Source organism: Roseibium sp. M-1, assembly GCF_054515675.1.
Map to the genome: position 1 here is coordinate 4,713,148 of NZ_CM137257.1, position 53,558 is coordinate 4,766,705.

Below are 53,558 nucleotides of genomic sequence, written 5' to 3' on the forward strand. Positions count from 1 at the left end.
CCTGGGCAAGGGTGCCGATCTGGTCCGTGCGGTCCTGGAAAGGAACATCCGCATCCAATTCATCCCGGGCGATATGCGCGGTAATCTCGGCAAGCTGGGTGACCGGCCGCAATTGCCTGCGGATCGCGAAGACGAGCAGCAGGACGGAGACCAGGATCACGGGAAGAACGAGCATCGCATAACGGCTCATCAGAACCCAGACGCCCGCTTCGACGGTGACCTTTTCAACGCCCGCATAGAGAATGCCGATCACGTTGCCCGATTTGCCGAAGATCGGCTGATAGACCGTGAAATAGTCCTTGCCCAGGATCGTTGCCTGGCCATGGAAGGTCTTGCCCTTGGTGACGACAGGGTAGACCGCGCCGTTCTGGCCGAGTTGCGTTCCGACGGCACGATTGCCGTCGCCCTTGACGATGTTGGTCGTCTTGCGCCAGAAGTCCCTGGTTTCCGCATCCCAGGCAAAAACAGTTGCCGTCTCACCAGTCATGCGGCCGATCGAGTCGATGATGTCGTGGCTGTCGAAGACCGGAATTTCCGCGAGTTCGATTTTGGTGACATTGCCGGATGCGTCCCAGGACACTTTCGTGCCTTCCACGCGCTCCTGAAGCATTGTGGCGGCGACCTTCAGGTTCACTTCCTGCTTCTTGTGGGCGGCTTCCTGCGCCTGGTCAAGGGCCACCTGGTACAGGATAAAGCCGACCACCATCATCGAAACCGCAAGCACGCCACCTGATACAATTGCCAAGGTGGACGTAACGCTCAGTCGAGCAAAGAAGTTTTTCATCGAATCACCCCAAGTCCTCTCTGCTCTTACTATTCGACTTGATTGGTAAAAATAGTAAGAAGAGCCTGTTCTTCGCAGTGCTTGCCGATTGCCCGGCCACTGCTGTTGCTCCCGAGGGAGACGGAAATCGCGTCGGGTCTGACGATTTGGAGGGGCAGGCTCTTTTCGTAAAAATGTCGAATTGGTCTGCGCCAACAGGTCTTGCCGGGCAGGCGCGTCGAGCGGGCGCCGAGCCGATGTATCCATCCCGGGTCGCTGAATTCATTTCCGGTTTCAGAGCATCAGCGGCTGGATAACCTGACCGCTGATGCGCCGGACGGGAGACCGGATACCGTCAACCCGAAGCTTCGAGACCGCTCAGATTGCAAACAACAGCGCGCTGCCGGCTATGACCAGCGCCGCCCCGACCCAGGCTCCGATGGCCGGAGCTTCTGTCGTGCGCCACCACATCATCGGCAGCATCAGGGCCGGGGTCGTGGCGGAGAGTGTCGCGACGATGCCGACTTCGCCGCCAGAGAGTGCGAACAGGATCAGCGTCATGCCGAGACCCATGCCGAGCATGCCGGACAGGGCGATGAGGCTGACGACGGGAAGGGTGAAGCGGCCGGCCGGCTTTACCCAGCTCACCGGCAGGCATGACAAGGCGAGCAGGCCGATGGCGGCGACGCCGACGCGCAGGCTGGAGGCCGCGACCGGGTCGACACCGGTCTCCATGATCGGCCGGGCAATCAGCGAGCCGACGGATTGCGAGAGTGCGGCGGCAAGGCCCAGCAGCACACCGATAAATACCGGGCCCTTGATATTCTCCCATTTGTGCAGCTGGGACTTGCGCTTGCCGAAGCGGATCGCCAGCAGCACGCCGAGAAACGTGAGGGCGATGCCGAAGAGCTGAGCCGGGGCCAGGTCTTCGCCCAGAACGAACCATCCGAGGATCGCCGACATCGGCGCATTGAGCGAAAACAGCATGGCCGTGCGGCGCGGGCCCATGCGGTTGAGCGTCAGGAAAAGGGCTGTGTCGCCGAGAAAGATGCCGATGAAACCGGACAGGATCAGCGGCAGGACCTGCGTCTCGCCGATGGAACTCCAGCCGGTGGTCAGCGCCACCCAGGCACTCAGCATCAGCGCCACGAGCACCATGCGGGTGGTGTTGAAGGCGATAGCGCCGAGATGTTGCGCCGGGCCGGTGGAAAGAAGCCCGGTAAAGGCCCACAGCGTGGCCGCGCCAAGGGCTGCGGCTTCAAAGAGGAACATTTTTACACTCGAAGGAGGTCGCCGGCAGAGGCAGGCACCGTGCCTGTCCAGGCCGCGTCGAAAAAGGCAAATTCCAGTTCGCTCATCCGCCGGAAAAGGGCTGCAACCCGGTCCTGGTGATCCGGATCAAGCTGCGGACCGATCTGGTCCATCTCGTCGCGGATCCAGCCGACAAAGGCCTCAAAACCCGGCACGGCATGAAGGTCGATCCATTCCGCCAGATAGAAGGCCTCTGGACGCGGCTTTTGCGCCTCGCGCAGGCCCCAGGTGAGGTAGCACCATTCAGCGCAGAGGAGGCAGGCAAGACCTTCTGCATAGGTGCCCTCGCCGGAGGCACTCAAGAGCAGACCGGAAAAGGCCCGTGTGACCGGTCCCTGAGCGGCGGTTTCATAGACCTCAGGTGCGACACCCAGAGCCGCGAAGGAACGCAGGAAGTAGTCGTTTTCTTCCGATGTCAGCAGCGCCAGGAAGGCGGAAAGCCGGGCCTTGGCCTTCATCGTCGGGGCCTTGGCGACCAGGTGCCCCAGCGTCGAGGCGAGATCGGTGACGAAGGTGTAGTCCTCGATCAGATAGCGGACATAGGCAGCATCCGGCATGTTGCCGTCGCCGATGGCCCGTGTGAAGGCATGGGCGGTCGCCTCGCTCCAGAAGGGTTCGGCGCGGGCTGCAAGCCAGCCGGTAAAGCGGGCGTCCGGAGCGTGAGCGCAAAAGTCGCTGAAGGACCCGTCAAAGGCAGAAGGCATGGATCTGAAACGCTGTTGCGGTTGATGAAGCCGCGTTGGCTGGAAGTGACAGACGTGCTGTTCTTTTTCCGGCCTGTCAACAGCAAACCTCGTGTTGACTGGGGCCGCAGGTCTGTCGCGAACCCTGAGCGGCAAACTCGCGATTTGGGGCCCGTCCTTCGAGACAGGGCTGACGCGCTTCCTCAGGAGGAGGGAGACCGAGGGAGAGGCGTGCAAATAAAACGGGCGCCGGAAGGCGCCCGCTTGGGATCTTGTCAGGCAGCTGCCTTTTTCGGGGTGATCAGGCCGCGGTTGATGAGAACCTCGGCGATCTGGACCGCATTGAGTGCGGCGCCCTTGCGCAGGTTGTCGGACACGACCCAGATGTTGAGGCCGTTCTCGACCGTCGCGTCCTCGCGGATGCGGGAGATGTAGGTCGCGTCTTCGCCGGCGCTTTCATACGGCGTGATGTAGCCGCCGTCTTCCTGCTTGTCGATGACGAGGCAGCCCGGAGCTTCGCGCAGGATGTTGCGGGCTTCCTCGGCCGTGATCTCGTTCTCGAACTCGATGTTGACGCTTTCCGAATGGCCGATGAAGACCGGTACGCGGACGGCGGTGCAAGTCACCTTGATGGCCGGGTCCAGCATTTTCTTGGTTTCGGCCAGCACCTTCCATTCTTCCTTGGTGTAGCCGTCTTCCATGAAGGCATCGATGTGCGGGATCACGTTGAAGGCGATGCGCTTGGTGAATTTCTTCGCTTCGATCGGGTCGTTGACGAAGACGGCGCGCGTCTGGTTGAACAGCTCCTCCATCGCTTCCTTGCCGCCGCCGGAGACCGACTGGTAGGTGGAAACGACGACGCGCTTGATCTTGGCGTGATCATGCAGCGGCTTCAGCGCCACGACGAGCTGCGCGGTGGAGCAGTTCGGGTTGGCGATGATGTTCTTCTTGGAGAAACCGGCAACGGCGTCGGCATTCACTTCCGGCACGACCAACGGCACGTCCGCGTCGTAGCGCCAGGCGGAAGAGTTGTCGATGACGATGCAGCCCTTGGCGCCGATCTTCGGCGACCATTCCTTGGAGACGGTGCCGCCGGCGGACATCAGGCAGATGTCGGTGTCGGAGAAATCGTAGTTCTCCATGGCATGAACCTTCAGCGTCTTGTCGCCGAAGGACACTTCGGTGCCCTGAGAGCGCCGGGAAGCGAGGGCGACGACTTCGTCCGCCGGAAAGCCGCGCTCGGCGAGAATGTCCAGCATCTCGCGGCCGACATTGCCGGTTGCGCCTGCAATTGCGATCTTGAAACCCATCTGTGACTAGTCCTTGTCCGTCTCCCCGCTGCGCCGGCTGCCCTCGTCTGGATGGGCGTCGCCGGCTCCCGGCGCCTCCCATCCCCGGGGAGGCGGGATGAGCGGCACCGTCAAGCGGTGGTCTTGGTGGTCTTGGTAGTATGTTTGAGAGCGGTTGCGGCAGCCTTACGGGTCTCGCCGCGCATGAACACTGCGCTGGCAAGGGCCTGGGACATCATATCCAGAATGTCGGCTTTCAGCCGGGTCATCGGGGCTCGCAATCGTCAAAACTTGAGACGGCGGTGTTTTTGCCCGGAAATCCGCGCAAGTCAACAAGGAATCCGGTGTGCCTCCATGCTTAGTTAGCAAAGTGATGCCGTTCGGGAACAGGCGCGTGCCTTGACATTGGTATTTCCGCCGGTTGACGCGGCCTGGAAACGGGCGCTTGATTGACCTATCCCGAACATCGAGAGGAGGAGCCGGCCATGGCCGACGACGCTTACAACATCCTCTTTCTATGCACCCGCAACAGTGCGCGCTCGGTGATGGCCGAGGCGATCGTGAACCGTAACGGGCACGGGCGCTTTCATGCGCTTTCCGCCGGCACCCAGCCGGCGGGCGAAGTCCGGCCGGAAGTGGTGCGGCTCTTGCGGAAAATGAACTGCAATCCTGAAAGCGCCTATCCGAAGAGCCTCAAGGACCTGATCCGCGCCCAGATGCCGGAGCCTGATTTTCTCATCACCTTCTGCGACCAGAACGTGGAGAAGACCTGCCCGGTCTGGCCGGGGCACCCGATGACCGCGCTCTGGCCGATGGCCGATCCCGGGGCGCCGGACAGCGGCGCACCTGCCCGCGATCTTGCCTATGCGGACCTGTTCCGGTCGCTGACGCGGCGCCTGGATGCCTTCATGGCCCAGCCGAAGGATCACCTAGACAGGATGTCCCTCAGGAGCAGCCTGGGGTCGATCGTGATGATGCACTGACCTTGGTTCAGGCCGGTTCGTTCCCGGTGAATAGCCGCTTTCAGTCTTCTGGCAGGTGATGCCAGCCGGAAGGAAAGCTCTTGCTTTTGTCTGATAAGTCAATATATCATGATTTATGGATATAAAAGATGCACTGAGCGCATTCGCCGCCCTTGGGCAGGAAACGCGGTTGAAGGTTTTCCGGCTGCTGATCAATGCCGGGCCGGCGGGAATGAGCGCCGGGGATATCGGCCAGGCGCTGGATGTCCGCCAGAACACGATGTCCGCCAATCTGGCGGTGTTGCTGCAGGCCGGGCTCGTGCGTAACGAGCGCGAAGGCCGCTCGATCCGCTATTTCGCGGATATGGACGGCACGCGGGACCTGTTGACCTATCTGGTGGCCGATTGTTGCGGCGGCCACCCTGAGCTCTGTGCGCAGGTCGTCGAAACCGTCGCCTGCCGCAAGAACTGCTGACCACGAGGAGGGACCGATGTCCGACGGTGTCTATAATGTGCTGTTTCTCTGCACCGGCAATTCCGCCCGGTCGATCATGGCCGAAGCCATCCTGAACCGGGACGGTCAGGGACGGTTCAGGGCGTTTTCCGCCGGTTCCCACCCGGCAGGCGCTGTCCGCCCGGAAGCGCTGGCGCTCCTGAAGAAGCTGAATTTCAAGACGGACGGCTTGCGGTCCAAGGACTGGGCGGAATTCGCCGAAGCCGGTGCGCCGGAAATGGATTTTGTCTTCACGGTTTGCGACAACGCGGCCAAGGAGTCCTGTCCGGTCTGGCCAGGTCAGCCGATGTCGGCCCATTGGGGTCTGCCGGACCCGGCTGCCGCGGTCGGCAATGACAGCGAGCGGCAGGTCGCCTTCAACGACGCCTTCCGGATGCTGAACAACCGGATCTCGATCTTCATGAACCTGCCGATGTCTTCGCTCGACCGGCTTTCACTGCAGGAACGCCTGGACGATATCGGCCAATCGGCTTCCGAGCCCGCCTGAAGCACTCTCCAGGGGGCAAACTGTTCCGGTCCGCTTGGCAGGCGTCCGGCGATTTTCAACCGGACATCCGCCAAGCGTGACTGCATGACCTCAGGCCGCCGCATTGCCCTCCCGGGCAGGCCGCAGGGTCAGGAGGGCAATGACGAAGGCTGTCAGGGCGCAGGCTGCGACCGCGCCGACCAGCGGCAGGGCGGTGCGGTCGAAGAACGGGCTGCAGACAAGGATCATCACGCCGCCGGCGACCATCTGGAAGGTGCCGCCGAGGGATGAGGCCATGCCGGCATGTTCGCCATGCTCCTCCAACGCCATCACCATCACCGGCGCGATGACCTGGCCGAGGAACGTGTTGCCGATGAAGAACAGCGCCATCAGCACCGGCAGGTCGTCGATGCCGCTCCACACCAGGACGGTCAGCAGCGATGTTGCCGCCGCAAAGCCGGTAACCGAAACAAGCGCGACGCGAGCCATGCCGAAGCGCTGTCCGAGCATTGCCGCGAATTGCGAAGAGGCGAAAAAGCCGACCGCGTTCAGGGCGAAGACCAGGCTGAAGCCGAACGGGCTCAGGCCGTATCTGGTCATGTAGACCAGCGGTGCCGCGGCAAGGAAGACGAAGAAGCTCGCCAGCGAAAACCCGCCGATCAGGGTCAGGCCCATGAACTTGGCGTCCTTCAGAAGGTAAACCGTGCTGCGCAGCATCGCGGTTGCATCGATCTTGCCGCGGCGTTCCGGCGGCAGTGTTTCCGGCAGGAGCAGCGCCATCTGCGCCACCGCCGCCATCGCGATGACGCCAAGGGCGATGAAGATCAGCCGCCAGCTGCCGAATTCGATGATCAGGCTTCCCGTCAGGGGCGCCAGCATCGGCGAAATACTGAAGACGAGCATGATCAGCGCCATCAGCCGTGTCGCCTCGGCGCCGGTGTGCAGGTCGCGCACGACTGCGCGCACGATCACCATAGGCGCGGCCGCGCCAAGCGCCTGGACGAAGCGGCCGACCGTCAGCGCCGAGACATCGGTGGCGGTGGCACACAGGAACGAGCCGAGAATGAAGACCGCCAGACCCAGAAACACCGGCGGCTTGCGGCCGAACCGGTCCGCAAGCGGGCCGTAGATCAACTGGGCGATGCCGAAGGCGATGAAATAGACCGTGAAGGTCATGTGGACGGCCGCATCGTTCGTCTCAAGGCTGCTGACGATTTCGCCGACTGCGGGCAGGTAAAGGTCGATTGCAAAAGGGCCGACAGCGGCCAAAAGCCCCAGCACGATGGCGGAGCGCACATATCCGATCTGCATGAGAATATCCGATGAAAGCGCCAAAAGGCGCTCAGAACAGGGAGGAATGAAGGGGAGGGCAGCGCCGGTTCTGCCCACATCATATGTATATAGGAATGGGAATGCCTCGTTTCAAGATGCTTGTCCGGGCGTGTCATGAAACCTTCATGCAACTGTCACCGGTTCTGTAATCAAGCTCACTAGCTTGCGCGCACCTTCAACCCGAATATTCATGGGAGCTAGTGCAATGGCGAACCTTCGCGGGCGTTTTTTGAAAGGCGTCAGCCTCGCAGTCCTGTTCGGCCTCGGGGCCGTGCCGGCGGCGCAGGCAGCATATTTCGAGCGCATCAACACATTCCCGGTCTACAAGACCCTGCCTGAAGGCATCGATCCGGCAACGGAGACCGTCGCCGAGATCATCTACGCCTCGAAGGATGGCCGCACCCTCGTCTTCACCGACAGCCCGGGCGACGCCATCGTGTTCGTCAATGCGGCCAATCCGCTGAACCTGCAGCCGCTCGGCCGCACCGCGCTCGGCGGCGAACCGACCTCCGTCGCCGTCGGCGAAACGCTCGCTTATGCCGGCGTCAACACGTCCGAAGACTATGTCAACGCCTCCGGTCATCTGGCGGTCATCGCGCTCGACGGCCTCGGCATCACCGCCAAATGCGATGCCAAGGGCCAGCCGGACAGCGTCGCCATCTCGCCGGACGGCAAGTTCGTTGCCATCGCGATCGAGAACGAGCGTGACGAAGAGCTCAATGACGGCGTCATCCCGCAGATGCCGGCCGGTCACCTGGCCATTTTCGACCTCGACGACACCGGCGCTCCGACAAACTGCGATGCGGTCCGCATCGTCGACCTGACGGGTCTCGCGGAGGTTGCCCCGGAAGATCCGGAGCCGGAATTCGTTTCCATCAACTCCAGGAACCAGGTTGTCGTCACCCTGCAGGAAAACAACCACATTGCCGTTGTCGATCTGGCTTCAGGTGAAGTCGTGTCGCATTTTTCTGCCGGTGCTGCTTCCGCAGAAAACATTCCGGTTTCCAAGGCGCGCATGAGCGATGCCTCCGGCTCGACCGAAAATGTCCTGCGTGAACCGGACGGTGTTGCGTGGATCGACGACGAGCGCTTCGTCACTGCCAACGAAGGCGATTATGAAGGCGGCTCGCGCGGCTTTACCATCTGGAACACCAAGGGCGAGGTGCTCTTCGACAGCGGCAACCAGATGGAACACCTGGCCATGGCCTATGGCCACTATCCGGCCAAGCGCGCTTCCAAGAAGGGTACCGAGCCGGAAGGCGTTTCGGTGGGTGAATTCGGCGGAGACACCCTGATCTTCGTGAATTCCGAACGCGGCAACTTCGTCGGCGTCTTCAAGGATACCGGCGGCACGCCGGAATTCGTCCAGTTCCTGCCGACCCATGTCGGTCCGGAAGGTTCCGTGACGATCCCGAGCCGCGATCTCTTCGTGGTCGCAAACGAGGTCGATAGCGCGGACGACGCGCTCCGCGCCCAGGTGTCCCTCTACAAGTTTGGCGCCGAAGCTCCGTCCTATCCGATGGTTGCCTCCGTGATCGACCCGGAAAAGGGCGCTCCGATCGGCTGGGGTGCGCTTTCCGCTCTTGCCGCAGATCCGGCGGACGCGAACAAGCTCTATGCGATCAGCGACAGCTTCTATGACGATGCCCGCATCTACACCCTGGATATCGCATCCAAGCCGGCGCAGATCACGTCCTATGTCACCGTTCACGGCGGCAAGCAGGCCAAGCTCGACCTGGAAGGCATTTCCATTGCCAGGGACGGCGGCTTCTGGCTGGCTTCCGAAGGCAATCCGGAAAAGGAAGACCTGCAGCACCTTCTCCTGAAGGTCGGTGCAGATGGTGCCGTGCAGGAAGAAATCACCCTGCCGGAAGAGCTGAACGCCCAGTCCGCCCGCTTCTCGTTCGAAGGCGTTGCCGAGTTCGAAATGGACGGCAAGACACTTGTCGCGGTTGCCGTTCAGCGCGAATGGAAGGACGATCCGAAGGGCATGGTGAAACTGGCCATCTACAACCCGGCCGACAAATCCTGGGGCTTCGTCCACTACCCGCTCGACAAGCCGCTCAGCGCAGCCGGCGGCTGGGTGGGCCTTTCCGAAATCGTCTCCATGGGCAACGGCAAGTTCGCCATCCTGGAGCGCGACAACAAGGGTGGCGAAGACGCGGCCATCAAGCAGATCACGACGATCTCGCTCGAAGGCGTGACCCCGGCTGCCTACGGCTCGGAGCTGCCGGTCGTTCAGAAGCAGTATGCCATGGACATCCTGCCGGCTCTGGCGGAAGGCAAGGGCTGGATCCTGGACAAGCCGGAAGGCCTGACGATCACGGCAGACGGCCGCCTGATCCTGGTGACCGACAATGACGGTGTTGACGACGCCCCGGGCGAAACCCGGCTGATCGACCTCGGCCCGGCATCGCGCCTCAACTAAATCAAGCTTCAAGATCTCCCAGGACTTGAGCGAGGGCCCGGCGGCTTCAGGCTGCCGGGTCCTTTTGTTCCGGTTGCCTGTCTGTTTCAGGCAAGCCCGCCGGAAGGCCGCCTGAAGATGTGCCAGAGAGCCGCAAGGGTGTGGATGCCGGTGAGCACCGCCAGCACGAAAGCTGCCGCATGATGCAAGTTCCTGGGCGGCAAGGGGGCCAGGTCCGTTAGACCGGTCAGACCGCCGAATATGATGAAGGGAAGGATCCCCGAAATCAGGATCATGCCTGCGCCGCTGACCAGCAACAAAAGCGGGATCAGTCTCAAGACGGCATGAACAAGAGCGGCGGCGGCGGCTTGCGTCCGGGAGAGCGGTTTGAAGACAGGTGCCGGAGCTCCCCTGGCGATCCACTGGATGACCCGAAACAGAGCGAGAAGTCCGGCGGCGGCTCCGAGCACAAGATGCGCCCGCAGCAGGTTGAGAGAAAACATCCCGCTGTTGGTCAGGGCATAGCCCGTTGCCAATGCGGCAAGGACAAGGGCTGCGACCGTCCAATGGAGCCAGCGCCCGATTTTTGGAGTTCGCGCCGTCATCATTCCTCCTCCCGGATAACCCGGTAAAGCGACGCGTGAAAGACCGTGTCCCCGAAGCCGGCCGTTATGCCGCTGGCAACGAGTGCTGCGATGGCGGCCTGATACGCTGCCGGGGTTTCCCATTGCGCGACATTGATCAGCTGGAACCGGGCGGATGGTGAGAGGGACTGATGCAACCGGGTTGAAATGAAGCCGGGCTGGATTTTCAGGAAATCGCGGGCTTTTTCCCAGGAGGCAATTGTTTCGCCAAGCCGGTCTTCGGGTACTTCAAATGCGTTGATCAGGACCGCGGGTTGATGCGTTGAGGTGTCGGTTGCCATTGCTGCTACTCCAAAATTCGTTGTGAAAAGTGCGAGCGCGCCGATCAGGAGGCCGCGCCGGTTCAGGATCTTCTGCAGGTCTTTCTCATTTATATAGCAAGCTATGTTTTAATATATAGTTTGCTATCTATCGTATATGCAAGGGATGCGTTTCGAAAAAGACACTTCCGCCGGTTATCTCGCCAACCACATGGCCCGCCTCTTCGCCTCGGGCCTTCATCACCGCATCAGGCCACTCGGCCTGTCGCCCGGACAGTTCCCGGCCCTTGTGGCCCTGTGGGCTCAGGAAGGCAGGACGCAGAAGGAGCTGGTCGAACTGCTCGACGTCGAGCAGGCGACACTTGCCAATACGCTCGCGCGCATGGAGCGGGACGGATTGATCGTCCGGCGGGCCAGTGAAGAAGACGGACGGGTGCAGGAGATCTTCCTGACCGAAAAGGCCAGGGCGCTGGAGGAGGCGGCGATTGCGTCCGCTCTTGCCCAGAACGCCGAGGCTTTGAGAGGTTTTACGCCGGACGAAACGAAACTCTTCCTGGAGTTCATGCGCCGGACGATTGCCGCGATGCAGGCAGCAGATGCCGGCCGCTCTCCCGGTTCCTCTGAATGAGCGCCAGTCTCCTGGGCCTTTTCGGGATCTCTTTCCTGGCGGCAACGCTTTTCCCGGCAGGGTCAGAGCTCGGCCTCTCCGGCCTGATTGCCGCCGGCACGGACCCGGTGATCGTGCTCGTTGCCGTCGCCAGCCTCGGCAACACGCTCGGTTCGATGGTGAACTGGGGTCTGGGACGCGGCGCGGCGGCCTTTTCGGATGCACCCTGGTTTCCGGTGAAGCCGGAAAAACTGGAAAAAGCGACCGGCTGGTATCATCGCTATGGCCGCTGGAGCCTGCTTCTAAGCTGGATGCCGGTGATCGGCGATCCCCTGACGCTTGCGGCCGGGGTCTTGAGGGAACCTCTGTGGAGCTTCACGCTTCTGGTCGCCTTCGCCAAGACGGCAAGATATGTGATTGTCGCATTGCTCACGCTGCAGGTTCTTTGAACCGGCTGCGAGCTCCAAGGCAGTACCCGGCCGTTTCCGGCCGGGTAGAATGCTGGAAAGGTCAATCCTTGGCCCGGTACTCGGGCGGCATCACGAAGACCTCGTCGGCACGGCCATAGCCGCCGTCCTTGATTTCTTCGACGAGCACCATTGTGGTTGGCCGGACGATCTCGCCGAAGAAACTGACCATCAATTCGGTTGTCTTGTGGATCAGGTCTTCCTTCTGAGCCGTCGTGAGCGAAGCCTCGGGCAGCTTGTAATTTGCAAAGGGCATTCAAATCTCCTTGGTTGGGATTGTCGTAGGTCAGATGATGCCGCCGTTGGCGCGCAGGGTCTGGCCGTTGATCCAGTCGCCGTCGGGGCCCGCCAGAAAGGCGACAGTGGCGGCGATGTCGTCGGGTTGGCCGAGGCGGCCGAGCGGGTTCGATCGCCGGATGGTCTCGACCAGCTCAGGAGGCTTTCCGGCGAGGAAGAAGTCCGTCTCGACCGGACCGGGTGCGACTGCGTTGACGCGGATACCGCGGTTCCCGAGTTCCTTTGCCAGAACCTTCGTCATGGCCTCGACGGCCGCCTTGGTGGAGGCGTAAAGACCGTAATTCGGCTGATAAAGACCGACGACGCTGGAAGAGAGGCTGATGATGCGGCCGCCGTCCTCGATGCGGTTTGCCGCCAGGCGCATGCCGCGGAAGACACCGCCGAGATTGACTGCAAATTGCCGCTCGAAGGCTTCATCGCTGGCATCGGCGATGGTCGTGTTGCGCATGGTGCCGGCATTGTTGACGAGGACGCCGACCGGACCGAAAGCCCTTTCGGCCGCATCAAACAGCCGTTCATGGGTCGCCGGTTCCGAAACATCGCCCTGGACTGCGATCGCCTTGCCGCCTTCATCTTCAAGGCTTTGCACAAGAGCCGCTGCGGCGGCTGCGTTGCTGCCATAGTTGATCACCACCTGAAACCCATCCCGGGACAGTCGGCGGGCGATGGCCGCACCGATCCCTTTGCTCGCGCCGGTGACGATGGCCGTGCTGAGGTCTGGTGTCATTCAAGTCTCCTTCTCGCTTTTCTTGAAGATAGCGAGGCGGAAACCTCGGATAATTGCGCTTTTATTGAAAAGATAATCCGGATAATACGAACAAATGTATGGACGGTTTGACGCAATGCAGCTCTTTGTTCGGGTGGTCGAACGCGGCAGCTTCACCGCCGCGGCAGCAGACCTGAACCTGCCGCGGTCCACGGCAACCGATGTGATTCAGCGCCTCGAACGCGATCTCGGCTGCCGGCTGTTGGACCGCACCACCCGACACGTGTCGCCGACACCGGACGGCGAAGCCTATTACCGGCGCTGCGTCGCAATCCTCGCCGATGTGGAAGAGGCGGAAGGAGCCCTGCGCGGGCACGAGCCTTCCGGTCACTTGCGCGTGGATGTGCCGGGGCGGCTGACACGCACGTTTCTCCTGCCGCACCTGCCCGGTTTCATGGCCCGCTTTCCGAAGATCGATCTGCAGCTGGGACAAGGCGAGCGTCTGGTCGATCTCGTGCGCGAGGGCGTCGACTGCGTCATCCGGGCGGGCGTGCCTGACGACAGTGGCATGATCATGCGCAAACTGACGGAGATCCCCGAGGTCACTTGTGCCAGCCCGGAATATCTGGCGGCCTACGGTGTGCCCGGGAGGCTCGAGGACCTGCCGGGGCATCAGATGGTCGGCTTTCTGTCGTCTCGAACGGGCTCGGCCATGCCGCTGGATTTTCAGACCCGGGAGGGTGTTCGCGAAGTTTTTCTGCCGAACCGGATCGTAGCCAATGACGCCGAAACGGTTCATCACCTCGCCCGGCTCGGATTCGGCCTGATCCAGGCTCCGCGCTACCGGCTGGCCGACGATCTGCAGAGCGGGGCCCTCGTCCAATTGCTGCCGGACTTTCCGCCAACCTCCCTGCCGCTCGCGGCCTTCTATCCGCAGAACCGGCAGCTCTCGCCGCGTGTACGGGTCTTTGTGGAATGGGCGGCCGCGGTCTTCTCGGCAGCGGAAATCTAGCCGTCACCTGTTTTCCAGCCGGATTTGAGTTGACACACCTTTTTGTCAGATGTATTTAACAAATAAGTTAATTAACAGAGTTGCTAAATAATGCAGTCCTCCTCCGATCCTCTCAGTGTCACCCTCTCTGCTCTTGCCGATCCGACCCGGCGGGCGATCCTGGCGCGGCTGTCGCAAGGCGCGGCAACCGTGAACGAGATCGCCGAACCTTTCGACATGTCCCTGCCGGCAGTGTCTCGGCACCTGAAGGTTCTGGCAACTGCGGGGCTGATTTCCAGGGGAAAGGAAGCGCAGTGGCGTCCCTGCCGGCTGGAGACCGCACCGCTGCAGGAGGTTGATGGCTGGCTGGAACGCTACCGCCGTTTCTGGAGCGGAAGCTTCGACCGGATGGAGGATTATCTGGCGGAGCTGACTACGGGTGACCCGGAAGGAGACAAACAATGATCGAGCTGCGGCAGGACGAATTGCTGATCGAGCGCACGTTCGATGCGCCTCTGGTGCTCGTATTCCGGCTCTGGCAGGAGCGCGATCACATGATCCGCTGGTGGGGCCCGGAAGCCTTCACCACAATCGAATTCGACTGGAAACTGACACCCGGCCATGCCTGGTCGGGGGCAATGACGTCGAAGGAATACGGATTGTCCCGGTTTGCGGGTGTCATCCGCAAGGTCGAGCCCAAGAAAAGCATCGTCTTCACCTTCCAGTGGGTCGGAAATGACAGCGATACGCCGGAAACCCTGGTAACCGTCCAATTCTCCGAGAGAGACGGAAAGACGCTTCAATCGTTCCATCAGTCGCCCTTCGAGACGGTCGCCTCGCGCGACAGCCACATTGGCGGATGGAACTCCCTGTTCAACAAGCAGCAGCTTTATGCCGAAAACATCGCCATCGCGATGCAGAATGGAGTTTCGCTATGATTACGTTGACGACCTACAAATGGGTGCCGGATTTTGCCGCCCCGCTTATGCGTGCTTTCCGCATCCGGTGGGCACTGGAAGAGGCGGGACTGCCATATGAGGTTCGCCATGTCGAGCTTGGGCCCGAGCAGCGTTCACCGGGACATCTCGCCCGTCAGCCCTTCGGACAGGCTCCCGCGATCGAAGAGGACGGCCTGATGCTGTTCGAGAGCGGCGCAATCGTCTTGCATATCGCAGAGAGAAGCGAGGTGCTGCTGCCGAAAGAACCGCACGGGAGAGAGCGGGCAATCGCCTGGCTGATTGCCGCCCTGAATTCGGTTGAGATCGTCGTGCAGGAACTTGGCGGCATCGACTTCTTCCATGCGGACGAAGCCTGGGCCAAGGAACGGCGACCGCAGGTGTTGGAGTTTCTGCGGGACCGGCTGGAACTGCTGCAACGCGCGCTCGGCAGCAAGGAGTATCTGGAAGGACGCTTTACTGTAGGCGATCTCATGATGGCGGACGTACTGCGCATTCTCGACCAGAGCAACGTCCTGAGCGAGTTCCCGGAGCTGCTGGCTTACAAGAAACGCTGCGAGGCGCGGCCCGCCTTCCAACGGGCAATGGAAGCCCAACTGGCGGATTTCCGGCAGGCCGCATAGGCGGCCGGAGTGACCTTTCCGACCGTCGGCTAACTCGAGAAGTGCTCGATCAGGTCCCACTTGTTGCCGAAGGGGTCCTCGAAAACGGGAACCTTGCCGTAGGCTTCGGTGCGCGGGGTCTCGAGAAACGTGACACCGGCAGCTGTCATGGCCTTGTGGTCGCGGTCGAAATCGTCGGTGTTCAAGAACAGGAATACCCGGCCACCAGCCTGGTTGCCGATCGCCGCTTGCTGGCCATCACCCTCGGCCTTGGCCAGGAGAAGACGGGTTTCGCTGCTGCCTTTCGGCGCGACCAGTACCCAGCGCTTGCCGCCGCCGAGATCCGTGTCGCCAATCAGGTCGAAACCCAGTTTGCCGGTATAGAAGGCAATGGCGGCGTCATAGTCCGGTACGACGAGCGCAATCGCCCCGATTTTCTGTTTCATGGTTCAACCTGCAGATCCGTCTGCCGGTCTTATAGAGAGCCGCGCGAGGGATGTCGCGCGGCAATTGGAGGCCGGGCGGCCGGCCTTTACGCAGCCAGCCGCTCGTCGCCGGTCTCCTCCTGCAGCCAGACCTGTGCGGCGAGGAAATCGTTGACGGCCTGGCTGAGCGTATCGCTGACGTCGGACAAGGCGATGGACAGTTGGTCGATCTCGCCGGAGCTCGACCGCGTGGCATCGATGGAGTCCTGCAGGCCGGCGACATTCTGCGCCGCCCGGGTACTGCCGTCGGCGGCCATCGACATGGACTTGCTGATTTCGCCTGTCGCGGCTCCCTGTTCCTCGACGGCCGAAGCAATGGCGGTCGTCACTTCCTGGACACTGTCCATCTGGCTGCCGATGGAGCGGATGGCATCGACGGCGCGCTGTGTGGAGCTTTGAACGGCCGAGACCTGCGAGGCGATCTCGTCCGTCGCCTTTGCCGTCTGGGTAGAGAGTTCCTTCACCTCGGCTGCGACCACGGCAAATCCCTTGCCTGCTTCGCCTGCCCGGGCAGCCTCGATGGTGGCGTTCAGTGCCAGGAGATTGGTCTGCTCGGCGATGTCGCGGATCATGCTGATCACCGCGCCGATCCGTTCCGCGGCGCCTGCCAGAGCCGTCACATCCCGGTCGGTCGACTGGGCAGCTTCCGCCGCGGCTTCCGTGATGACCAGCGCCTTGCTGGTATGCTGGTTGATTTCCTCGATCGAGATGCGGAGCTGCTCGGCGGCGACTGCCGAGGCCTGGACGCTTTCGTCGGACTGGCGCGAGGCAGCCAGAGCGCCTTCCGCGTCGCCCGAGGCCGAGCCGGCGGTGGTCACCAGCAATTCGGAGGTTGTGCTCATTGTTGCGCTCAGGCTGGAAATCCGGTCCTGAACTTCGGAGATACGGGCCTTGAACGTGTTCACGAGCCGGTCGATCTCTGCTCGGCGGGCATCTTCGGCCTGGCGACGGCCTGCGGCCGCCTCCGCATTGCACCGGACTTCCACCGCATTGTCCCGGAAGATCGAAACGGCACGCTTCATGTCGCCGATCTCGTCGGCCCGTTCCGTTCCGTCGATCCGTGTGTCCAGCCTGCCATCGATGAGGTCGCGGATGTTGCGGATCAGGTCTCCGAGCGGCCGGGTGATCGACCGGGCAAGGCCGCACCCGCCGGCAATCGCCAGAGCGAAGAGCACGAGACCGGCGGCGGCCATCCAGAAGCGGAGGCTTGTGAGGGGGGCCATGGCCTCCTGTTCTTCCTGCATGGCAAGCACCGCCCAGGAGGTGCCGAGGAAATCGAGCGGATAGCCGGCCTGGGCAAAATCCGCTGACCTGTGGCTCGTACCAGAAAAGATCACCGGCTTGCCGCTCAAGGCCTGCGTCGCGGCCTCGTCACTGATCCGTGTGGCGAGAATGTCGTTGGTATCTGTAAAGCGGCTGTCGTTGCGCAGCAGTCCGTCCGTGCCGACGATGACGGTCTCTCCCGTGGTGCCGAGGCCGGCAGTGCGGCTCATGATAAGGTTGATGCGGTCGATCGGCATCTGAAAGGCGAGCACACCAATCGGCTTGCCGTCCTGTTCGATGCGCTTGGCGATGAAGCTGGCCGGAGCGCCGTGGCTTGGCGCATAAGCGTCGAAATCGAAGAACTGGTTGCTTCCCGAAGGGGTGTCGGCCGCTGCGCGAAAGGCCTTGCCGAGATCGGTATCGGTCCAGGGGCCGTTGCCGCGGAAATTGGTGGCAAAGTCCTCTTCCTTGAACACCGTGTAGACGAGGTCTCCTGCCATGTTGAACAGGAAGATGTCGTAATAGCCGCGTTCGGTCAGGAAATCGCGGAACCATGGGTGAAAGCGGGCGTGGGCGCTGTCGTAGCCGGTTCCGGTCTCAGCCGCATCCAGCTTGTGTTTCTGTCCGAGCGGGTTGGGATTGCCGGAAATATAGGCCTGTTTCAGCGCTGTTGCCGGGTCCGCGTCCAGAGCCTGATAGGCCTGGGAAAAAGCGGTTGCAGCCTCCAGCGTGAAGGGCAGGCGGCTGACGATTGTCAGATCGGCCTCAATGGCCCGGAGGTAGTCGGACAGTTCGGTCACCCGGCTCTCGGCAATCGCCTGAAGGCGGTTGCCGGTGAGGTGCCGGATTTCGGATGCGGCAGAGAAATAGCTGCTGAGGCCGATACCTGTTCCGACGCCCAGGGCCACCGCGAAAATGGCGGCCGGGATCTTGTAGCGGATGGACAGTTTATTCCACATGGAACCCTCCAGAATGCAACCAGAGGGTTCCAGAATGAAGTTAATGCCGATTTAAATCAGTGGTTGTCTTGATGCAAAAATAGGCAGAAATATTTGCTTCCTCGGAATGAAAAACGGGAAAAGTTTTCCTGTTTTCTTGTATTTTGTTGTTCTTCAACGGGTTGTGTTAAGTTGCGTCGCGTAAGTTGGAGGGGGAAATTTAACGCGATACTTGGTGTTTTAACAATGTCTATTGTGCGCGTCTGTAAACTGACACATTCGTGTAACTGGCAACATCTACCAGATGGACGGTTTGGGTGATGGTCAGCGTGCGGCCGTCCTCGGACAATTCCCGGTCCGCCTTCATGATGGTGAGCCCGCCGCGCCGGGCTTCCGACACCAGGTTCCGCTCCCCCTGGAACACCAGCCGCATCGCATCGACAAGGCCGCTCTTGCCAAGCCTGGTTTCCGGGCCGTCGGGCACGGCTTCGAAGTCGTCATTGGTGACTTCACCGTCGGCGGACACCTGGTTCATGCTGAAGGCGGCAACGCCGAAGCGGTCCTCGATCTTCAAGGTGGCGCTCTTCGGCGGCTCTCCCTGCTCGAAATCGCTTTCCTCCGTGTCGAGGATCCAGGTGCCGAGAAAGGGGGCGAGTTTTTCTTCGATCATGTGAACTGCGGTGTCTTGAAATGGAAAAGCCGCCACCGGGATAACCGGTGGCGGCTTTGCTTGCAAATGACGATTTCAGATCAGGCGCTGAGAGCGTCCAGTTCGGCGACGATGGCATCGCCCATTTGTGCCGTGGAGACGGTTGCCTGGCCAGGTGCTGCGATGTCCTTGGTGCGCAGGCCCTTGTCGAGCGTGTTGGCGATCGCCTTGTCCAGCTTGTCGGCGGCCTCCACCAGCTCGAAGGAATAGCGCAGTGCCATGCCGAAACTGGCGATCATCGCGATCGGGTTGGCGGCACCGGTGCCGGCAATGTCCGGGGCAGAGCCATGGACCGGCTCATAGAGCGCCTTGCGCTTGCCTGTGACGCCGTCCGGAGCACCGAGCGAAGCGGACGGCAGCATGCCGAGCGATCCGGTCAGCATGGCTGCGACGTCCGACAGCATGTCGCCGAAGAGGTTGTCGGTGACGATGACGTCGAACTGCTTCGGCCAGCGGACCAGCTGCATGCCGCCGGCGTCGGCCAGCATGTGCTCCAGCTTGACGTCCTCGTAGCCGTTCTTGTGGGTCTGGGTGACGACCTCGTTCCACAGCACGCCGGACTTCATCACGTTCCGCTTTTCCATGGACGTGACCTTGTTGCCGCGGGTGCGGGCAAGCTCGAAAGCGACCCTGGAAATGCGCTCGATCTCGTAGGTATCGTAGACCTGGGTGTCGATGCCGCGTTTCTGGCCGTTGCCGAGGTCGATGATTTCCTTCGGCTCGCCGAAATAGACGCCACCGGTCAGCTCGCGCACGATCAGGATGTCGAGGCCTTCGATGACGTCCTGCTTCAGCGAGGAGGCATCGGCGAGGGCCGGGTAGCAGATGGCCGGGCGCAGGTTGGCGAAGAGCTGCATGTCCTTGCGCAGGCGCAGAAGGCCGGCTTCCGGGCGCACCTCATAGGGCACGCTGTCCCACTTCGGACCACCGACGGCGCCGAAGATGACCGCGTCGGCAGCCATGGCCTTGGCCATGTCTTCCTCGGAGATCGACTGGCCATGGGCATCATAGGCGGAGCCGCCAACCAGGCCATCGTCAGTCTCGAAGGACATGCCGCCCTTGTCGTTGAACCAGGCAATGACCTTTTTCACTTCCTGCATGATTTCCGGGCCAATGCCGTCACCCGGCAGAAGCAGAAGATTTTGTGAAGCCATGGACGTTCCATCCCGCATTTTTAAAAACCGATCGCGATGGGTTAGCGCGTCGGCCGCCTGCTTTCAAGGTGAAGCCAGTTGCGAAGAACTCAATCTAGCCGTGGGGAAAGGTCAAGAACCGTAAAAGGCAGCCCTGGTCAGCGAGGCCTATCCCGCCAGCCAGCTCCGCCCGGCCTGCCAGAGGAGGTTCAGCGCGAGCGCCGTCATCACCCACTTGAAGCCGGTCTTGAAGCTCTTCTCGTCCATCCGGCCCAGCAGGCGGCTGCCGGCAAGGGTGCCGAGGAAGCCGCTGGCGATCATCAGGAGGATCAGCCCTGCCCAGGGTGCAAAGGCAAAGCCGAGGGCGCCGAAGGCGATGATCTTGAAGATGTGCATGATCAGTGCGGTGACCGCCTGGTTGGCGACGAAACCGTGGCGGGGCAGGCCGAGTGTGGAGAGTACCGCGCCGCCGATGGGGCCGGCAGCCCCAAAGAACATGGAGAGGAATGTCGAGGCAAAGCCTGCCGCCGCCATCACGCGCTTGCGCGCCTTGCCGAATTTCGGCGTCCTGCCCCAGACCACCCAGAGAACGAAGAGGCCGATACCGCCTTTGAGGACCGCGGAGGGGAGTTCGACGGCAATTGCACCGCCGATTGCCGCACCGAAGACGGCGCCGATTGCGAACCAGAGAGCAATCAGCCAGTCGACATGCTTCAGCTGAACCAGCGCGCGCCCGGCATTGGAGCCGAACTGGACGACACCGTGCACCGGCACCAATGCACTTGCCGGCATCACTGTCGCCATGATCGCGATCAGGGCGACACCGCCTCCGAGGCCGACCGCGGCTGTCAGGGCGGAAGTAAAGAAGCTGAAGAAGACCAGCGCCAGGGAGGCGGCGGGATGAAGCTGATCGGGCAGGAAGAAGCCGGCGAGGTCCGTCATCACGACCATCGCCTGTTGGCGTAGTTGACCGCCTCGCGCACATCCAGTGCCCGGGTCGCATTGCCGCTGCGCAGGTAGAAGACTGAAGCCCGGTTTTCCTCCAGATAGACGGCACGCGGAGCCGCGCTGACGATGACCATGGCGACGTCCTTGCCGTCGACCTTGGCGAAGACCGTGTGCAGATAGGGACAGAGATCGCCGCCGAGCATCTTGGAGACAATCTCGTTGACGGTGCGCTCGAAGGCGTCGAGATCCGGGCTCTTCAGGGTCGCCAGATCTCCGTCGAGGCCGAGCGGCGCGCCGTCGTCATCGACACCGATGAGGAGATTGCCGCCCTCGGCGTTGAAGAAGCCGGCCAGCGTCTTGGCGATGACCTTTTCCAGCGAGCGGTTGGTGCGGTTTTCCTTCAGGTCCCAGCGCAGCGACGACTTGAATTCGACCCGCCGGCTTTCGCCCTTCTTCAGCAGTTCCGGAATGAGCGCGGACTGGTCTTCCCGCAAAGACCGGTAGGCTTCGGATGTGCGCATGTAGTTGCGGGTGAAGATGCCGAAGGCAAGGCCGACAATGGCACCGAGGATGGTGTAGGCGATGGCAACGTCCAGGTGACGCGGCAGCAGAACGAGCCACAGACGCGCGCCGAGGAATTCGAAGAGGTCCGGTGAGCTTTCGGAGAAACGGGCCAGTTCCCACCACACGACGATGAGGTTCAGCGGATGGATCACCAGAACGCCGACAATGGCCCCGACCGCGACATAGGTCGCGAGAAACGGAAGTCTGAACGGGGAAAGCGCCATTATCGAAACCTGAGGACCGCCGGTGGGAGCCGGCGCCAGTATTAAGCGAAAACTTTTCCACCGTCATCCCGGCCAAGCAAAGCGCGAGCCGGGACCGGAGCGGCAGTGGCTCACCGGTCCCGGATCTCCGCTTCGCTGCGTCCGGGATGACGACGGAGAGATGTCTGCTACGCCGCCGCGGGCAGGGCGGTTTCGACCAGTTTCACCCAGTAGGAGCAGCCGACCGGGATGAGGTCGTCGTTGAAGTCATAGGCCGGGTGGTGCAGGCCGGCGCTGTCGCCGTTGCCGGCGAAGATGAAGGCGCCGGGGCGCGCTTCCAGCATGTAGGAAAAGTCCTCGCCGCCCATCATCGGGTCGATGTCGCGGTTGACCTTGCCGATCCCGGCAATGCCCTCGGCGATGCCGGCAGCGAAATCCGTCTGCTCGTCATGGTTGGCGGTGACCGGATAGCCGCGGATGAACTGCAATTCCGCCTTGGCGCCGAAGGCTTCGCCGACGGAGGTGACGATGGCTTCCATGCGGGACTGGGCCAGATCGCGCATTTCCGGGCTGAGCGTGCGCACCGTGCCGCGCAGAAGGACATCCTGCGGGATGACGTTGAAGGCGTTGCCGCCCTGGAACACGGTGACCGAGACCACCACCGAATCGAGCGGATTGGCGTTGCGGCTGGCGATCGTCTGCAGCGCGGTGACGAGGTGGGAACCGACGACGATCGGGTCGATCGTGTCGTGCGGCTTGGCGGCGTGGCCGCCGCGGCCGGTGACGGTGACGCGGAATTCGTCGGTCGCGGCCATGATCGGCCCCTTGCGGATGGCGAACTCGCCGACCGGCATGCCCGGGAAGTTGTGCATGCCGTAGACTTCCTCGATCGGCCAGCGGGTCATCAGCCCGTCCTCGATCATCGCCTTGGCGCCGGCGCCGCCCTCTTCGGCGGGCTGGAAGATAACGACAACGCTGCCGTCGAAATTGCGGGTCTCGGCGAGATACTTGGCCGCACCCAGCAGCATGGCGGTGTGGCCGTCATGGCCGCAGGCATGCATCTTGCCCGGAACCTTGGAGGCATAGGGCTTGCCGGTGATTTCCTCGATCGGCAGCGCGTCCATGTCGGCGCGCAGGGCGATGGTCTTGCCCGTGCCGCCGTTGCGGCCCTTGATCACGCCGACAACGCCCGTCTTGCCGATGCCGGTCGCGATCTCGTCGACACCGAAACTTTCAAGCAGTTCGGCCACCTTGCCGGCGGTGCGCACGGTCTCGTAGAGGATTTCCGGGTTTTCGTGGATGTCTCTGCGCCACGCGGTGATCTCGTCGGCCATATCCGCAAGGCGGTTAACGATGGGCATCAAGGACTCCTGAAACTGGCAACGCCAAGCGATTCTGGGCGGCGCTGGAAATTTGAGAGGCTAACCTATCGCAAGCTGCAAAAAGAGGAAGTGGGCTCGCGGAAAAAGTTATGTTTCCTCCGCAAAGGCGAAAGACGGGTCCCGCAAATGAGGGGTTGCCGGATTATTTTTCCGCCAGACGGAAGACACGCGTGCGTTTGACCTCGTTGTCTTCCAGCGCGCCGACCACCGGAACGCTGTAGGCCGCGAGTTCATCGAGCCGCGCCACCGGCAGGTAGGAACGGCCCGGGTCGCCGACCAGAACATCGATCCCTGCCGCCAGCAGGCGGTCCAGAAAGGCCAGGACCTTGTCGGCCATCGGCTTGTCGTAGAAGACGTCGCCGCAGAAAACAACATCCACCTCGGGAGGGGCACCTGCGGTAATGTCGGCGACTTCGGTCGAAATCTCGACGCCGTTGAGGGCCGCGTTGAGTTTGGTTGCCGTCAGTGCGAAGGCGTCGATGTCGACCGCATGGCAGGAAGCCGCGCCCGCCTTCATGGCGGCAATGCCGACGAGGCCGGAGCCGCAGGCAAAATCGACGACGCGCTTGCCGGCGACCAGTTCGGGCGTGTCCAGCACATAGCGCGCCAGGCCCTGCCCGCCTGCCCAGGCAAAGGCCCAGAAGGGGGGAGGAAGACCGAGTTCACCCAACTCGTCCTCGGTTTTCTGCCACAGATCCATGGCCTCGTCGGCGACATGGAGGGATATTTCCTCTGCATGCGGCACCGGTTTAACCTTGGTTTCCTTCAGGATGAAGGCCACCGGATCCTTGATGAGGCTCATTCAGGCGGAGTCTTTCAGAAGAGGCTTCAGACTGTTTCTTCAGGCAGGCTCTTTCAGGCCACCCATCTCGCAGACAACCTTCCACTCGTCTTCGGTGACAGGCTGCACGGACAGGCGCATGGAGGTGACCAGAGACATCTTTGCAAGGCGCGGCTCGGCTTTAACATCCGCCAGGGTCACGGGCTTCGGCATGTCGCGGACGGCCTTGAAGTCCACGCATTCCCAGCGTGGATCGTCGGTGGTGCTGTCCGGGTGAATTCCGCTGCAGACCTCGACGATGCCGACAACTTCCTTGCCGATATTGGAGTGGTAGAAGAAGGCCTTGTCGCCGATTTCCATCGCCCGCATGTTGTTGCGCGCCTGGTAATTGCGGATGCCGTCCCACTGTTCGCCCTTGTCGCCGCGGGCCTTCTGCTGTTCCCAGGACCACTTATCCGGCTCGGACTTGATCAGCCAGTACTGCACTTATTTGGCCTCCGGGTTCTTGATCGCCCAGTTCCACGGGCGGATCTCGACGCTGTCGAAAAGGCCGGCGCGGGCATAGGGGTCTTCCTGGGAGATGGCCAGGATCTCGTCCCGGTTGGAGGCCTCGATCACCACCAGCGACCCGGTCATGTTGCCGTCATCGTCCAGGAACGGACCGGCCGCCTTGAGGCTGTCGCCGAGGCCTTTGAGGAACTCGATATGGTCCGCGCGGTTTTCGAGACGCGTCTGCAGGGCACCGGGCTTGTCGGTGCAGATCAGGGCATAAAGCATTAGGGATCCCCGGTTTGATCGAATCTGCGTCGAACCTAGGGCCGGGACGGGGCAAACTCAATGGGGGAATGAAAGGACAATCTTCGCCGTCACCCAACTCTCCGTGAGATCCGCCGCTTGATCGGCTTTTCCGGGAACGTGCAGACTTTGCTTCCGGTCTCCCTCCCCCTTGTGGGGAGGGAATAAGGGTGGGGGTCTGACACCTCGATCGAACTACCGCTTCGCGGTTCACCCCCATCCCTAACCCTTCCCCACAAGGGGGAAGGGAACCGGCCACATTTCAGGGCAACTTCAGAATTCAATCACATAGAGTTGGACTCAAAGCCCCGCGGTCTCCGATTTCAGCGGGCGGGCCATCAGGGTGTTGAGGGCGTCGTCGATGGTGAGGTCCTCGTCGATCATCCTTGCGACCGTTGAACAGATCGGCACCTCGACGTCGTATTTTTCGGCGAGCTTCACCGCGACACGGGCCGAATAGGCGCCTTCGGCCAGCTTGCCGCCGGCTGAAATCAGCTCGGAGGCCATGAAGCCTTCACCAAGACGCAGGCCGAAGGAGAAGTTGCGCGACTGGCTGGAGGAGCAGGTCAGTACCAGGTCGCCGAGGCCGGACAGGCCGGTCAGGGTCTCACCCTGCGCACCCATGGCGGTGCCAAGGCGGGAGAGTTCGGCAAAACCGCGGGCAGTCAGCGCTGCCTGGGCGCTGGCGCCGAGCTTGCGGCCGACAACGGCACCGCAGGCAATCGCGAGCACGTTTTTCAGGGCCCCGCCGATCTGGGCGCCGAGGATGTCGATGGAGGCATAGGGCCGGAAACAGGGCGACTGCAGCGCCTCGCAGAGGCTGAGTGCCGTCTTGGCGGAGTTGGCGGCGACGGTCACGGCGGTCGGCAGGCCTCTGGCGACATCATCGGCAAAGCTCGGTCCGGAGAGGACGCCGGGTTCGACGCCGGGTAGTTCCTCGCCCAGGACCTTGGAGAGCAGCTTGCCGGAGGTCTGCTCGATGCCCTTGGCGCACAGAACCACCGGCCCGCGCACCTTGCCCGTTGCCTTCAGGGCCGCAAGCATCGCCCTTGTCGTCTGGGCGGGCGTCACCAGCAGGATGGCATCGGCGTCGGCGACTTCTTCCAGAGCGCCCGTTGCGGCGAGATCCTCGTCGAAGGTGATACCCGGCAGGTAGCGACGGTTCTGACGCTTGGAGCGGATGTCGGAGACGGTGCCGGGATCGCGCGCCCACAGGCGCACCTCCCGCCCGGCCCGGGCTGCGGTCAAGGCGAGAGCCGTGCCCCAGGCGCCGCCGCCAACGACGCCGATAGAACTAATGGCGCCCATCGATCTGCCTTTCCACGCGCGTCCGTAATGTTTCAAGTTGCGCTCCGAAGCCTTCGAAAAAGAGGGTCTCGGCCGGCGCATCCCCTGAGAACAGGTCGATCCAGTGCAGGCGAAACCTTATCGGAGGCCCGCCCGCACTTGGTGACGTTTCAAAGTGTTCCCATTCTGTCGCGGGCTTTTCACGAATGCGACCGTGAAAATGCCGCCGGCGATGCAGGCCGTCGAGACAATCGGGAATATTTTCGAAGAAGTGGTCCTGGTCGGCGAACGATTCGAGCGCGATATCCAACGAAAGTCCGGTCTCCTCGGCAAATTCGCGCCTGGCGCCCTGCAGATAGCTCTCGCCGGGATCAAGCGTGCCGCCAGGAACCTGCAGCCCGACTTCCGGAAAATCCGGCTCCTCGAACACGAGAAGCTCCTCGCCACAGGTGAGATAGACATAGGCCTTGTGGTAAATCCTCATGGTCAAATCCTTGAAATCAAAATGGTTTCAGGCAGCCTTGTCCAGGAGAGACACGCGTTCGCGCAAGCTTGCGAGCGGGGCGCCGAAGGCGGCGAAGAAATTTTCAGGGTCCTGCGCCCGCTCTCCGAAAAGGTCGATCCAGAAAAAGCGGTAGCGAATCGGCACGCCGCCGCTGCTTGGGTGCATTTCGAAGTGCTCCCATTCGTCCCGGGGGCGGTTGCCCAGCCTGACATGATAGTTGCGCCTGATGTGGCGGCCGAGAAGGGGCCGGTCCGGATGCGGCCGGTACTGGCCGACCGGCGGTATCGTTTCGAAAGGGATGTTCTGTGCTGAGAATTGGTCGAAGGCGGCGTCCAGTTCAAGGCCTGTCTCCTCTGCGAATTCCCGCATGGCGCCATGCAGGAAGCTCTCGCCGGGATCGATGGTGCCGCCGGGAACCTGCAGACCGAGCCAGGGCGTATCCGGTTCGTTGAAGACCAGGAGGTCCGTTCCGCAGGTCAGGTAGACATAGGCCTTGTGGTAGACGCGCATCTTTTCAAAACAGCTTCCGTTGGAGTGTCCCGGTTCCTAACAGGCTCCATGGACCTGCAAAAGAGCAAGTTTCCGGATTTAGACCTTGGCGCCCTTCTTGCCGGCGCCCAGTACTCCGGCATTCTCGGAATCCAGCGGCCAGCGCGGGCGCGGCGACAGCGACCGGTCGTCGACGGGACCCAATTGCAGCCGTTCGATGCCCGCCCAGGCGATCATCGCCGCATTGTCGGTGCAAAGCGCCATCGGCGGGGCGACGAAGCGGGCACCGGCAGCGTCCGCTGCAGCAAGCAGGCTTGAGCGGATTTCCTGGTTGGCGGCAACGCCGCCGGCGACAACGATCACCGGCTCGGCATCCGGATGGCGGTTGCGGAAAAGCTCGAGCGCGGATTTCGTGCGGGCGGCCAGAACGTCGGAGACCGAGCGCTGAAAGGCGGCGCAGAGATCGGCGATGGTCTGCTCATTGACCGGTTCCAGCTTCTTTGCCTGGGTGCGGAGTGCTGTCTTGAGGCCGGCGAAAGACATGTCGAGACCCGGCCGGTCGAGCAGCGGCCGCGGCAGCCTGAAGCGGGTTACATCGCCTCTTGCCGCCATTTTCTCCACATGAGGGCCACCGGGATAGGGCAGGCCGAGCAGCTTGGCGGTCTTGTCGAAAGCTTCGCCGATGGCATCGTCGATAGTGGTGCCGAGGCGCTCATAGTCGCCGACACCGCGCACCAGCAAAAACTGGCTGTGGCCGCCGGAGACGAGCAGCAGCAGAAACGGAAACTCCAGATCGTCGGTGAGCCGCGCCGTCAGCGCATGGCCTTCCAGGTGATTGACGCCGACAATGGGTTTTCCGGCCGCCATCGCAATGGCTTTTGCGGTCATGAAACCGACGATGACACCGCCGATCAGACCCGGGCCCGCAGTCGCGGCAACCGCATCGATATCGTCCCAGCCGCAGTCCGCCTCGTGCATCGCCTCGGCGACGATGCGGTCGAGGATCTCGATATGTGCGCGTGCCGCGATCTCGGGCACCACGCCGCCGAATTCGGTGTGTTCGTCGATCTGCGAGCGGATGGTGCTGGAGAGGATCCGTTTCTGCAAAGGCCCGCAGACGACCGCCGCCGCGGTCTCGTCGCAGCTGGTTTCAATGCCCAGAACCGTCAGATTGGTCGCATTGTCTTTCGATTTGACTGAGGTCATTGGTCTAGGTGTGCTTGCCTGTGCTAGGACATGCATCAAACGAAAAACATGCCCGCATTTCTGCCGGGCGTAGCATCTGGACGGTAAACCTTGCAATCAAATCCTTTGCGCATCGGCACCCGGGGCAGCGCGCTGGCGCTGGCACAGGCGCATGAGACCCGTAGCCGGCTGATGGCGGCCCATGGCCTTGCCGAAGACGATTTCGAGATCGTGGTGATCAAGACTTCCGGCGACCAGATTCAGGACCGGCCGCTGTCGGAAGTCGGCGGCAAGGGGCTGTTCACGAAGGAAATCGAGGAAGCGCTGCTGGATGGTCGCATCGACCTGGCTGTGCATTCCTCCAAGGACATGCCGACCGTGCTGCCGGATGGGCTGGCGCTAACGGCGTTTTTGCCGCGCGAAGACGTGCGCGATGCTTTCCTGTCGCCGAAGGCAAAGACGCTCATGGACCTGCCACAGGGCGCTGTCGTCGGCTCAAGCTCGCTGCGCCGCCAGGCGATGATCAAGCGCCTGCGCCCGGACATCGACGTGGTGATGTACCGCGGCAACCTGCAGACGCGTTTGCGCAAGCTGGAAGAAGGTGTGGTCGACGCGACACTGCTGGCCGCGGCCGGTCTGCGCCGTCTTGGCCTCGAAGCCGAAATCACCAGCCTCCTCGATATCGACGCCTTTCTTCCTGCCGTCGGCCAGGGCGCGATCTGCATCGAGAGCCGCGCGGACGACGCGGCAACCCTTGAGAAACTCGCCGCGATCCATGACACAGCGACGCAGATCCGGCTTGACGCGGAGCGGGCCTTCCTGGCCGTTCTCGACGGCTCCTGCCGCACGCCCATCGGGGGGCTTGCGACCATCGACGGCGAGACGCTCAGCTTCCGCGGCATCGTTCTGAAGCCCGACGGCTCCGACGTGCATGAGATTTCCACCAGCGGTCCGGTGAGCGATGCCGTGCAGATCGGCCGGTCCGCCGGCGAAGAACTGAAGGCGCGGATGGGACCGGATTTCCTGCCGGGAGCTTGAAGACCGGATGCGCTTCCTGGTGACACGGCCCCAACCCGATTGCCGGCGTACCGCCGAAGCGTTGCGGGCGCTCGGCCATGACGCTGACGAAGCACCGGTCCTTCAAACCACCGACTGCCTGCCGGACAGGTTCGATTTGGCAGGCGTGACCGCATTGGCCTTTTCCAGCCGCCGGGCGGTCACGCTCCTCTGCACCCATGCCCAGGTTGATGCCTTGAAGTCCTTGCCGGTTTTTACCGTCGGCGACGCAACGGCCGAAGCGTGCCGCAAGGCCGGCTTTGCCACGGTCAGTTCGGCCGCTGGCGACGTTGCAGCGCTTGCCGGTCTGATTCTCGATAATCGGCAGCAGGTCGTGCCCGGCCATGTACTTTATCCCGCCGCAAAGGATAGGGCGGGTGATCTGGAGGGGCGTCTTGCCGCAGGTGGTCTCTCCTGCCATGCGGTCGCCATCTACCGGATGGACCCGGTAACAGCCCTGCCGCTTTCTGTCGTGGAAGCCTTGCAAGCCGGTGCCTATGACGGCGTTCTGATCTATTCCCGGCGCACGGCGGAAGCGTTCAGGGACCTCACGATTGCACATTTGCCCGGCTACAATTTTTGCCACATGCGGGCCTATGCCCTTTCGCCGCAGGCCGCCGCACCCCTATCTAAAGGCTTCGCGGTGCAAGTCGCTGCGGCGCCAACCGAAACGGCGCTCTTCGATCTGGCATTAGCGGAGTGTTAACCAGATCCGGGGGAGTCGTTCTTTTGCGCTGCGCAAAAGTCTTTGCTGCGGCGGTACCGCTTCGCAAAGAGGTGTGTATAGTGAAGGTCTTGGGACCGGCAGGGGTCAGGAGGTGATGAGATGACGACGGACAAGAAATCCCCGGGCGGGACATCTTCTTCGGGTGGCAGCGGCGCTTCGGACAAACCGGGCAGCGGGTCCAGCTCGTCTTCAGGCACCCCGCCGAAGCGTCCGGTCACCATCGATCTGACCGCCGAGAAAGTGGATGCCAAATCCGACGCGGCCGGCACTGCAGGCAGCACGACCTCCGGTTCGACCGCTTCCGGCAGCTCCGGCTCCGGCAGCTCCGGCTCCGGCAGCAGCTCTTCGCCAGGTGGGACATCCTCCAGCAGCACGGGTGCGACGACCGGCAGTTCCTCAGGGAGTTCTTCCGGGAGCACATCTTCTTCGAGCTCCTCTTATGGGTCGAGCCGGCCCGGAAGCACGTCGACACCGTCTTCCTCTTCGACGTCATCGTCCTCGGGCACGCCGGGTTATTCCTCCTCGAGCGCGGCATCAGCGAAGTCGGCCGGGACGGAACCCAAGTCCTCGACGGCGTCTTCCACCGGCACATCCGGGTCGACGGCCTCAACGTCTTCGTCTTCGAGCAAACCCTCTTCGTCCGCGACATCGAGCAGTTCAAGCAGTTCGCGCCCGTCCGGCTCGACGACCTTCTCCAATCCGCCGGCCGCGGAAGACCGCGGAGGGGTCGGTGCCTTCGGCGTGCTGATCGCAGCCGTTATCGGCGGCATCCTCGTTCTTGGCGGCGGCTTCGGTCTTTATCAGGCGGGTATCGTCAAGCTCAATCCGGAGCCGAACCAGCAGATCACCAGCGCCCTCGGCGCAGCGGAGCGCAAGATCGCCGATCTGGAAAAACAGCTTGGCGATATGAGCCAGACGGTCTCCAGCCAGAACCCCGGCAGCGCGCTCTCGGCGCTGGAAAGCAAGGTCTCCACGCTTGAGGGCGAGGTGCAAAAGGCCACGTCCGCCGACGCGGCACCCGCGATCGACGCGCTGAAGAAGGACGTCGAGAGCCTGCGCAGCGATCTATCCGCCGTTTCCACCGGTGGCGGCGACGGGGCTCCGGCCGATCTCCAGCCACTGGAAAGCCGCCTGACAGCCCTGGAAGACGCTGCGAAATCCCAGTCCCAGGTTGATCTGGCGCCGATCGAAACACGGATCGCCAAACTGGAAACCGATACGACCTCGACGTCCTCGGAAGCCGAGCAGCTGAGCGGTTCGCTCACGGAGCTGAAGACCAGCCTGAGCGAAATCGAAACCCGTCTTTCCAATACCGAAGCGACAGCCAAGGCGGCCCAGACGGCGGTCTCGACCTCGGACGTTTCGCTAAAGACCCTGGCCGACAGCCAGGCGCGGGCAACCGAGACGCTGTCGTCGCTGGCGGCGGATATCAAGTCGGTCGGTGCTGCCAACACGGCAGCACTGGAAGACTTGCGCACCGAACTCGACGTCATTTCCAAGCGGCTTGCCGCTGTCGAGGCGACCATGGGGGATGCGACGGCCCGCGAAGTCGCGGCGCGTGCACTTTCCGTTTCGGCGCTGAAATCGGCGGTCGATTCCGGCCGCCCCTATGAAACGGAACTGGCCGCGGTGAAGGCCGGCTTGCCGGGCGATCTCGATCTCACCGCGCTGGAAGCCAATGCCAAGACCGGTGTCGAGCCCGTTTCGGTCCTGATCGCGCAGTTCCCTCAGGTTGCCGACAAGATCTACCAGACCTTTGCCGAACCGCAGCGTGAGGGCGACGTTCTGGAAAGCCTCCTGTCGAGTGCCAAGTCGATCATTGCCATCCGTGGCGGTGGCGATGCCAGCGGCGACACGCCCGCTGCCGTGCTGCAGCGGATGGAGCTTGCCGTTTCGAACGGCCGGCTGGCCGCGGCGCTGGAAGCCTATCAGGCGCTGCCGGAAGACAGCCAGAAAGTCGGGGCCGACTGGGCAACGCGCGCCAAGGCCCGTGTCGAGGCCGACGCATTGACCGACAAGGCCTCGCAGGAAGTGCTGAATGCGCTGGCCGCCAAAGACAGCTAAGCCGCAGCCGGGCCGCCGGCTGACAGGGCAGAACACCATAGAGCCGGCATTGTCCGGCAGCCTTCGGGAGCGAGCACCATGATCCGCGTCTTCCTCTTCGTCTTCGTGCTGTTTCTCGCCGCACTGGGCTTTGCATGGCTTGCGGACCTGCCGGGAATGGTCTCGATCCGGTGGATCGATCCAGACCCGAACACGATCCCGTTCGAGTGGCGGCAGTCCCCGGCAATCGCGGCCGTTGCCGCCGGCATCGTGCTGGCGATTTTCCTCGCTGCCGTCTGGGTGATCCGGGTGGTGCTGAAATCGCCGGCGATCGCCAGCCGCTTCTTCCGCCGCCGCCGCAAGGACAAGGGCTATTCGGCCCTGTCGCAGGGGCTGATTGCTCTGGGCACCGGCAACTCCAAGCTCGCCCGCCGCTATGCGCTCGATGCCGACCGTCTGCTGGATGACGAACCAGCCGCAAAACTTCTGCTGGCACAGACCGCACAGCTTGCCGGCAAGGACGACGAGGCCCGTCAGCGCTTTGAGGCGATGCTGGAGGATCCTGCGACCAAGGCCCTTGGCCTGCACGGGCTTTTTGTGGAGGCCGAACGTCACCGCGAGCCGGTGGCCGCCCGCCACTATGCTGAGGAAGCCGTCAAGACCGCGCCGGGCCTGGAATGGGCCGGCAAGGCCGTGCTCGGCTACCAGGCCGTTGCCCATCATTGGGACGAGGCGCTGAAGACGCTGGAGCGCAACTATGCCGCCAAGATGCTCGACAAGAAGACCTACCGCCGCCAGCGGGCCGTCATCCTGACCGCTCTTGCCATGAAGCTGGAGGACGGCGAACCGGAACGGGCCTATTCGCTCGCCAAGGAAGCCCACGGCCTGGCGCTTGAGCTGGTGCCGGCCGCCGTGCTGACCTCTCGCCTTGCCACAAGGCGCGGCGATATCCGCAAGGCCTCCAAGGTTCTGGAAGCCACCTGGCGGCTCAACCCGCATCCGGATCTTGCCGAAACCTATGCCCATGTGCGCACGGGCGACAGCGCCGTGGACCGGCTGAAGCGGGTAAAGTCTCTCAGCGCGCAGCGTGCCAATACCGCTGAAGGCGCCATCGCCATTGCACGGACGGCGATCGAGGCGCGTGAATTCGACGAAGCGCGCAAGCAGCTGAAGAAGGTTTTGCAATCCGAACCGACCCGCAAGGCCTACGTCCTGATGGCAGAGCTGGAAGAAGCCGAAAACGGCGACCGCGGCCGAATGCGCGACTGGCTTGCCCGTGCGGTGCAGGCGCCGATGGACAAGGTCTGGATGGCGGATGGCGTCATCTCCGCCGAATGGCAGGCCGTGTCGCCGGTGACCGGCCGGCTGGATGCCTTTGAATGGGGCACGCCGGGGAGCCTCTCGGACGATGACGGTACATTGCTTGAAGACAGTCTCTTCGAGGCTCCGGCATTGCCCTCTGCTGCTCCCCCCGCTGCACCAGAGGCCCCTGCAAAGGATGTCTCAAAAAGTGAAGATGTGGATGACGCCGTGGTGCTGGAAGCCGAGCCCGTCACGAAACCGGCCGAAGTCAAATCGGCCGCCGCCGAGACCGCACCCAAGCCTGCGGCACCGGTTGCCAAGCAGGGCTATGAGGGCACGACGGACGATGTGAAATTCAGCCCGGCCCTCCAGGACCTGCCGGACGCTCCGGGCGAACCTGAAAAACCTGCCAAGGCCGAGAGCGAACCGGCCGGGCACCGGAAAGAGGCAAAGGCACAACCACCTGCATCGTCAGAACCCAAGACCGGCAACGGGACTGTCAAGGGCGGCGAGGGCAAGGTCGGCGAGGGCAAGGCAAAGGAAGAGGCAAAGGCCGTCGACGCCAAACCCGGCGAAACCAAGTCCCCCGGGGCCGGAAAAGCTGCCAAGGAGAAAGAGGCCAACAAGGCTGACGCCAAGGACGATCTCGACCGGCCGATAGAATTTCCCCTGTCGCGCATGCCGGACGATCCGGGGCCCGATGAAGAGGATGAGGACGCAGCCGCAAAGACGCCGCGACCACGCTTCTTCAACTAGATCAGCGGACGCACAGCCGGAAACGGTTGAGCGTCCAAAAGCTGATCGATCTTAAGGTGGTAGAGCATCTTGTGTGCGTTCTGCCGAACGCACGATGCTCCAGATCAGCGGACGCACAGCCGGAAACGGTTGAGCGTCCAAAAACTGATCGATCTTAAGGTGGTAGAGCATCTTGTGTGCGTTCTACCGAACGCACGATGCTCTAGCGCAGGCCGCGAAAGGTGGATACCGGTTTTAGGCACTTGCATCTGGCGCCAAGCTCCGGTAATTAGCGGCGCACTCGGGCTTGCCTCGAGTGGCCGCGCGGTTCCGCGCGATGCCCGGCACCTGCCGGAGAACGCCGCTGTAGCTCAGATGGTAGAGCACGTCATTCGTAATGATGGGGTCGGGGGTTCGAGTCCCTTCAGCGGCACCACTTCCTGTTTTGTCCGATAGCCTCGCCGCGCTTTCAAAGCGGGCTCCCCAAACTCGTGGCTTGAAACCCATCTGCCGCAAGGGCAGAATTGGGCATGATCCGCAGTCTGGCCAAGATTTTTCTTTTGCTGCTCTTTCTTGTCGCCGGCCTGGTTGGTCCGCGGACGCCAGACGCCCGGGCTGTCGAGAATTTTACGCTCTACCTCAATGAGTTGCCACACCGGCTGATCGATGGAAGCGGCATCCAGTACGACCTTTTCCTGAAAGAAATCCTGGATCAATTGCCGTTCGGCGTCTCGCTGCGATATGGCCCGCTGGCAAGATCGAAAACAAATTTCCTCGGTGACCCGCAGTCCTGTCTCTTCCCGACCAATATTCGGGCTCTCAATGTTGGCGACAGGGCGAGCGAGCTTGAAACTTCGGTTCAAGTCGATGTGGTCTCCCTGCGGCTTTATACGGCGGATAGCCACCCATATGAGGCGCAGCTTGACAGTTTTGCGCCGGAACGGGTCGGTTACATCAGGGGATCGGGAGCCGTTTATGTGCTCGGTGCGGATTCGGGCAAATTCCTGGCAATCGATTCGGAGGAACAGCTGATCCGGATGATCCAGCTGGGCCGTCTGGACGCGTTTCTGGGACATCATCCAGACACGGCTCTCGCGCTCGACCAGCTCGGCAAGCCCGGGTTGCTTCATGTCAGTCCGCTCGCCTTCAAGAACCTGCGGTTTGCGATCACCTTCATCTGCCATGACAACGAAACGGGCCATCGTTTCCTGGAGGTGGTCAATCCACGCGTTCTCAAGATGCGCCTCTCGGGCCGTCTTCGGGAGATCCTGGGGCCGCACGCCGAATTCCGGCTCTCTGAGGACCCCGTGGAAGACGAAGGTCCGTTGGTGAAATAATAGCGAGGGCTGGTGACGGTCCCAACTTTCGCCAGCCCAGGTGACCAATTTCTGTCAGGTAATCCGAGTATCGAGAAGAGTATTCCTCTAACGTAAGTTGGAGATGATTTTGTTGTCTTTACATCGTATTTGATCAGGCGAACGGCTGGTTCGAGTACACTATTATGTAGAGTTTCGTGTATTTAAAGTTGTAATTTGCCCAACAATTTTGAGTAACCGAAAATACACGATTGTTTAGTCAAATTACTCGTTAATTTCGACAAGGCCTCAAGACTTGAGCGGCCGGTGCATAGAGGTAATGGAAATTGCTTCACAAGATGATCCGCGTTCTTGTGGCCGATGACAGCGTTGTGGCACGCGAAGTCGTCAACAAGGGCATAAACGTCCACCGCGCCAAGCGGTATATCGAAATCGACAATGTCGACAATGGCCGGTCTGCGCTCGAAGTTCTGAAGAAGAAGCAGATCGACATTGCCTTCCTGGACATCAACATGCCGGGCCTCAATGGTCCGGAGGTTGTGGCGGCGATGCAGGAGACAAGGTCAACCGATTGTCTGACGGTGGCGATCTCGGCCACGCTGGACCAGCGCTCCGAAAACGTGCTGCAGCAGTTCGGGGCCTATCATTTCCTGCAGAAGCCGTTCTCCCACGACGATGTGGCGGACATTGTTTCCACATACATGACAATGACGACCACCTATCCGATCCTGATCGTCGACGACAGCTCCACCATGCGCAAGCTGACACGCAAGATCCTGGAAGGCAGCCGGTTCGACTTTGAAATCTCGGAGGCAGACAGCGCCCAGGCGGCCTTGCGCGCCCTGGCCTCGGGCAAGTTCCGGATGGTGCTGACCGATTTTCACATGCCCGGTACCGACGGCATCGAGCTGGCCGGATCAATCCAGAATCTTTCCAGCAAGATCGGCATCTACATGATGTCGACCAACGATACGAGCTATCTGGAGCGGTCCGCTGCCTTTGTCGGCATTTCCGGCTTCCTGAAGAAACCCTTCACCCCTGCCGATATCGACACGATCATGCACCAGTTCCTGGAACTCGATAAGCCGAAATTCGGCAAGACGCGCAATATGTTCAGCTTCATGGAGCGGGAACGCAAGGCGTCCTGAAGTTCGGACCGAGCTGACAACGCACCGCATATTGCGATTTTCTTCAAATTTGAGCCGGCAGGGTTTGCCTGTTGGTTACATTGTTTCTGGATAGTTTGAACGGTTGCTTGATTTAGGAGCCTGACGTTGATTCAATGGAAGAATCAGTAAGTCTCCCCAGTTCGTATCGGTTTCACTGTTTGCATGCATGGAGAGCGGTGTGGGCAAAACAGCTAAGCTTGAACTTCTCCGGCGAATTCTGCCACTTGCGCTTTGCGTGCTCGGCATTGTCGGCGGCTATTTCTTCATGTCGGTGCTGAGCAGCCTGCTTTGCGTGGTTGCCGCCGGCGGGATCTATGCTGCCTTGCCCCGGCCGGCCGCGCCATCGGGTGCGGTCAAGCCGATCAGCCGTCCATCGGTGATCACACTCGATGCCATCGGTTTCGGTCTTGGTGTGGTGTTCTTCTCCGTTGCTTTTATCGGAATGGCCGATTGGGGCGGCCTTGCGGCTTTGCTGGCCCTTTTCTGCCTGGGGCCTGCCTGTTTCTCTCTGGTTCTCTTCACGGTCTCCGCCCGGCAGGAAACCTCTTGGGTGCGCTTTTTCTCGAACGGCTTCGAGTTCACCCAGTTTGGCCGCCGGGTGCGGGTGATGTACGAGGACCTGAAGCGCATCGACGTGCGCCAGTGGGAAGCCTCCGGCTGGGCGGCCTGGTTCCAGTCGACCATCGGCTCCCTCGGCCCGCGCTCCGCAGTGTTGCTCAACGGCGCGGAAAGCACCAAGACCCTTGTGTTCAAGCGCCAGGACGGCGCCACCTTCACGATTTCCTCCGAGCTGGTTCCCGATCTGCAGCGCATCCTGATCAGCATCGACCGGGCCGGCCTGGAGCTGCCTGAAGGCATCAGCGAATATCAGCGCAAGAAGATCCGCGAACGCCGCGAGCGCATGTATGGCGGCCCGGAGAAGGAACCGCCCCAGCCGGAACAGAAGGAAGTCGCCCGCATCGCCGCCCTGATCGAACACGCAAGGCGCAGCGCCGGGCATTGAGGTGTGGCAATGGAACCGCAGCGGTAATCACGCCTAAAGCGTGTCGCGTTCATTTGAATTCACGCGACTCGCTTTATCTCTTTTTTGACGCACGTCTTTTTGCGAAAAACCGGAACCCACTTTTTCGCGACGTGCTCTAGAACCTTGTAGCTTGCTTGCCCTCATCCTGAGGAGCACTGCTCTGGATTACTGAGAGAAATCTGCCACTTGTTCTTCCTCATCCTGAGGAGCGCGCTTGCGCGCGTCTCGAAGGATGAGCTGCAAACTCAGGAGCAGGCGGCCCATCCTTCGAGACGGACCTGCCGGTCCTCCTCAGGATGAGGTTGAGTTTGTTGAGAGCGGGCTGAAAAAGCTCAAACCCACTTGGTCGGGCCGTCTTACGATGTGACCCAACCGGCCTTCCGCTTCTCGAAGAAAGCTGAAATGCCCTCCTGCGCTTCCGGGGTTTCCCAGGTGTCGGCGAGGCGGCGGATCGTGTCGTCGATGACGGCATCGGTGATTGACGTGCCGAGACTGCGGGCAAGCGCCTTGGAAGCGGCAACCGCGGCGGGAGCGGCGGCGAGATAGGGTTTGATTTCCCTTTCGATCGTGTCATCGAGGTCCGCTTCGCTGACCACCTTCGCAACTAGATCCAGATCGCGGGCTTCTTCGGCGCCGAAAATCCTTGCCGACATGAAGACGCGGCGTGCCTTGCCCTCACCCATGCGGGCGAGCACGTAGGGGCTGATCGTTGCCGGGATCAGGCCAAGGCGGACTTCCGTCAGACCGAACTTGGCACTGTCGATCGCCACCACCGTGTCGCAGACGCTCATCATGCCGATGCCGCCGCCGAAGGCCTGGCCCTGCACCCGGCCGATCAGGGGCTTGGGCAATTCGTTGAGGCTCTTCAGCATCATTGCGAGCTTGCGTGCCTCGGTCATGCGGGTCTCGCGGCTGGCTTCGAATTGCTCGCGCATCCAGCCGAGATCGCCGCCGGCGCAGAAGCTGGCACCGGCACCCGTCAGGACAACCACGCGGACCGTATCGTCGGCGCCGAACTGCGCGGCGGCTTGCGTCAGTTCCGCGATCATCTTCGCCGAAAGCGAATTGTGCTTTTCCGCCCGGTCGAGTGTCAGCGTGGCAACACCGCGGTCGTCGATGGCGATGGAAATGGTCTCGAAACTCATGCGTCAACGCTCCTGAGGCTTCTGGCAAAGGCTGCGACTTCGGCAAGGCGGTCGCGGTCGATCCCGGTCTCGAAGCCTTTCTTCGCCATCAGGTCGAGCACGGCTTCTGTGGCGACATTGCCCTTGGCACCCGGCGCGTAGGGACAGCCGCCAAGGCCGCCGACGGCGCTGTCGAAGGTGCGCAGGCCCTTTTCCAGGCTCACCTCGATATTCTCCAAAGCCCGGCCCTTGGTGTCGTGGTAGTGGCCCGCGACCTTGTCGGCGGGAACCGCGGCAAGAACGGCGTCCAGCATCCGGCCGATCGTTTCAGGTGTTCCGGCACCGATCGTATCGCCGAGCGAGATCTCGTAGCAGCCAAGATCGAAAAGGATCCTTGCCACTTCCGCAACTTTTTCCGGCGGGGTCTCGCCGTCATAGGGGCAATCGGTGACGCAGGAGACATAGCCCCGCACCGGAATGCCGTCCTCATGCGCCTTTTCGACAAGCGGCTTGAAGCGTTCGATGCTTTCAGCGACCGAGCAATTGATGTTCTTTTTCGAAAAGCCCTCGGAGGCGGAGCCGAAGATCGCGACCTCGTCGGCGGAGACTTTCTTCGCCGCGGTGTACCCTTTGACGTTGGGGGTGAGCACTGCATAGGTCACCGACGGAAGGCGGTGGATGCCTTCCATCACCTCCTGGGCGTCGGCCATCTGCGGCACCCATTTCGGGCTGACGAAGCTGGTCACCTCGATCTTGCGGAAACCGCAGGCAGACAGGCGGTCGACAAGGTCGATCTTCTGCGAGGTCGGCACGAACAGCGGTTCGTTCTGCAACCCGTCGCGGGGGCCCATTTCAAAGAGGGTGACGAAGTCGGACATGGCGGGCTCTTTGGGCTTTTTGTGAAACTACGGAGATAACCTGCGTCATCCCGGCCAAGCGCAGCGCGAGCCGGGACCGGGGCGCCGAGGTTTTGATAGGTTGGCGGCTCTTGCCGATATGCAAATGGCTCACCGGTCCCGGATCTTCGCTACGCTTTGGCCGGGATGACGAAGGAGAGTGAGGTACTGAGCGGCAGTTCAACTTTTCATTCCTCCCGCTCCGCGCGGGCGCGCAGCTCGCGGCGGATGACCTTGCCGGTCGTCGTCATCGGCAGGGCATCGACAAAAGCGACTTCACGCGGATATTCATGCGCGGCAAGGCGCGTCTTGACGAAGTCGGCGATCTCTTTTGCCAGAGTGTCGGAAGGTTCCACCCCGCTCTTCAGGACGATATAGGCCTTGACGATTTCGGTGCGCTGGCGGTCCGGTTTGCCGACGACGCCGGCCATGGCGACGGCGGGATGCTTGATCAGGCAGTCCTCGATCTCGCCCGGGCCGATGCGGTAGCCGGACGAGGTGATGACGTCGTCGTCACGGCCGACGAAGCGGATCCAGCCGTCCGCGTCCTTCATGCCGGTGTCGCCGGTCAGCAGCCAGTCGCCGGCGAATTTCTTCTCCGTCGCTTGCCGGTTGTTCCAGTACTGCAGGAACATGACCGGGTCCGGACGTTTGACCGCGATGTTGCCGAGGGTGTCGACGGGAAGCTCTTCACCGGCGTCGCTGACGACGCTGACTGTGTGGCCGGGAACGGCCTTGCCCATGATGCCGGGATGGGCCTCCATCAGCTTTGCGCAGCTGGAGACGACCATGTTGCATTCGGTCTGGCCGTAGAATTCGTTGATCGTCAGGCCGAAGGTGCGGCGGCCCCAGTCGATCAGCTCGGCGCCGAGCGTCTCGCCGCCGGAGGCGACGGATCTGAGGTTCAGCTGCCAGCGCGTTTCGGGGCTCTCCTCCTGGCGCATCATTTTCAGCGCGGTGGGCGGCAGGAAGGTGTTGCGGATCTTCTGGTCCTGCAGGAGCTGGAAGGCGGCTTCGGCCGTGAATTTCCTGAAGCGGCAGGCAACCACCGGGACGCCGAGATAAAGCGCCGGCATCAGCACGTCGAGCAGGCCGCCGATCCAGGCCCAGTCGGCCGGCGTCCAGATACGGTCGCCCGGCTGGCCAAGAAGATCGTGGCTCATCTCCACGCCCGGCAGATGGCCGTGCAGCACCCGGTGGCCGTGCAGCGCGCCCTTGGGCTGGCCGGTGGTGCCGGAGGTGTAGATGATGATGGCGGGATCGTCCGGTCCGGTGTCGAAGGCGGCGAAAACATCCTCGTGGCCCGCCATGTGGCTCGCCAGATCCTCGGCGCTGCCGTCGGCTCCATCGGCGCAGAAGACCGTGGTGAGGTCCGGGAGGCGGTCCCGAAGCGGGGCGAGCTTTGCAGCGCCGCTCAGGTCCGTGATCGCGGCCCTTGCGCCGGAATCCTTCAACCGGTATTCCAGCGCCTCCTCACCGAAGAGCGCGAACAGCGGAATGGTGATCGCGCCAAGCTTCAGGGCGGCGATATGGGCATAGGCGGTTTCCGGGCGCTGTGGCATCAGGACGCCGATCCGGTCACCCGGCTGGACGCCGCGCGCGCGCAGGAGGTTGGCGAGCTGATTGGAAAGCCGTTGCAGGTCGGCGTAGGTGTAGCGCGCCGTGTCGCCGCCCTCTTCGACGAAAACCAGCGCTTCCCGGTCCGGCTCCCGCTCGGCCCAGGCATCGCAGATGGCTACGCCGATGTTGAAGCGGGCCGGAATGTCCCAGGCAAAGCGGTCAGTCAGATCGTCGTAGTTCTTGGCGTCATGCGGCAGCATCGGCTTCCTCCGCCAGCGCCAGCAGCACGGTGCCGTCGGTCACCTGTTCGCCTTCGGCGACGAAGACTTCGCCGATGAGACCGTCGCGCGGTGCCTTCAGCGTATGCTCCATCTTCATGGCTTCCAGGATCACCAGCGGCTGGTCTTTGGTCACTGCGTCTCCCGCCTTGGCGGAGAGCACTTTCACAAGGCCCGGCATCGGCGCGATCAGCTGGTCGCCCGCACCGCCCGCTTCCTCGTCGGCGCTGAGCGTGTCCGGCAGGCCGACCGGATAGGCATGGCCGCCAAGGAAGACAGTCAGGCCCTTGCGGCCCTGCACGACGACAGCTCGGGCCCGGTGACCGGCGCAGTCATAGGTGAGGCTGCCGCCGTCGACATGGATCAGCGCATAGTCGCGGACTTCGCCCGAAAGCTGAACCGCAAAGCGCCGGTTGCCCTTGGCGTGCACCTCGACATCGCGGCGTTCGCCGCCGATTTCAAGCAGCGCGAACTGGCGCGAGGCACTCCAGATGCGCCAGCCGGCAAGGGTATCGAACGGGTCGTTGCCGGCGGCAGGCTTCGTCAGGCCGAGCGCGGTCAGGGCTGCGAGCGCTACAGCATCTTCCGGCATTGCCGGTTCCTCGATGAGGCTGGCAAGGTCGCGGTCGATGAGGCCGGTGTCGACATCACCCCGCGCAAATCCTTCGTGACGGCAAAGGGCCGCCAGGAAGCCCGCATTGGTGACGCAGCCGGCGACTTCCGTTGCCTCGAGGCTCGCCAGCAGCTTGCCGAGCGCTGCCTGACGCGTCGGGCCGTGTACGATCACCTTGGCGATCATCGGATCATAGAAAGGGGTGATCTCGTCGCCGGAACGCACGCCGCTGTCGACACGGGCGCTTGCTTCCGGCAGGGCAAGATGTTCCAGCGTGCCGATGGCCGGCAGAAAGCCCTTCGGCGCATCTTCGGCATAAAGGCGGGCCTCGAACGCCCAGCCGCTGAATGCGAGATCTTCCTGCATCTTCGGCAGCTTTTCACCGGAGGCAACTCGCAGCTGCCATTCGACGAGGTCCTCACCGGTGATCAGCTCCGTCACCGGATGTTCCACCTGCAGGCGGGTGTTCATTTCCATGAAATAGAACCGGTCGGACCGGAGGCCCTCCGAGACATCTGCGATGAACTCGATGGTGCCGGCACCGGAATAGTTGATCGCCTTGGCGGCTTTGACCGCGGCCTCGCCCATGGCAGCGCGCATGTCTTCAGGCATGCCGGGAGCCGGAGCTTCCTCGATCACCTTCTGGTGGCGGCGCTGCAGCGAGCAGTCGCGCTCAAAAAGATGCACCGCGTTGCCATGGCTGTCGCCGAAGACCTGGATCTCGATATGGCGCGGTTTGGTGAGGTATTTCTCGATCAGCACGCGGCCGTCGCCGAAGCTGGCCTCGCCTTCGCGCTGTGCGCCCTTCAGGGCCTCGGCAAAGTCCTTGGGGTCGTCAACCCGGCGCATGCCCTTGCCGCCACCGCCGGCACGGGCCTTGATGAGGACAGGATAGCCGATCTGGTCCGCCTGGTCCTTGAGGAATGCCGGGTCCTGGTTGTCGCCGTGGTAGCCGGGCACGACCGGAACGTCCGCCTTTTCCATCAGCGCCTTGGCGGCATCTTTCAGCCCCATGGCCCGGATGGAAAGCGCGCTCGGGCCGATGAAGGTGATGCCGGCCTTTTCCAGCGCATCGACGAAATCCGGGTTTTCCGACAGGAAGCCGTAACCGGGATGCACCGCTTCGGCGCCGCTCATCCGGCAGGCCTCGATGATGCGGTCGGCTTTCAGATAGCTTTCGGACACCGGCGCCGGGCCGATGCGGTAGGCTTCGTCCGCCATGGCGACGTGTTTGGCGCGGCTGTCGGCGTCGGAATAGACGGCAACCGTCTTGATGCCCAGCTTGCTGGCGGTCGCCATCACCCGGCAGGCAATCTCGCCGCGGTTGGCAATGAGGATCTTCTTGAACATGTTTCAGATCTCCTCCCAGGGAGTAACGGGGGCGCCGGGTCTGTCGGCAAGTCGGTCCGGTGCAACGTCCGGCATGTTTTGAATTGGCAGATCGCTGAAAACGGTAAGGGCGTTGCGCGTGTCGTCGACGAGGGGCGCAAGCCTTCCGGTCGCGAGGACACGCACTTTCAGGCCGCCGACCGACAGGAGGTCACCCTTGTCGATGCTGCCTTCGTCGAGCACGATCAGGATCGCCGTCAGCGGCTGGGTGGTGCGGATGTCGGGATGCTGTTCGCGGATCGCAGCCTCGATGTCGCTGCCGCATTCCACCATGGACCGGACTTCACCCCTCATCGGATGTCTCCTCGAGTGCGGCTTCGAGATGGGTAATGCTTGCGGCATCGAAGGCGACGAGAGTCACGGTCTCGATGCCGTCCAGCGCCTCCAGCACGCGCCGGATGGCGGCAACTGCAATCGCCGCCGCCTGGTCTGCCGGATAGCCGTAGATGCCAGTGGAGATCGCCGGGAAGGCGACGGTCCGGCACTCATGGCTTGCCGCCAGCCGGAGACTTGCCTCATAGCAGGAGGCAAGCAATTGGGCTTCTCCGCCTTTGCCGCCTTTCCAGACCGGGCCGACGGTGTGAATGACGTATCTGGCCGGCAGGCGGTACCCGCGTGTGATCTTCGCCTGACCGGTGTCGCAGCCCTTCAGCGTCCGGCACTCGGCCAGGAGATCCGGACCGGCCGCCCGGTGGATGGCGCCATCGACACCGCCACCGCCCAGGAGAGACGAATTGGCGGCGTTGACGATGGCATCGACCTGAAGCTGTGTGATGTCGCCGAGATGGGTCCTGATCCGGGTCATGGCGTCTCCTCGGCGCCGAGATCCTCAATCATCGTGAACCGCTCGCAGACCAGATCCATTTCCGGATGGAAGACGCCGTTGCGCTCGAAATAGCGCTGATGGTCGCGCCGCCAGCCCTGCAGATCCTCGTTCTCGCCTTCGGCGAGCGCGAACTCCTCCGTCATGTCGCAGAAGCGCAGGACAAAGACTTCCTGCGTCTCGATCACCAGAGCCGGGGTGCCGTCCCAGTTGAGCGCGATATCGCGGCGGCCGTGAACGGGCAGCACTTCATCGCCGTGTTCGTAATCCTCGAGCGCACCGCAGGTTGCCGTCTTCTTGCCGGAGCGCACGAGGGCGATCAGCCGGGCGCAGAGGTCCGGATTGTCGCCGAAACGGAAGGTCTCGGCACCGGGATATCTGGCTTTGAGCGCGTCGAGGGTCATGGGATCACATCCTGAAGAGGCCGAACCTGGTGTCGTCGATCGGCGTGTTCAGCGCCGCAGACAGGGAGAGGCCCAGAATATCGCGGGTCTTGCGCGGGTCTATGATGCCGTCGTCCCAGAGCCGGGCGGTGGCATAAAGCGGATGGCCCTGTTCTTCGAACTGGTCGATGATCGGCTGCTTGAAGGCCTTCTCCTCGTCGGCAGACCAGGCGCCGCCCTTGCGCTCGATGCCCTCGCGGCGGACGGTGGCAAGAACGCCGGCCGCCTGTTCACCGCCCATCACCGAGATGCGGGAATTCGGCCAGGTCCACAGGAACCGGGGCGAATAGGCGCGGCCGCACATGCCGTAATTGCCGGCACCGAAGGAGCCGCCGACCAGCATGGTGATTTTCGGAACGGAGGTGGTGGCGACCGCCGTCACCAGCTTGGCGCCGTCCTTGGCGATGCCGCCGCTTTCATATTTGCGGCCGACCATGAAGCCGGTGATGTTCTGCAGGAAGACCAGCGGAACCTTGCGCTGGGAGCAGAGCTCGACGAAATGGGCGCCCTTGACCGCGCTTTCGGAGAAGAGCACGCCGTTGTTGGCGATGATGCCGACGGGCATGCCGTGGATATGGGCAAAGCCGCAGACAAGCGTGGTGCCGTAGCGGGCCTTGAACTCGTCGAAGCGGGAGCCGTCAACAACGCGGGCAATGACCTCGCGGATGTCATAGGGGGTCTTCAGATCCGCCGGAACGACGCCGAGGATTTCTTCCGGATCATAGAGCGGATCTTCCGGTGTCTGCAGGGCAACGGTCTGCGGCTTGGTGCGGTTGAGGCTGGCAATCGCCCGCCGTGCCAGCGCCAAGGCATGGGCGTCGTCACGGGCAAGGTGGTCGGCGACGCCGGAAAGACGGGTGTGAACGTCACCGCCGCCGAGATCTTCGGCGGTCACTTCTTCGCCGGTCGCCGCCTTCACCAAAGGAGGACCGGCCAGGAAGATGGTGCCCTGGTTCTTGACGATGATGGTTTCGTCGGACATCGCCGGCACATAGGCGCCGCCTGCCGTGCAGGAGCCCATGACAACGGCAATCTGGGCGATGCCCTTCGCCGACATGTTGGCCTGATTGAAGAAGATCCGGCCGAAATGGTCGCGGTCCGGGAAGACCTCGTCCTGATTGGGCAGGTTGGCGCCGCCACTGTCGACCAGATAGATGCAGGGCAGGTTGCTTTCCGAAGCGATTTCCTGGGCCCGCAGGTGCTTCTTCACCGACATCGGATAATAGGTGCCGCCTTTGACGGTGGCATCATTCGCCAGGATCATCACCTCGCGGCCCTCGACCCGGCCGATGCCGGCGATCATGCCGGCTGCAGGTGCCGCGCCGTCATACATTTCATGGGCGGCGAGCATGCCGACTTCGAGAAAGGGCGAACCCGGATCGAGCAGGCGCGACACGCGTTCGCGCGGCAGGATCTTGCCGCGGGAGACATGCCGCTGGCGGGCGGTCTCGCCGCCGCCGTCCAGAGCGGTCTTCGCTGCCGCCTTGACCACGTCCATGGCGGTCTCGTGAGCAGCCTTGTTGGCGGCAAACTGTTCGCTTCTCGGCGAAAGGCTCGATTTCAGGATGCTCATGTCACCCGGTCTCCCCTTGGGATTTGGTCGATTGCGGCGCGACGGCCTTGCGCGCCAGGTCCAGATAAAGCTCTTCGATGTCCAGCTTCGAAAGACGTCCGCCCTCGCGGTACCAGCTCGGAATGCCGGTCAGCATGGCGATGATGGCTCGCGTTGCGACCCGCGGTTCGCGCACGCTGTATTGGCCCGCCTGCGACCCCTCTTCCAGGATGCGGGTCAGGATCGCCTCGTAGCGGCGGCGCTCGGTCTCCACGACCTCGAAATTTTCCGGCTCCAGATTGCGCAGCTCCATATAGGAAATGAAGACCTCGTCGGCGCGTTCCAGGTGATAGCGGATATGGAAGCGCACGAACCGCTCCAGCGGGTCGGTGCCTGGGGCAAATTCGGCCGCCTCCCAGGCGGCGATGAGTTCGGCCATATGGGCCAGCATCAGGTCCTTCAGGATGTCCTGCTTGGTCGGGAAGTGATTGTAGAGCGCACCCGGCTGGACGCCGACATCGGCGGCGATCTCGCGCATGGAGACGGCAGCATATCCGGAGGCGGCAAACCGCTTCAGCGCCGCCTTGCGCACACGCTCGGCGGTCTCCTGTCCCTTTGCCGTTGTCTGGGCCCTGGATTGGGCCCTGCTTGAGACTTTGGCTGGGGCGCGGCTTTGCGATCCGGTGGCGCTGCTTGCCATCTCGTCCTCCCTTGCCTCAAGAAATAAATGAACGTTCGTTCATTTACAAGCCTCTTTGTATGGACACGGCCTTGATAATTTGAAGAGACGGGCCGACTGTCAAAAAACTTACATGGATAAGCTGTTCACACTGCCTGAGCATTTCACGCCGGAATTTCTAGAGGGACCGATTGATGAGCGAAGAGAGTGCAAAGAGCTGGGTTGAGGCCGAATGGGCGGACAGCCTCGATGAAGAGCTGGAGATGGAAATCGATGATTTCCTGGTCGCCAAGGATCTCGCCTTCATCTCCGACAAGAAGCACAAGTCCGGAATTGACCGGAACACATATTTCCACGAGCTGCTGCGGCTGCAATCCGAGCTGGTGAAGCTGCAGGACTGGGTGCAGCACACGGGCGAGAAGATCGTCATCATCTTCGAGGGCCGCGATGCCGCCGGCAAGGGCGGGGTGATCAAGCGCATCACCCAGCGGCTCAACCCGCGTGTCGCCCGTGTGGTCGCCCTGCCGGCCCCGACCGACCGCGAAAAGACCCAGTGGTATTTCCAGCGCTATGTGCCGCATCTGCCGGCCGCCGGCGAAATGGTTCTCTTCGACCGCTCCTGGTACAACCGCTCGGGCGTCGAGCGCGTGATGGGCTTTGCCAATGCGGATCAGGTGGAGCAGTTCTATAATGACGTTCCTGAATTCGAGCGCATGATCGTGCGGTCCGGCATCCGTCTCATCAAATACTGGTTCTCCATCACCGATGAGGAACAGCAGCTGCGCTTCCTGATGCGCATCCACGACCCGCTGAAACAGTGGAAGCTGTCGCCGATGGACCTGGAATCGCGGGTGCGCTGGGAGGACTACACCAAGGCCAAGGAAGAGACCTTCGAACGGACCAACATTCCCGAAGCCCCCTGGTTCATCGTCGAAGGCAACGACAAGAAGCAGGCCCGCCTCAACTGCATCTCGCACCTGCTGTCGATGATCCCGTACGAGGAAGTGCCGCACGACCCGATCACGCTGCCCGAGCGCCGCTACAATTCCAACTACGAGCGCAAGGTCCTGCCGGAACATCTCTACGTGCCGGAGAAATACTGAGGTCGAGGGGGGCGTCGAAATTTGCCGGGTTGTCACCCCGGACAAGCGGAGCGCAGATCCGGGGCCTACTCGCAAGACAACTTGCTGAAGATCCTGCATTTACTCGACCGGCTGCTGACAAACTAGTGGAGCGAATTTGACATTTGAGTCCCGCTCGCGGCTAGGCTGATGCTCAAATATCAAATTCAAAAGCTCCACTAGAATCATATATTTATCTAGTGGTTCTTATGATTGTGACATTTGCTCCAGCGCTAGCAGCAGGGGGATGCAAATGTCAGAATCGAACCACTAGCGCTCTGGAAATGAGTGGGTCCCGGGTCTCCCTTTGGTCGCCCGGGATGACCCTGGAAGCAATTCGGGCAAAGCATCCCATGAAGCCTTCACTAATTGAATCTGGCTTGTTCAGAGCGCTTATTGCCAGAACGTGAGATGCCAACCTGTCTTCGGCTCCGGCATTCCACCCTTGCGGACCTAAATCGTTTTATGTCATCTGATGGGCGTGCCTCAGATTTTTGAAAAGGATGCCGGTATGAGCGGAAAGACTATCAGGTGGGGGATCGTTTCGACCGCAAGGATCGGGTTGGAAAAGGTCATTCCGGGCATCCAGCGCTCGAAGACCGGGATTGCCCATGCGATTGCCTCGCGCGGGCTGGAACGGGCGCAGGAAGCGGCCGGCAAGCTCGGCATCGGGAAGGCCTACGGCTCCTATGAGGAGCTGCTCGCCGATCCGGACATCGACGCGATCTATAATCCGCTGCCCAACCACATGCATGTGCCGGTGACGATCCAGGCCGTTCAGGCGGGCAAGCATGTGCTGTGTGAAAAGCCGGTAGGTCTCAATGCGGAAGAGGCGAAACAGCTTCTCGATCTGCCCAAGGACAAGCTCGTCGCCGAAGGCTTCATGGTGCGGGCGCACCCGCAGTGGATCCGCGCCCGGGACATCGTGCGGTCCGGCGAGCTGGGCGAGCTCAAGGCGATCCAGACCTTTTTCAGCTATTTCAATGCCGACCCCGGCAATATCCGCAACAAGGCCGATATCGGCGGCGGTGCCCTGCTCGACATCGGCTGCTACACCATGCTCGCGGGCCGCTATTTCTTCGATGCCGAACCGCAGCGCGTCGTCTCCCTGATCGACCGGGACCCGGATTTCGGCACCGATCGCATGACCAGCGCATTGCTCGATTTCGGCAACAACCGGCACCTGACCTTCACTGTCTCCACCCAGCTGACGCCCTATCAGCGCATTCAGCTCGTCGGCACGAAGAAGCGGCTGGAGATCGTCATCCCCTTCAACGCGCCCCAGGGCGACGCAGTGCAGATCCGCCTCGACGATGGCTCGCTTCTGGGCGACGCCTCGATGCAGTCGCAGATCATCGCGCCATCTGACCAGTATGCGGAACTGGCCGATGTTTTCGGCCGGGCGATTTCCGGCGAGGCACCGCTGCCCTATGGCGCGGCGGACGCGGTCCAGAACATGAAGATTCTCGATGCGATCTTTGCCTCAGCGGAAAAGGACGGCTGGGTGAACCTCGCCTGATCCTGAGTGTGCACCAATGCGGGTCCCGGTCTCGAGCCGGGACCTTCTGTTTTTAGAAAACTTTCAGGTCGTCATCCCGGACGCAGCGGAGCGAAGATCCGGGACCGGCGAGCCACGACGCTCTCATATTTCGGCTCTCGTGCTTCCCCGGTCCCGGCTCGCGCTCCGCTTGGCCGGGATGACGGCGGTGGATTTGTTTCCGGTCTTAAGGCCTGTTCCAATTCCGGGTTTTCTGGCGATCTGGCAATGCCTCTCGCCGTGGTGCCGAACCAACCCTGGCACTTACAGCTGAGAAAACCCGAACCCGTCTCCCTGCCGATCCAGAACGCCGAAGCCGCTGTTCTGGAGATGCGTCACAGCGAAGGGAACACGATCTGCCGAAATCCTCTCGAACAGCTGGCGGCGCGTCTGCACGGCGAGACCCGGATCGCTGTCGAGCGCATAGGTGACGCCGGGATTGGCGAATTGCAGTTCCCCGCAAACAATGGCGTCGGCGATCAGAAGAAGCTCGCCTTTCCCGGATCCCAGATGAACCACCTGGTGGCCCGGCGTGTGTCCGGGCGCCGGCAGCAGGGTGATGCCGCTGCCGAGATCCGTCTCGCCCTCGTACAGCCGTATCTGATCGGCAACGGGCTTCGCCAGCGACTGGATCAGCCGGATCAGCGGCCGCTTGTCTTCCGGTACTGCATCCGGCAGGCCTGCATCGGTCCAGAAATTCCATTCTGTTGCCTGAAAATGGATCTCGGCATTCGGGAAGAGGCTTTCGCCGGCATGCGACAGGCCGCCGATATGATCGGCATGCATATGCGTGACGATGATATCCGTGACGGCGGCGCGGTCTGCGGCCTTTGCCTCATCCTGCCAGTCAAGGGTGCCGCTGGCCGGAAACCGCTCCCGCAGCCAGGTGCCTGACCCGGCGTCGACGAGGACCTTTCTCGATCCGGTTTCGATCAGCCAGGTGTTGGCACCGAAGCGGGCGGCCGGTGTCACCTTTTCCAGCTCGGCCGAGGAAAGGTTCGAAAAATAGGCGGCCGGGATGTCCAGATATCCATCCGAGAGGGCGGTGATCGTCAGGTCTCCGAGAGACCGGGTGGGGTGGGTAGTGCGGTCAAGCATCAGAAACTCCTTCAAGACTGAATGCCCGCACCCTAGCTTTGAAGACAAGATCGCTCGAGTGGCGTAAATGACAAGTTTTGTGTTAAATCAGCCAAATGACACAGCCGATATCCATCGCGATCCTCGCCTACCCCTGCGCGCTTCAATCCGCGGTTTTCGGGCTGCAGGACGTCCTTGCCCATGCCGCGCAGATCAGCGGCGGCAGGCTGATCGTGAAGGTGCTGCAGACCTTCGAGGACGGGACAGGGCGGCACGACGCCGTCATCCTGCCACCTTCAGCCGGTGCGGTGCGTGCGGAGGACATACCCTCCCTGCCGGATTTCCTGCGCAAGCAACATGAGGCGGGTTCGGTTGTCTGTTCTGCTTGCACCGGCCTCTTCTTCGTTGCAGCCGCCGGGCTTGCCGGCGGGCGAAAGGTGACCACGCACTGGGGGCTGGAAGGCCGGTTCAAAAGCGCGCATCCGGAGATCGTGCTCGACACGGACAGGCTCCTGATCGAATACACCGACCTCATCACCGCGGGCGGGCTGATGGCCTGGGTGGATCTGGCGCTGGCCCTCATCGAGCGGTTTCTGGGATACCGGGTTGCCGCCGAAACCGCGCGCCATTTCATCGTCGAGTTCCGCCGACACGACCAGCGCCGCTTCCGCCGCTTCCTGCCGGACCTGCGTCATGGCGACGGCGCCATCCTGAAGGCGCAGCACTTTCTGGAGAAGCGTCTGGCCGGTCCGGTCACGGTCGAGGAGATGGCGGAAGCCGGCGGTCTCCCGGGTCGTACCTTCCTGCGCCGTTTCAAGACCGCCACAGGATTGGCGCCGAAGACCTATCTGCAGGAACTGAGGATCGAGCGGGCGCGCAATCTCCTCATTGAGTCGGACATGCCCGTTTCAACGCTCTGTTACGCCGTCGGCTACAGCGATCCGCCGTCCTTCGCGCGGCTGTTCACCCGGTTGTCGGGCCTCGCGCCTGGGGCTTTCCGCGACCGGTATCGCCAGCGCAACTGAATTGATGGAACCGCAAAGTCAGCTGGTCGAGGCGGAGTAGCAGGCAAAAGCGATTGCAGGCAGGAACCGGGACATAACCGGTTTTCACGAAACTCCGGCGCGCGTTGAGTTAGCCTTCAAATATGCGCTTGCGGGCATTTTCAACATGGCTCCGCATTGCCTGGCGCGCCGTCTCAGGATCGGATTTCTTGATCGCTGCAAAGATATCGTAATGCTCGGCCTGCACGAGTTTCATCCGTGTCTGCGGCTTTGTAAGCGACAGGTTGCGCGTGAGGTTCATGCCGGTGAGAATATTGGACTTCATGGAAGACCGCGCCGCCGCAAAATACTTGTTGTCGGCGGCGTTACAGATCGCGACGTGAAAGGCTTCGTCAGCGGCAACGCCCAGTTCGCCTTCCCGGATGCAGCGATCGAGCTCTTCCAGTGTGCCCAGCATCTCGGCAAGATCGGCATCGGTGCGACGTTGCGCGGCGAAAAAGGCAGCCTCGCCCTCAATCGCGGCTCGAAACTCGAACGTTCTTTGAATGTCGGCAATAGAGCCGACCGGCGCAAAATCCCGTACGGCCCCTTCTGGACGCCTCTTGACGAACGAACCTGAACCCTGCCGTGAAACAATTACATCGTCTTCCCGCAATTGCTTCAGCGCCTGGCGCAGCACCGGCCTCGAAATGCCAAATTCACTGCACAGAACCTGTTCTGTCGGCAGCTTGCCGCCCACCGGGATGTCGCCATCCATGATTTTCGCAAGGATGTTCTCATAGGCCCGGTCCGACAATGTCCGGTCACGCATGTATCCATCATTTGCCGCCGTCTTCACTATTTGCCTCTTTCCAGACACCACGCGTCGAACCTGTCCTTTGTTGAAGGGTCTGTCGGCGGATAAAGTCCGAACGTCGAAGCACCCTGCCGGACCATGTCTAGCACGAAGTCTTCGAAGACGGTCATCTCCGAGGCCTCACAGGCAACTTCGTCTGCCAGGTGACGCGGAATGCACACAACGCCTTCGTTGTCGCCGACAAGAATATCGCCGGGAAAAACAGAAACACCGCCACAGGCGATGGGGTCATTCACCGCAACCGCATGATGCTTTGTCAGGTTGGTCGGTGCACTCGGACGGGTGTGATACGCGGGCATTTCGAGCTTCGCGATATCGGGCGTGTCCCGGAAGCCGCCATCGGTGACAATGCCCCGGCAGCCGCGGGCCTGCAGACGTGTCGCGAGGATGCATCCGGCTGATGCCGCGGATGCATCCTGGCGCGAGTCGATGATGAACACCGCGCCGGCCGGACATTCCTCAACGCCTTTGCGCTGTGCATTGTCGCGATCTGCAAATGAAGCCAGATGGTCCAGGTCTTCGCGGGCGGGAATGTATCTCAGCGTAACGGCCGGCCCAACCATGTTCGGTCCGGGACGAAGCCGGTTTACGCCCTGCAGGAAAATGTTCTTCAAGCCTCGCTTGAACATCACGGTCGTGAGCGTTGCGGAGCTTACGTTCATCAGCTTGTCAAAGGTGCTTGGATTGAGGTCAGACATTGAATGCTCCGGCAGCTTTAGGATCGGGCAGGTCAGAAGGATCGCCCTGAACGACTACCTTCAGAGGGAGAATTTGTCAATTATTTGTAAATGACCGATGTCCTCGAGTCCGGAGCCTCTGCCTGTCAGAACAGGCCAATTTTCCAAGGTTTTCGCAGATATCCCGCGACTGGCGATCGTGTTGACAGTTATCTGTCCCGTTGCTGATGACAGGTTCCATTTTTCGAAAATCCGGGCAGAATAAATCGATTGAAATCTTAATTTTAGACAAGTCATTCAAGACGGAAACGGAGCGGCTTCCTGAAAAAACCATATAAAAACAGGCAGTTAAATGAAAATGGCGAGAAAATTTTTTTTTAAAATTTCAACTTGTAAAAATTTGTAAAATACGTATCGTCAAGCCGGTCAATCAGGGAGGAACTCATGACCGGTTTGAAATCACTGAAATTTGGCACCACACTTGCTACCGTTGTCATTGCGTCGGCGATGTGGACGTCTGCCGAGGCGCGTGAATTGCGCGGCTGGAATATCCATGTCGACGACTATCCCGTGTCTCACGGAATGGAGGCCTTCGTGAAGGAGGTCAGTGAAAAGACAAACGGCGAAATCACC

Annotated in this window: 59 protein-coding genes and 1 tRNA gene (2 of these 60 only partly in view); 22 read left to right on the plus strand and 38 right to left on the minus strand. The window is 61.9% G+C overall.

Annotated features, from left to right (window positions below):
• The 5 genes from ACX3M4_RS21380 to ACX3M4_RS21400 form a co-directional block, all read right to left on the minus strand.
• Nucleotides 1-784 carry the 5' portion of a methyl-accepting chemotaxis protein gene (locus ACX3M4_RS21380; protein ID WP_459354997.1) on the minus strand. It extends 932 nt beyond the left edge of the window, so 784 of the gene's 1,716 nt are visible here — the first part of the coding sequence; its start codon is at nt 782-784; the stop codon falls past the left edge of the window.
• 357 nt (nt 785-1,141) lie between these two features.
• Complete coding sequence (locus ACX3M4_RS21385) at nt 1,142-2,035, minus strand: DMT family transporter (protein ID WP_459354998.1); 894 nt, start codon at nt 2,033-2,035, stop codon at nt 1,142-1,144.
• A 2-nt stretch (nt 2,036-2,037) separates the two neighbouring features.
• Complete coding sequence (locus tag ACX3M4_RS21390) at nt 2,038-2,778, minus strand: TenA family protein (protein WP_459354999.1); 741 nt, start codon at nt 2,776-2,778, stop codon at nt 2,038-2,040.
• A gap of 254 nt (nt 2,779-3,032) precedes the next feature.
• A complete protein-coding gene (locus ACX3M4_RS21395) occupies nt 3,033-4,067 on the minus strand; it encodes an aspartate-semialdehyde dehydrogenase (RefSeq protein WP_459355000.1) in 1,035 nt (344 codons plus the stop codon).
• Nucleotides 4,068-4,177: 110 nt separating this feature from the next.
• The gene (locus ACX3M4_RS21400; RefSeq protein WP_459355001.1) at nt 4,178-4,315 is read right to left on the minus strand and encodes a hypothetical protein; all 138 of its coding nucleotides are present in this window, start codon (nt 4,313-4,315) and stop codon (nt 4,178-4,180) included.
• A gap of 216 nt (nt 4,316-4,531) precedes the next feature.
• Between ACX3M4_RS21400 and ACX3M4_RS21405 the strand changes: the two genes are divergently transcribed.
• From ACX3M4_RS21405 to ACX3M4_RS21415, 3 genes are all read left to right on the plus strand, one after another.
• Entirely contained in the window at nt 4,532-5,029 is a 498-nt protein-coding gene (locus ACX3M4_RS21405; RefSeq protein WP_459355002.1) for an arsenate reductase ArsC, read from the plus strand.
• Between the two features lie 115 nt (nt 5,030-5,144).
• Nucleotides 5,145-5,483: an ArsR/SmtB family transcription factor gene (locus ACX3M4_RS21410; RefSeq protein ID WP_459355003.1), complete on the plus strand. Its 339-nt coding sequence runs from the start codon at nt 5,145-5,147 to the stop codon at nt 5,481-5,483.
• 16 nt (nt 5,484-5,499) lie between these two features.
• Nucleotides 5,500-6,009: an arsenate reductase ArsC gene (locus tag ACX3M4_RS21415; RefSeq protein WP_459355004.1), complete on the plus strand. Its 510-nt coding sequence runs from the start codon at nt 5,500-5,502 to the stop codon at nt 6,007-6,009.
• Nucleotides 6,010-6,099: 90 nt separating this feature from the next.
• Here the strand turns inward: ACX3M4_RS21415 and ACX3M4_RS21420 are convergent, their stop codons facing one another.
• Nucleotides 6,100-7,299 carry a multidrug effflux MFS transporter gene (locus ACX3M4_RS21420; protein WP_459355005.1) on the minus strand — a complete coding sequence of 400 codons (1,200 nt, stop codon included), beginning with the start codon at nt 7,297-7,299 and terminating at the stop codon, nt 6,100-6,102.
• A 226-nt stretch (nt 7,300-7,525) separates the two neighbouring features.
• On the opposite strand from ACX3M4_RS21420, the gene ACX3M4_RS21425 reads away from it, so the two are divergent.
• On the plus strand, nt 7,526-9,748 hold the full coding sequence (locus ACX3M4_RS21425; protein ID WP_459355006.1) for an esterase-like activity of phytase family protein: 2,223 nt from the start codon (nt 7,526-7,528) through the stop codon (nt 9,746-9,748).
• Nucleotides 9,749-9,834: 86 nt separating this feature from the next.
• Here the strand turns inward: ACX3M4_RS21425 and ACX3M4_RS21430 are convergent, their stop codons facing one another.
• Together ACX3M4_RS21430 and ACX3M4_RS21435 are read right to left on the minus strand one after the other, a co-directional pair.
• Entirely contained in the window at nt 9,835-10,335 is a 501-nt protein-coding gene (locus ACX3M4_RS21430; RefSeq protein WP_459355007.1) for a cytochrome b/b6 domain-containing protein, read from the minus strand.
• Nucleotides 10,332-10,652, minus strand: a complete 321-nt coding sequence (locus tag ACX3M4_RS21435) for an antibiotic biosynthesis monooxygenase family protein (protein ID WP_459355008.1) — start codon at nt 10,650-10,652, stop codon at nt 10,332-10,334. Before ACX3M4_RS21435 ends, ACX3M4_RS21430 begins: the two co-directional genes overlap by 4 nt.
• 145 nt (nt 10,653-10,797) lie before the next feature.
• Between ACX3M4_RS21435 and ACX3M4_RS21440 the strand changes: the two genes are divergently transcribed.
• Together ACX3M4_RS21440 and ACX3M4_RS21445 are read left to right on the plus strand one after the other, a co-directional pair.
• Complete coding sequence (locus ACX3M4_RS21440) at nt 10,798-11,259, plus strand: MarR family winged helix-turn-helix transcriptional regulator (RefSeq protein ID WP_459355009.1); 462 nt, start codon at nt 10,798-10,800, stop codon at nt 11,257-11,259.
• On the plus strand, nt 11,256-11,687 hold the full coding sequence (locus ACX3M4_RS21445) for a YqaA family protein (protein WP_459355010.1): 432 nt from the start codon (nt 11,256-11,258) through the stop codon (nt 11,685-11,687). Before ACX3M4_RS21440 ends, ACX3M4_RS21445 begins: the two co-directional genes overlap by 4 nt.
• A gap of 61 nt (nt 11,688-11,748) precedes the next feature.
• Here ACX3M4_RS21445 and ACX3M4_RS21450 read toward each other — a convergent pair whose 3' ends face one another.
• Nucleotides 11,749-11,961, minus strand: coding sequence for a tautomerase family protein (locus tag ACX3M4_RS21450; protein WP_459355011.1), 213 nt, complete (start codon nt 11,959-11,961; stop codon nt 11,749-11,751).
• Between the two features lie 30 nt (nt 11,962-11,991).
• Nucleotides 11,992-12,729 carry an SDR family oxidoreductase gene (locus tag ACX3M4_RS21455; protein WP_459355012.1) on the minus strand — a complete coding sequence of 246 codons (738 nt, stop codon included), beginning with the start codon at nt 12,727-12,729 and terminating at the stop codon, nt 11,992-11,994.
• A 115-nt stretch (nt 12,730-12,844) separates the two neighbouring features.
• On the opposite strand from ACX3M4_RS21455, the gene ACX3M4_RS21460 reads away from it, so the two are divergent.
• The 4 genes from ACX3M4_RS21460 (at nt 12,845) to ACX3M4_RS21475 (ending at nt 15,278) form a co-directional block, all read left to right on the plus strand.
• The gene (locus ACX3M4_RS21460) at nt 12,845-13,720 is read left to right on the plus strand and encodes a LysR family transcriptional regulator (protein ID WP_459355013.1); all 876 of its coding nucleotides are present in this window, start codon (nt 12,845-12,847) and stop codon (nt 13,718-13,720) included.
• Nucleotides 13,721-13,810: 90 nt separating this feature from the next.
• Nucleotides 13,811-14,164, plus strand: coding sequence for an ArsR/SmtB family transcription factor (locus ACX3M4_RS21465; protein WP_459355014.1), 354 nt, complete (start codon nt 13,811-13,813; stop codon nt 14,162-14,164).
• Nucleotides 14,161-14,637 carry an SRPBCC family protein gene (locus ACX3M4_RS21470; RefSeq protein ID WP_459355015.1) on the plus strand — a complete coding sequence of 159 codons (477 nt, stop codon included), beginning with the start codon at nt 14,161-14,163 and terminating at the stop codon, nt 14,635-14,637. Before ACX3M4_RS21465 ends, ACX3M4_RS21470 begins: the two co-directional genes overlap by 4 nt.
• Entirely contained in the window at nt 14,634-15,278 is a 645-nt protein-coding gene (locus ACX3M4_RS21475) for a glutathione S-transferase family protein (protein WP_459355016.1), read from the plus strand. Before ACX3M4_RS21470 ends, ACX3M4_RS21475 begins: the two co-directional genes overlap by 4 nt.
• A gap of 29 nt (nt 15,279-15,307) precedes the next feature.
• Here the strand turns inward: ACX3M4_RS21475 and ACX3M4_RS21480 are convergent, their stop codons facing one another.
• From ACX3M4_RS21480 to tsaD, 14 genes are all read right to left on the minus strand, one after another.
• Entirely contained in the window at nt 15,308-15,703 is a 396-nt protein-coding gene (locus ACX3M4_RS21480) for a VOC family protein (protein ID WP_459355017.1), read from the minus strand.
• 86 nt (nt 15,704-15,789) lie between these two features.
• The gene (locus tag ACX3M4_RS21485; RefSeq protein WP_459355018.1) at nt 15,790-17,964 is read right to left on the minus strand and encodes a methyl-accepting chemotaxis protein; all 2,175 of its coding nucleotides are present in this window, start codon (nt 17,962-17,964) and stop codon (nt 15,790-15,792) included.
• A gap of 229 nt (nt 17,965-18,193) precedes the next feature.
• On the minus strand, nt 18,194-18,613 hold the full coding sequence (locus ACX3M4_RS21490; RefSeq protein ID WP_459355019.1) for a hypothetical protein: 420 nt from the start codon (nt 18,611-18,613) through the stop codon (nt 18,194-18,196).
• Between the two features lie 80 nt (nt 18,614-18,693).
• A complete protein-coding gene (gene leuB / locus ACX3M4_RS21495; RefSeq protein ID WP_459355020.1) occupies nt 18,694-19,806 on the minus strand; it encodes a 3-isopropylmalate dehydrogenase in 1,113 nt (370 codons plus the stop codon).
• A gap of 147 nt (nt 19,807-19,953) precedes the next feature.
• Nucleotides 19,954-20,727 carry a sulfite exporter TauE/SafE family protein gene (locus ACX3M4_RS21500; protein ID WP_459355021.1) on the minus strand — a complete coding sequence of 258 codons (774 nt, stop codon included), beginning with the start codon at nt 20,725-20,727 and terminating at the stop codon, nt 19,954-19,956.
• Nucleotides 20,727-21,521 (minus strand): AlbA family DNA-binding domain-containing protein, encoded by a 795-nt coding sequence (locus ACX3M4_RS21505; protein WP_459355022.1) that lies wholly within the window; start codon nt 21,519-21,521, stop codon nt 20,727-20,729. The genes ACX3M4_RS21500 and ACX3M4_RS21505 overlap by 1 nt, the downstream gene beginning before the upstream one ends.
• A 167-nt stretch (nt 21,522-21,688) precedes the next feature.
• The gene (locus ACX3M4_RS21510) at nt 21,689-22,861 is read right to left on the minus strand and encodes a M20 aminoacylase family protein (protein WP_459355023.1); all 1,173 of its coding nucleotides are present in this window, start codon (nt 22,859-22,861) and stop codon (nt 21,689-21,691) included.
• A 163-nt stretch (nt 22,862-23,024) separates the two neighbouring features.
• Nucleotides 23,025-23,684, minus strand: a complete 660-nt coding sequence (locus ACX3M4_RS21515) for a class I SAM-dependent methyltransferase (protein ID WP_459355024.1) — start codon at nt 23,682-23,684, stop codon at nt 23,025-23,027.
• Between the two features lie 39 nt (nt 23,685-23,723).
• Nucleotides 23,724-24,149, minus strand: coding sequence for an EVE domain-containing protein (locus ACX3M4_RS21520; protein WP_459355025.1), 426 nt, complete (start codon nt 24,147-24,149; stop codon nt 23,724-23,726).
• Nucleotides 24,150-24,440 (minus strand): YciI family protein, encoded by a 291-nt coding sequence (locus ACX3M4_RS21525; RefSeq protein WP_459355026.1) that lies wholly within the window; start codon nt 24,438-24,440, stop codon nt 24,150-24,152.
• A 318-nt stretch (nt 24,441-24,758) separates the two neighbouring features.
• Nucleotides 24,759-25,766 (minus strand): NAD(P)H-dependent glycerol-3-phosphate dehydrogenase, encoded by a 1,008-nt coding sequence (locus tag ACX3M4_RS21530; protein ID WP_459355027.1) that lies wholly within the window; start codon nt 25,764-25,766, stop codon nt 24,759-24,761.
• On the minus strand, nt 25,753-26,229 hold the full coding sequence (locus tag ACX3M4_RS21535; protein ID WP_459355028.1) for an NUDIX hydrolase: 477 nt from the start codon (nt 26,227-26,229) through the stop codon (nt 25,753-25,755). The genes ACX3M4_RS21530 and ACX3M4_RS21535 overlap by 14 nt, the downstream gene beginning before the upstream one ends.
• Before the next feature lie 27 nt (nt 26,230-26,256).
• Nucleotides 26,257-26,760 (minus strand): NUDIX hydrolase, encoded by a 504-nt coding sequence (locus tag ACX3M4_RS21540; protein ID WP_459355029.1) that lies wholly within the window; start codon nt 26,758-26,760, stop codon nt 26,257-26,259.
• Between the two features lie 78 nt (nt 26,761-26,838).
• Complete coding sequence (gene tsaD / locus ACX3M4_RS21545) at nt 26,839-27,909, minus strand: tRNA (adenosine(37)-N6)-threonylcarbamoyltransferase complex transferase subunit TsaD (protein ID WP_459359481.1); 1,071 nt, start codon at nt 27,907-27,909, stop codon at nt 26,839-26,841.
• A gap of 126 nt (nt 27,910-28,035) precedes the next feature.
• On the opposite strand from tsaD, the gene hemC reads away from it, so the two are divergent.
• On the plus strand, nt 28,036-28,962 hold the full coding sequence (gene hemC, locus ACX3M4_RS21550; RefSeq protein ID WP_459355030.1) for a hydroxymethylbilane synthase: 927 nt from the start codon (nt 28,036-28,038) through the stop codon (nt 28,960-28,962).
• A gap of 19 nt (nt 28,963-28,981) precedes the next feature.
• Nucleotides 28,982-29,686, plus strand: a complete 705-nt coding sequence (locus ACX3M4_RS21555) for a uroporphyrinogen-III synthase (RefSeq protein WP_459355031.1) — start codon at nt 28,982-28,984, stop codon at nt 29,684-29,686.
• On the opposite strand, the gene ACX3M4_RS21560 is transcribed toward ACX3M4_RS21555, so the two are convergent.
• On the minus strand, nt 29,683-30,126 hold the full coding sequence (locus ACX3M4_RS21560; RefSeq protein WP_459355032.1) for a hypothetical protein: 444 nt from the start codon (nt 30,124-30,126) through the stop codon (nt 29,683-29,685). The two genes, ACX3M4_RS21555 and ACX3M4_RS21560, sit on opposite strands and share 4 nt — an antisense overlap.
• A 93-nt stretch (nt 30,127-30,219) precedes the next feature.
• Complete coding sequence (locus tag ACX3M4_RS21565; protein ID WP_459355033.1) at nt 30,220-30,405, minus strand: hypothetical protein; 186 nt, start codon at nt 30,403-30,405, stop codon at nt 30,220-30,222.
• A 43-nt stretch (nt 30,406-30,448) separates the two neighbouring features.
• Between ACX3M4_RS21565 and ACX3M4_RS21570 the strand changes: the two genes are divergently transcribed.
• The 6 genes from ACX3M4_RS21570 (at nt 30,449) to ACX3M4_RS21595 (ending at nt 37,275) form a co-directional block, all read left to right on the plus strand.
• Nucleotides 30,449-31,771, plus strand: coding sequence for a COG4223 family protein (locus tag ACX3M4_RS21570; protein ID WP_459355034.1), 1,323 nt, complete (start codon nt 30,449-30,451; stop codon nt 31,769-31,771).
• Nucleotides 31,772-31,849: 78 nt separating this feature from the next.
• Nucleotides 31,850-33,808 (plus strand): heme biosynthesis HemY N-terminal domain-containing protein, encoded by a 1,959-nt coding sequence (locus ACX3M4_RS21575; RefSeq protein ID WP_459355035.1) that lies wholly within the window; start codon nt 31,850-31,852, stop codon nt 33,806-33,808.
• A 339-nt stretch (nt 33,809-34,147) separates the two neighbouring features.
• Nucleotides 34,148-34,223: transfer RNA gene (locus tag ACX3M4_RS21580), tRNA-Thr, on the plus strand.
• Between the two features lie 94 nt (nt 34,224-34,317).
• On the plus strand, nt 34,318-35,124 hold the full coding sequence (locus ACX3M4_RS21585) for a hypothetical protein (RefSeq protein ID WP_459355036.1): 807 nt from the start codon (nt 34,318-34,320) through the stop codon (nt 35,122-35,124).
• Nucleotides 35,125-35,441: 317 nt separating this feature from the next.
• On the plus strand, nt 35,442-36,251 hold the full coding sequence (locus ACX3M4_RS21590; RefSeq protein WP_459355037.1) for a response regulator: 810 nt from the start codon (nt 35,442-35,444) through the stop codon (nt 36,249-36,251).
• Nucleotides 36,252-36,450: 199 nt separating this feature from the next.
• On the plus strand, nt 36,451-37,275 hold the full coding sequence (locus ACX3M4_RS21595; RefSeq protein WP_459355038.1) for a hypothetical protein: 825 nt from the start codon (nt 36,451-36,453) through the stop codon (nt 37,273-37,275).
• A gap of 377 nt (nt 37,276-37,652) precedes the next feature.
• Here the strand turns inward: ACX3M4_RS21595 and ACX3M4_RS21600 are convergent, their stop codons facing one another.
• The 9 genes from ACX3M4_RS21600 to ACX3M4_RS21640 form a co-directional block, all read right to left on the minus strand.
• A complete protein-coding gene (locus ACX3M4_RS21600) occupies nt 37,653-38,441 on the minus strand; it encodes a crotonase/enoyl-CoA hydratase family protein (protein WP_459355039.1) in 789 nt (262 codons plus the stop codon).
• Nucleotides 38,438-39,298 carry a hydroxymethylglutaryl-CoA lyase gene (locus ACX3M4_RS21605; RefSeq protein WP_459355040.1) on the minus strand — a complete coding sequence of 287 codons (861 nt, stop codon included), beginning with the start codon at nt 39,296-39,298 and terminating at the stop codon, nt 38,438-38,440. Before ACX3M4_RS21605 ends, ACX3M4_RS21600 begins: the two co-directional genes overlap by 4 nt.
• A gap of 206 nt (nt 39,299-39,504) precedes the next feature.
• Complete coding sequence (locus ACX3M4_RS21610; protein ID WP_459355041.1) at nt 39,505-41,136, minus strand: acyl-CoA synthetase; 1,632 nt, start codon at nt 41,134-41,136, stop codon at nt 39,505-39,507.
• The gene (locus ACX3M4_RS21615) at nt 41,123-43,117 is read right to left on the minus strand and encodes an ATP-binding protein (RefSeq protein ID WP_459355042.1); all 1,995 of its coding nucleotides are present in this window, start codon (nt 43,115-43,117) and stop codon (nt 41,123-41,125) included. Before ACX3M4_RS21615 ends, ACX3M4_RS21610 begins: the two co-directional genes overlap by 14 nt.
• A gap of 3 nt (nt 43,118-43,120) precedes the next feature.
• On the minus strand, nt 43,121-43,450 hold the full coding sequence (locus tag ACX3M4_RS21620) for a hypothetical protein (RefSeq protein WP_459355043.1): 330 nt from the start codon (nt 43,448-43,450) through the stop codon (nt 43,121-43,123).
• On the minus strand, nt 43,440-43,961 hold the full coding sequence (locus tag ACX3M4_RS21625) for an O-acetyl-ADP-ribose deacetylase (RefSeq protein WP_459355044.1): 522 nt from the start codon (nt 43,959-43,961) through the stop codon (nt 43,440-43,442). Before ACX3M4_RS21625 ends, ACX3M4_RS21620 begins: the two co-directional genes overlap by 11 nt.
• On the minus strand, nt 43,958-44,383 hold the full coding sequence (locus tag ACX3M4_RS21630) for an ASCH domain-containing protein (RefSeq protein ID WP_459355045.1): 426 nt from the start codon (nt 44,381-44,383) through the stop codon (nt 43,958-43,960). Before ACX3M4_RS21630 ends, ACX3M4_RS21625 begins: the two co-directional genes overlap by 4 nt.
• Before the next feature lie 4 nt (nt 44,384-44,387).
• Nucleotides 44,388-45,995, minus strand: a complete 1,608-nt coding sequence (locus tag ACX3M4_RS21635; protein ID WP_459355046.1) for a carboxyl transferase domain-containing protein — start codon at nt 45,993-45,995, stop codon at nt 44,388-44,390.
• 1 nt (nt 45,996) lies between these two features.
• Nucleotides 45,997-46,674, minus strand: coding sequence for a TetR/AcrR family transcriptional regulator (locus ACX3M4_RS21640; RefSeq protein WP_459355047.1), 678 nt, complete (start codon nt 46,672-46,674; stop codon nt 45,997-45,999).
• A gap of 173 nt (nt 46,675-46,847) precedes the next feature.
• On the opposite strand from ACX3M4_RS21640, the gene ppk2 reads away from it, so the two are divergent.
• Together ppk2 and ACX3M4_RS21650 are read left to right on the plus strand one after the other, a co-directional pair.
• Nucleotides 46,848-47,756: a polyphosphate kinase 2 gene (gene ppk2 / locus ACX3M4_RS21645; RefSeq protein ID WP_459355048.1), complete on the plus strand. Its 909-nt coding sequence runs from the start codon at nt 46,848-46,850 to the stop codon at nt 47,754-47,756.
• A gap of 529 nt (nt 47,757-48,285) precedes the next feature.
• Complete coding sequence (locus tag ACX3M4_RS21650; protein WP_459355049.1) at nt 48,286-49,293, plus strand: Gfo/Idh/MocA family protein; 1,008 nt, start codon at nt 48,286-48,288, stop codon at nt 49,291-49,293.
• A 282-nt stretch (nt 49,294-49,575) separates the two neighbouring features.
• Here ACX3M4_RS21650 and ACX3M4_RS21655 read toward each other — a convergent pair whose 3' ends face one another.
• Nucleotides 49,576-50,409: an MBL fold metallo-hydrolase gene (locus tag ACX3M4_RS21655; protein WP_459355050.1), complete on the minus strand. Its 834-nt coding sequence runs from the start codon at nt 50,407-50,409 to the stop codon at nt 49,576-49,578.
• Between the two features lie 95 nt (nt 50,410-50,504).
• Here ACX3M4_RS21655 and ACX3M4_RS21660 point away from each other — a divergent pair, with 95 nt between their 5' ends.
• The gene (locus ACX3M4_RS21660) at nt 50,505-51,413 is read left to right on the plus strand and encodes a GlxA family transcriptional regulator (protein ID WP_459355051.1); all 909 of its coding nucleotides are present in this window, start codon (nt 50,505-50,507) and stop codon (nt 51,411-51,413) included.
• A 109-nt stretch (nt 51,414-51,522) separates the two neighbouring features.
• Here the strand turns inward: ACX3M4_RS21660 and ACX3M4_RS21665 are convergent, their stop codons facing one another.
• Together ACX3M4_RS21665 and ACX3M4_RS21670 are read right to left on the minus strand one after the other, a co-directional pair.
• The gene (locus ACX3M4_RS21665) at nt 51,523-52,188 is read right to left on the minus strand and encodes a FadR/GntR family transcriptional regulator (protein ID WP_459355052.1); all 666 of its coding nucleotides are present in this window, start codon (nt 52,186-52,188) and stop codon (nt 51,523-51,525) included.
• A 41-nt stretch (nt 52,189-52,229) separates the two neighbouring features.
• The gene (locus ACX3M4_RS21670; RefSeq protein WP_459355053.1) at nt 52,230-52,946 is read right to left on the minus strand and encodes a ribonuclease activity regulator RraA; all 717 of its coding nucleotides are present in this window, start codon (nt 52,944-52,946) and stop codon (nt 52,230-52,232) included.
• Nucleotides 52,947-53,369: 423 nt separating this feature from the next.
• Here ACX3M4_RS21670 and ACX3M4_RS21675 point away from each other — a divergent pair, with 423 nt between their 5' ends.
• Nucleotides 53,370-53,558: the beginning of a TRAP transporter substrate-binding protein gene (locus tag ACX3M4_RS21675; protein ID WP_459355054.1), read on the plus strand. It continues 804 nt past the right edge of the window; 189 of the gene's 993 nt are visible here — the first part of the coding sequence; it begins with the start codon at nt 53,370-53,372; its stop codon lies beyond the right edge, outside the window.

Excerpts from the sequence above, each read along its gene's own strand:
- leuB (WP_459355020.1), bottom strand. The coding sequence starts at position 19,806 with ATGGCTTCACAAAATCTTCTGCTTCTGCCGGGTGACGGCATTGGCCCG.
- ACX3M4_RS21440 (WP_459355009.1), top strand. The coding sequence starts at position 10,798 with ATGCGTTTCGAAAAAGACACTTCCGCCGGTTATCTCGCCAACCACATG.
- ACX3M4_RS21535 (WP_459355028.1), bottom strand. The coding sequence starts at position 26,229 with ATGAGGATTTACCACAAGGCCTATGTCTATCTCACCTGTGGCGAGGAG.
- ACX3M4_RS21420 (WP_459355005.1), bottom strand. The coding sequence starts at position 7,299 with ATGCAGATCGGATATGTGCGCTCCGCCATCGTGCTGGGGCTTTTGGCC.
- ACX3M4_RS21385 (WP_459354998.1), bottom strand. The coding sequence starts at position 2,035 with ATGTTCCTCTTTGAAGCCGCAGCCCTTGGCGCGGCCACGCTGTGGGCC.
- ACX3M4_RS21470 (WP_459355015.1), top strand. The coding sequence starts at position 14,161 with ATGATCGAGCTGCGGCAGGACGAATTGCTGATCGAGCGCACGTTCGAT.
- ACX3M4_RS21480 (WP_459355017.1), bottom strand. The coding sequence starts at position 15,703 with ATGAAACAGAAAATCGGGGCGATTGCGCTCGTCGTACCGGACTATGAC.
- ACX3M4_RS21635 (WP_459355046.1), bottom strand. The coding sequence starts at position 45,995 with ATGAGCATCCTGAAATCGAGCCTTTCGCCGAGAAGCGAACAGTTTGCC.
- ACX3M4_RS21585 (WP_459355036.1), top strand. The coding sequence starts at position 34,318 with ATGATCCGCAGTCTGGCCAAGATTTTTCTTTTGCTGCTCTTTCTTGTC.
- ACX3M4_RS21510 (WP_459355023.1), bottom strand. The coding sequence starts at position 22,861 with ATGCCCATCGTTAACCGCCTTGCGGATATGGCCGACGAGATCACCGCG.
- ACX3M4_RS21500 (WP_459355021.1), bottom strand. The coding sequence starts at position 20,727 with ATGACGGACCTCGCCGGCTTCTTCCTGCCCGATCAGCTTCATCCCGCC.
- ACX3M4_RS21620 (WP_459355043.1), bottom strand. The coding sequence starts at position 43,450 with ATGAGGGGTGAAGTCCGGTCCATGGTGGAATGCGGCAGCGACATCGAG.
- ACX3M4_RS21430 (WP_459355007.1), bottom strand. The coding sequence starts at position 10,335 with ATGATGACGGCGCGAACTCCAAAAATCGGGCGCTGGCTCCATTGGACG.
- ACX3M4_RS21400 (WP_459355001.1), bottom strand. The coding sequence starts at position 4,315 with ATGACCCGGCTGAAAGCCGACATTCTGGATATGATGTCCCAGGCCCTT.
- ACX3M4_RS21445 (WP_459355010.1), top strand. The coding sequence starts at position 11,256 with ATGAGCGCCAGTCTCCTGGGCCTTTTCGGGATCTCTTTCCTGGCGGCA.
- ACX3M4_RS21540 (WP_459355029.1), bottom strand. The coding sequence starts at position 26,760 with ATGCGCGTCTACCACAAGGCCTATGTCTACCTGACCTGCGGAACGGAC.
- ACX3M4_RS21610 (WP_459355041.1), bottom strand. The coding sequence starts at position 41,136 with ATGCTGCCGCATGACGCCAAGAACTACGACGATCTGACTGACCGCTTT.
- ACX3M4_RS21625 (WP_459355044.1), bottom strand. The coding sequence starts at position 43,961 with ATGACCCGGATCAGGACCCATCTCGGCGACATCACACAGCTTCAGGTC.
- ACX3M4_RS21435 (WP_459355008.1), bottom strand. The coding sequence starts at position 10,652 with ATGGCAACCGACACCTCAACGCATCAACCCGCGGTCCTGATCAACGCA.
- ACX3M4_RS21660 (WP_459355051.1), top strand. The coding sequence starts at position 50,505 with ATGACACAGCCGATATCCATCGCGATCCTCGCCTACCCCTGCGCGCTT.
- ACX3M4_RS21655 (WP_459355050.1), bottom strand. The coding sequence starts at position 50,409 with ATGCTTGACCGCACTACCCACCCCACCCGGTCTCTCGGAGACCTGACG.
- ACX3M4_RS21455 (WP_459355012.1), bottom strand. The coding sequence starts at position 12,729 with ATGACACCAGACCTCAGCACGGCCATCGTCACCGGCGCGAGCAAAGGG.
- ACX3M4_RS21460 (WP_459355013.1), top strand. The coding sequence starts at position 12,845 with ATGCAGCTCTTTGTTCGGGTGGTCGAACGCGGCAGCTTCACCGCCGCG.
- ACX3M4_RS21515 (WP_459355024.1), bottom strand. The coding sequence starts at position 23,684 with ATGAGCCTCATCAAGGATCCGGTGGCCTTCATCCTGAAGGAAACCAAG.
- ACX3M4_RS21395 (WP_459355000.1), bottom strand. The coding sequence starts at position 4,067 with ATGGGTTTCAAGATCGCAATTGCAGGCGCAACCGGCAATGTCGGCCGC.
- ACX3M4_RS21405 (WP_459355002.1), top strand. The coding sequence starts at position 4,532 with ATGGCCGACGACGCTTACAACATCCTCTTTCTATGCACCCGCAACAGT.
- ACX3M4_RS21525 (WP_459355026.1), bottom strand. The coding sequence starts at position 24,440 with ATGCTTTATGCCCTGATCTGCACCGACAAGCCCGGTGCCCTGCAGACG.
- ACX3M4_RS21410 (WP_459355003.1), top strand. The coding sequence starts at position 5,145 with ATGGATATAAAAGATGCACTGAGCGCATTCGCCGCCCTTGGGCAGGAA.
- ACX3M4_RS21450 (WP_459355011.1), bottom strand. The coding sequence starts at position 11,961 with ATGCCCTTTGCAAATTACAAGCTGCCCGAGGCTTCGCTCACGACGGCT.
- ACX3M4_RS21505 (WP_459355022.1), bottom strand. The coding sequence starts at position 21,521 with ATGGCGCTTTCCCCGTTCAGACTTCCGTTTCTCGCGACCTATGTCGCG.
- ACX3M4_RS21390 (WP_459354999.1), bottom strand. The coding sequence starts at position 2,778 with ATGCCTTCTGCCTTTGACGGGTCCTTCAGCGACTTTTGCGCTCACGCT.
- ACX3M4_RS21465 (WP_459355014.1), top strand. The coding sequence starts at position 13,811 with ATGCAGTCCTCCTCCGATCCTCTCAGTGTCACCCTCTCTGCTCTTGCC.
- ACX3M4_RS21575 (WP_459355035.1), top strand. The coding sequence starts at position 31,850 with ATGATCCGCGTCTTCCTCTTCGTCTTCGTGCTGTTTCTCGCCGCACTG.
- ACX3M4_RS21590 (WP_459355037.1), top strand. The coding sequence starts at position 35,442 with ATGATCCGCGTTCTTGTGGCCGATGACAGCGTTGTGGCACGCGAAGTC.
- ACX3M4_RS21475 (WP_459355016.1), top strand. The coding sequence starts at position 14,634 with ATGATTACGTTGACGACCTACAAATGGGTGCCGGATTTTGCCGCCCCG.
- ACX3M4_RS21415 (WP_459355004.1), top strand. The coding sequence starts at position 5,500 with ATGTCCGACGGTGTCTATAATGTGCTGTTTCTCTGCACCGGCAATTCC.
- ACX3M4_RS21615 (WP_459355042.1), bottom strand. The coding sequence starts at position 43,117 with ATGTTCAAGAAGATCCTCATTGCCAACCGCGGCGAGATTGCCTGCCGG.
- ACX3M4_RS21650 (WP_459355049.1), top strand. The coding sequence starts at position 48,286 with ATGAGCGGAAAGACTATCAGGTGGGGGATCGTTTCGACCGCAAGGATC.
- ACX3M4_RS21425 (WP_459355006.1), top strand. The coding sequence starts at position 7,526 with ATGGCGAACCTTCGCGGGCGTTTTTTGAAAGGCGTCAGCCTCGCAGTC.
- ACX3M4_RS21640 (WP_459355047.1), bottom strand. The coding sequence starts at position 46,674 with ATGGCAAGCAGCGCCACCGGATCGCAAAGCCGCGCCCCAGCCAAAGTC.
- ACX3M4_RS21630 (WP_459355045.1), bottom strand. The coding sequence starts at position 44,383 with ATGACCCTCGACGCGCTCAAAGCCAGATATCCCGGTGCCGAGACCTTC.
- ACX3M4_RS21670 (WP_459355053.1), bottom strand. The coding sequence starts at position 52,946 with ATGTCTGACCTCAATCCAAGCACCTTTGACAAGCTGATGAACGTAAGC.
- ACX3M4_RS21530 (WP_459355027.1), bottom strand. The coding sequence starts at position 25,766 with ATGGGCGCCATTAGTTCTATCGGCGTCGTTGGCGGCGGCGCCTGGGGC.
- ACX3M4_RS21490 (WP_459355019.1), bottom strand. The coding sequence starts at position 18,613 with ATGATCGAAGAAAAACTCGCCCCCTTTCTCGGCACCTGGATCCTCGAC.
- ACX3M4_RS21605 (WP_459355040.1), bottom strand. The coding sequence starts at position 39,298 with ATGTCCGACTTCGTCACCCTCTTTGAAATGGGCCCCCGCGACGGGTTG.
- ppk2 (WP_459355048.1), top strand. The coding sequence starts at position 46,848 with ATGAGCGAAGAGAGTGCAAAGAGCTGGGTTGAGGCCGAATGGGCGGAC.
- ACX3M4_RS21600 (WP_459355039.1), bottom strand. The coding sequence starts at position 38,441 with ATGAGTTTCGAGACCATTTCCATCGCCATCGACGACCGCGGTGTTGCC.
- ACX3M4_RS21485 (WP_459355018.1), bottom strand. The coding sequence starts at position 17,964 with ATGTGGAATAAACTGTCCATCCGCTACAAGATCCCGGCCGCCATTTTC.